Here is a 47,078-nt window from a genome sequence, read left to right on the forward strand (position 1 = left end):
ACTAAGTTGGGCAAGGCCGTTATCGTTACCGGTTTAATGATCAGGGAGATGTTCGTAATCCCTGAACTGGCAAGACTCAGAACCGCTTGCCAATAAATTCTTTTGCCATTTTTGCAAGAACTTTACAATTAAGGGACTAAGCAGATAGAGAAAATGAGACAAGTTGCAAAACATTTTGTTTTCTTCAGTTAAAGGGTTAGCAACGGCTTTTGATGTTATACGAAAATAATTTGTAAATTTTCTGTTTAATGTATCCATGGTTTCCTGACTTGATTCATAATTTACGATTATTCTCTTTAGTTTTGAAACTATTTATTCAAAACCAATATGTCAATATTGACAGCTTCGTAAAAAGTCAATTATTTTGTCCGGGCAGGCCTCCTCATTGGCAGTTGAAGCATATTTCAAGGGGTTTTACCCTAAACCATCCGGATATTTCCACCATTGGAATGCTGCTGACTTTTTTATAAGTCCCAGCATATTTACACGATAATAAATAACATCATTGTTAAATATATATTAAAATATATAACATTTAACAATGATTATATCTGTGACAAATGTCACATTTTAAGCATTTAATAGTTTAGTATTTGAAATTTTGTAATTATAGCGAATAATTAAATCATAAAATTCAAATACAAAACAGCGTACCTTTGTTATCTATTTATGTTGTTCTCTTTGTTTTTTCTTGAATATGGAATTAAATTTGCTGCCAAAATTTTGATTTTTGTCATTATTATCACTGCCATAATACGGGTAATACCTTGATGTCCCAAAATATCGTGAACGAAGTGCAGCTGATCTGAAATTCATATCATTTAAAACAACACCTACAATTTTTTCCTTTCCAAGAAATTTAATGGCCTGCTGAACCGATCCTCTGGGTGTAACGCCGGCCCTTACTACAAGAATGATACAATCAACTACTTTATAAAGCACTTGCGGCTCTGTTGTTGCAAGCACAGGAGAAGAATCAAGTATAATATGCCTGTCGCTATAGCGTGATTTTAACTCATCAATCAGGCCTTCCATCTTTTTTGACCCTATCAGTTCAGCAGGATTTTCCTGGCTGTCTCCTCCCGGAAGAATATTGAGCTTATCAATTCCTGTTTTAATTAAAAGATCAGGCAATTCCGAATTACCCACCAGGTAATCCGATAACCCCTTTGCTTTATTTACACCGAACCACCTTGAAAGTGACGGGTTCCGCAGATCGCAATCCATTAAAAGGGCGTGGCTGTGTAATTCTTTAGCGATTGTAATGGCTAGATTAATTGCTATTAAGCTTTTGCCTTCTCCGCTAACGGCGCTTGTCATAAGAATTGTTTTTGGTTTTGCGCCTAAAGCAGGCATAAAAAGATATGTTCTGAGTTTTCTGAACTGTTCTGAAACAATAGAATTGGACTGAAAATGGCAAACAAGATTATCGTCAAATACAGTATCATTATCTAAGGAGGGCTCAACAGTTTCTGCCTGAGGCGTACGAACATTTTCGTCTTCCGCTTTCTGCAGTGCTTCAAACATTTTTCCCATAAAAATCCACCCTATATATTCTTGCTTTTTATTAATAAATTAATAATTCTTTCCAAAAAGTGCGGATAAAATACATATACAGTAATTATCGAGAGAATAAGTACTAAAAATATTAAAAAGATAAGGGGCAAAATCCTTGTCTTTTTATTTTTATGCGATCCTTCCAGGTCTCTTATTACTTCCCGGATGACCGGTTTTCCTATCTGCTTCAGATCACGTGAAAACCCGATGATAAGAGCATGGTCGCATACGGTATTTATCAAACGGGGGATGCCTTTTGAGTATTTATATATTTCCTTCAGAGAACTTTTGTCGAATAATGAAAGATTACGGCCTCCGGCCTTTTTCAGCCTGTATACAATATATTCTTTTGTTTCAGTGAAATTCAGTTCAACCAGGTTGTAACGAACGGTAATTCTTTGCTTTAACGCTCTTAATTTATTATCTGCCAGAATGTCGTTTAATTCAGGCTGTCCCAAAAGAATAATATGAAGAAGCTTGTTTTTTGAAGTTTCAAAGTTTGTCAATAGCCTGATTTCTTCAAGGATTTCTGTGTTTATGCACTGGGCTTCGTCAATTATTAGAAATACCGGCTGCTTATTATTGAAACATTCAAGAAGAAAATTATAAAGCAGCATCAGGTTTTGTCCGCGTGATTTGTCGGTATCAGTTTTTATTCCCAGATCGATACATAAATAAGTGAGAAAATCAGCGGGAGACATCATAGGATTAAAGATGTTTGCGGTCCGCACGCTTGTGCCCAGATTACTTAAAAGCATATGAACAAGAGTTGTTTTCCCTGTGCCAACTTCTCCGGTAATGACACTGAATCCTTTTCCTTCCCTGATCGCATATCTCAGATGAGCAAGCGCTTCCTTATGCTTCTCACTAAAAAAGAAAAATCCGGGATCAGGTGTTATTTCAAACGGCTTTTTTATTAAACCATAATATTTTTCATACATTATCAGGCTGCTTCTTTCTCGATACTAGGGATAGTGGCTATCACTCTCAGGCCAAGAACCAGCTCGACATCTTCAGCATCGTAAAAAGATGTATCCATCTGTTCTCGTAATACAACCAGCCCGAGGCTGCATCCTATGCAAAGAGCTAATCCGATTAGAAGAACTTTTGCAATATCAGGTGAAAATGGTTTTTCCGGAACGCGGGCAGGGTCAATTATCTTAAATTGCTCTCCTTTTTGTTTAAATTCCAGATTTTCCGATTGCCTGGCTTCCTGGCTCTTTTTAAACAGGGTTTCGTAATTTTCTTTTGTTTTTGTATATTCCCGCATAAGTGAGGCCATTTCCTGTTCCCGGGAGGGTATATTTTCAACCCTGGCTCTGTAGTTATTTATCTGCTTTGATATGCCGGATATCTCAGCCTGATTTTGCTTTATATCAAGATCAATCATTAATAGCTGATTTTTTAACTCCCTGTACCGCGGGTCTTTTTTTATATCTGCGGATTCTTCCTGCTTTTTATATGTGTCTTTTCTGGATTCAAGATCGGCAAGTTTCTTCTTTGTTACAAGCACGTCGGGATGGTTGTCAGTATATTTCGACTTTAGTTCATCAAGAAGTTTTGTCAGGGCATCTTTCTGTGACTCATACGATTCCGTTTTTTCTGCTCCCGGGGAACTCGCCACATCAGATGATAATAACTGCCCGGATGATGCTTTGCCTTTTCTGCCGATTGCTAAAGGTTCGGTGGCAGTTGCCGGTGATTCAAGATTGGAGATCTGCTTCTGGATAAATAATTTTCTATCCTGAGCGGCATTTAAATTTTCTCCAATTCTTTGATATTGATTCTGGAGTTGTTCCAGAATTTTAAGGTTGGTGTCAAGCTGTTCCGGTAATTCTCCCATATATCGTTTCTTATAATGGCTGACTTGCATTTCCAGATCTTCCAGCCTTTTTTGCGAAGAGGCAAGTTCAGCTGTTAAAAACTCGGTAGTTCCGGTTGCCTGCTGTTCCCTGAGCCTAAGATTTTCTTCAATAAAAAGAGATGTCAATCTGTTGGTGACAGCTGCTACAATTTCGGGATTTTTTCCGGTATACGCAATAGTAAAGAAGGCTTTTTCATCTTTTTTGCTAGGAATATCGACTTTAATATTTTTTTGCATCAACTCAACAAGCTGTTCCTTGGAAAGATCCTTGCTTTCTTCACGATAAAGTTTAAATTCATTAATGACCTGTTCCAGGCGGGTTCTGCTCATTACTTCCTGGGCAATCGATTGTAAACGTTCTTCGATTCGTGATGTAATGGTAGACTGAATAAATGCTTCCGGAACCTTTTGAGGTGAAACCAGAACAAGAGTTTCTGCCTTATATATCCTGGGTGCGAACTTGGCATAAAGTATAGTGCCTGGTATTATGATGAAAAAAGGAATAATAAAATACCACATCCTTCTTTTAAAAATTTCTATATAATCAACAATGCCGTATGAACGTGCCGAATTAATCATAGTTTTTAATTTCCGGTTTTTAATTTCCCGTTTATAGTTTCCGGTTTACAGTTGATGATTAACAATTAACTGTAAACGATGAGCCATAAACCGTCTTTAATCGGATCTTCCGATCCCGGTTTTCCTGCATTAACCTTGACCCTTGATAATTTTCTTTAGTATGCAGCAGTGATTTTAAAAATTGCTCTGTTTTCAGTGTAATCGTTTGAAGATATATCTGAGTTTCTGATTTTGTGTGATATATCAACCGATAATATCAGCCATTTTAAGAGCCTTTGTGAAAGTGTGCAGCCTATGCCCCATATCCGGTCTTTCCTGTTTTCATTGTCATACTTGGCCTGCTCAATATTGCCGGATAGACCAAGTGAAGTTCTTATGCCAATGAAATGAGTAATTGAGCCTGTTAATCTGTGGTATCGGCTGAAACCAAGATTTTCTGAAGTGAAAAAATCTTCATTATATCCTCCCTCAACGCTTAAGACATATGAAGTTTTTATATCGCGGTTTGTTATACCTGCTTTATAACTAATACCGTTTGTGCTTGAACCGGTTTTCGGCTCTTTAATAAAATATCCAACCTGAGCTGATGCATTAAAAACCGGACTGAAGGCATAAGTTATTCCTACAGAAGGTTCGTGTATATCATAATCAATGCTTGGAGGATCAAAGTCGCGGGTTGAAAAAGTGTATTCTCCAAAAACCGATGATTTTAGGCCGAAGTGGTTTGTATAACGGGCATTTGCTCTATGGCCCGTAAAATCGGAAGAACTTTCAAAATTTCCTATAGTATAACCGTATTCTAAATAGATATCGTTGTTCTGATCTATCATCCATGAAAAATAGGGGTTTATATAATCTTCCTGACTGTTGTCCGGAGTGGAGCTGTTTATTCTATATATATTGTTTCGATAATTGACACCGATTCGGCTTAGCGGCCCGAACTGATATTCCACAGTCGGCGATACAACATTTCTCCAGTATACATCTCTTTGTGTTGTTGTGGATAGATAATATTTGTTGTCTGCTGCTGAAGTAAAGTATTCTCTTTCCTGAGGATCTTCCGAACGTATGAAGGAATCTTTTAGGTAAAAATTTACATGTTCTTTAGTAAGATATTTGGCGTTTAATGACGCATTGTGGCTTATATAATTAAGGTTATTGTTTTTTCCGTAGAAAACCAAACCCATATTATAATCAAGATCGATTCCGGATTTTTCATCAGAATTTGAATATTTCAGGCCGGGTCTGATAGTAGTAATATAATCTTCTTTTTCATTATCAGGAGTAAGATCAATATTGTCATTATATTCTTCTTCAACGGAAATATACGGATGAAAAAAGTGTTGTGAAAGTACATCGGAGCTATAAGCGAATACCGGTATAATAAATATTATAAAAAAAACCAGCAGTATCATAACTGCTGGAAAACAATAAATATTATGTGATGATTCAGGAAAATCCGATATCAGAAATGTTTTTTTCATGGCACAATCACTGTGTCCCCGTTTTTCATTGCCATATCCGGTTCTTTCCCTTCAGCTATTTTCTTATAGTTAACAGTAATCCTTTTTTCCGCCCCGTTTTCATTTCTTATTATCTCTATATGTTTCTGATCTGCCCAGTCAGTAAAACCTCCTGTCATAATAATTAACTGCAGAAAGGATGTTTCACTGCGAAGCCTGAAAATTCCGGGATTTTTTACCTGACCTGAGATATATACTTTGTAGCTGTTTGCCTGAGTGACCGTTACTGAGACAGTAGGGTTGTCTATGAAATTTTTAAGCTTATTTGTTATAATTTCTTTAAGTTGCAGAGGTGTGAGCCCTGAGGCCTGAATATCGTCGGCAAGAGGTAAAGATATTTTTCCATCCATCCTGACAGTAACCGATTTTGTTAAAGAATCTTCCCTCCAAACAAATATGTCAAGGACATCTTCGGCTCCTATGACATAAGTGTTATTATCAACCCCGGCTTTCTCGCTTGTGGTTGCTTTTGGATTTAAATCGCTTTTTTGCTGTGACAAAGCATGTATAGGCAGTACAATAATAAAAAAAGCAGATAAAATTATAAAGTTTAGTTTTCTTAGAATATTCATGGCTAAATTATCCGGATAAAGACTGGTTATGGTTGAATTGATTTTTATGGATTTCCTGCTGATAAAATCAAAAAATTGTTAATATGTCAATATATTTCGGCAAATCGCCCATCCTTTAGGCTAAATATCAAATAGTGAACAACTTATATCTGCATTCGTTGCGCTTTGTTTGATATTTGATTTTCTATCGATAAAACTCCTTTATTTTTTCTACTACATAAACCTGCATATCTTCCGTGAGTTCAGGGTAAATGGGTAAGGCTAAAGTGTTTGCGGAGGCATCTTCCGAAACGGGCATATTACCTTTCTTATAGCCAAGATACGAAAAACACTGTTGAAGATGGAGAGGAACAGGGTAGTAAACCTCGGATCCTATTCCGGCATTATTCAAGTGAGTTCTGAGTTCATCTCTTTTGCCGGATACTTTTATTATAAACTGGTTATATATATGGCGGTTTTCTTTTTCAGCAGGCAGAATTATATACTCAGACAGAGCGGCGTTGCTAAACAATGTTCTGTATTTTTTTGCATTATTCTGTCTGGCTGCAGTCCATTCGTCAAGATATTTCAATTTAACTGAAACAATTGCAGCCTGAAGAGCATCAAGCCTGAAATTACCTCCTATATATTTGTGATAATATTTAGGATGTGAGCCGTGAACCCTTAGTATATGCATCCTTTCATAAAAAGAGGATGCATTGGCAGTAATAATGCCTCCGTCTCCGAATGCCCCGAGATTTTTGGAAGGGAAAAATGAGAAACAGCCGAAATCGCCCAATGATCCGGCCCGCTTGTTTTTGTATTCGGCACCTATCGCCTGGGCTGCATCCTCTATTACCAGAAGATTATTTTTCTTTGCAATTTCAAGTATAGGGTCCATATCTGCACACTGACCGTAAAGATGAACCGGTATAATTGCTTTTAAAGTTTTCCGTTCGGCTTCTTTCAATGAGTTTAGTGCCTCTGAAATCTTTTGGGGAGAAATATTATAAGTATCAGGTTCAATATCAACAAAAACCGGTTTTGCTCCGACGCGGACAATTGAACCTGCTGTAGCAAAAAAAGTGTAGGGTGAGGTAATAACGCTGTCTCCTTCTTTGATCCCTGATGCCATAAGCGCAAGAAGAAGTGCATCGGTGCCTGATGATACCCCGAGAGCATATTTTGTTTTACAGTAGTTTGCTATTTCATTTTCCAGTTTTTCTACATGCGGGCCTAAAATAAAATACTGACTTTCATATATTTCGGCGGTTATTTTTAAAATTTCATCTTTAATGGTTTTATATTGTGTTTTTAAATCAAGAAGAGGTACTTTCATAATTGATTCCTGTAATGTGTTAAGTGTTAGGCGTATCTGGTTTTTTATACTTTTCCGGTTTTTTTTCTGTGATATTTTCCGTTTCCGTTATTGTAATTTTCTGTCTGGTGTTCAACCGGGGTGCAGATACTTTCAACAGCACGGTATCCCAGAAGTTCATTTACTTCCTTTTCAAGCAAAAAGCCGGGTTTTATTTTCATTGTATCCGGAAGCGCTATGGAAACGTCGGATTTGCCGGGATCTATTAAATGGACAAAACCTTTCGACAAACCCGAATGATTAGTAATGATGTTTTTAAGTTGTAAAATCGAATCTGTTGCCGATAAAGAAATGTCGATATTAAAATGTATTTCGGATGTCCATGCCTCTTCAACCTTTGCAAACGGGACAATGGTGTCGGCAAGCACTTTTAACGATTTCTCATCTTTCTGAATCTTGCCCTGGATGATGATGGGTTTATCTGCAGCAAGGACATCAACAGCCAAAGAGTACACTGAAGGGAAAACCGTGGTCTCAATGCTGCCAATCATATCTTCCGTAACAACATAAGCCATGTCATCCCCTTTTCGGGTTTTAATGATTTTTATATTTGTTATTATTCCGCCGAACCTTGCGATTTCGCCGTCATTCATATCTTTTATGGCAAGAGAATCAGTATTGGTATATTTTGCAATAAGTTCCTTGTACTTGTTCAGCGGATGTCCTGTAATATAAAACCCCAGATATTCTTTTTCAAAAGCAAGAAGTTCTTTTTCATTCCATTCGTCAATTTCCGGTATCCTGGGGATATCCTGAAATGATTCATTTTCCGTCATTTCTCCGAACAAACCTATCTGTGGACTGTTTTTTTCCCGCTGAACCCGCTGTCCGTATTCTACAGCATCGTCAAGTATGGCCATCATTCTTGACCTGAATGTCCCTGTTGAATCAAAGGCTCCGCATTTTATCAGGCTTTCTATAACTCGTTTATTGACTTTTTTAAGATCAACCCGTTCGCAAAAATTAAACAAAGAGGTGAATTTATCCTTATTTCTCGTTTCAATAACGGCTTCGATAGCGTTTTCACCAACATTTTTGACCGCAACAAGTCCGAACCTTATATTACGGTCACTAACCGAAAAATCCCTGTCGCTTTCATTTATATCAGGGGGAAGAACAGACACTCCATTGCTGGAACATTCGGAAATATACTTTACAACGCTGTCTGTTGAGCCCATTTCACTGGTTAATAACGAGGCCATGAACTCAACCTGATAGTGCGTCTTCAAATATGCGGTCTGATAGGCAATCAGGGCATACGCTGCACTGTGGGACTTGTTAAATCCGTAACCGCCGAATTTATCAATAAGACTGAAAAGTGTATCGGCTTTTTCTTTCGGAACACCGTTTGCTGTTGCGCCGCTGACAAAGCGTTCCCTTTGCGCAGCCATAATTTCCACGATTTTTTTACCCATAGCCTTTCTAAGATCATCTGCTTCAGCCATGGAATAGCCTGCTATGACCCCGGCAATTTTCATTACCTGTTCCTGGTAAACTATAACTCCGTAAGTTTCTTTAAGTATGGGTTCAAGTTCCGGCACAAGGTATTCAACGGATTTCCTGCCATGCTTTCTTTCCACATAATCATCGATCATTCCGCTTTCGATTGGTCCGGGTCTGTACAGAGCTACAAGCGCAGTTATATCTTCAAAGTTTTCAGGCCGGACCCTTTTAAGAAGCTCCTTCATGCCTTTGCTTTCAAGCTGGAATACTCCTGTTGTATTTCCTTCTGCAAGCAGCCGGTATGTGGCCTGATCAGTAAGGTCAAGACTGTCAATATCCGGCGGAGAGTTGCCCTGCTTTGAAATCAGGGAAAGTGTATTAGCAATTACGGTAAGATTGCGAAGCCCCAGAAAATCGAACTTGACAAGCCCTATCTTTTCAACCCGCTTCATGTCAAACTGCGTAACAAGTTCGCCGTTTTTGCCCCTGTAAAGAGGAAGATATTCGTCAAGCGGCTTGTCTGAAATAACAACTCCGGCAGCATGTGTTGACGCATGGCGGGTCAAACCTTCAAGTGTCCGGCAAATAGTAATCAATTCTGCGATATCGGATCGTTGTCTGGCAAGTTCGGAAAGCCTTGGCTCCTGTGTTAAGGCATCATCAAGACTTATATTTAAAACATCCGGAATCATCTTTGCTATTTCATCAATTTCGCGCAAGGGAATATCTAATGCGCGCCCCACATCACGTATTACGGCTCTGGTTTTCATCGATCCGAATGTAGTAATCTGAGAAACACGATTTTCACCGTATTTTTCAACAACATACTTTAATACTTTGTCCCGTCCGTTTATACAGAAATCAACATCAATATCCGGCATGCTTTTACGTGCCGGGTTTAAAAAACGTTCAAAAATAAGGCCATGTTCGATCGGGTCAAGGTTGGTAATGCCAAGTGAGTATGCTACAAGACTTCCGGCAGCAGACCCTCTGCCAGGACCGACAGGGATATTATTGTCTTTTGCGTACTTAATAAAATCTGCAACAATCAGAAAATATCCCGGAAAACCCATCGAGATAATGACTGACATTTCATGCTTCAGGCGTTGTCTGTACAGGTTTTCGTCTATAGCAGGATTTTTGGATTTGATTTTAGCAAAAACCCGCTCAAAGCCATGCAAAACTTTTTGTTCCAGAAGCTCTTGTTCGGTATTTCCTTCGATGGCAGTATATAAAGGGAAATGGTAGTTGTTAAAATCCATATCGATATTGCATCTTTTTGCAATATCTGCTGTATTTTTAATTGCATCGGGGGTTGAGGCGAAAAAATTGTTCATCTCCTCGCCTGATTTGAAATAAAGCTGATCGGTTTCAAATTTAAAATGGGATGGATCTTGAACTGTTTTTCCTGTTTGTATGCACAAAAGAATTTCATGCGCACGCGCATCTTCCTTATTAAGATAATGGCAGTCATTGGTTGCGACAAGAGGTATGGATAGCCTGTTTCCCATATCAACAAGAGCTTCATTTATCTTATTTTGAATTTCCATCCCATTATTCTGAAGTTCAAGATAAAAATTATTTTCCCCGAACAAACCCTGATAAAAACGTGCGGCATTATCTGCTTCCTTGATATTGCCTTCGCCTATAAGCATAGGAATTTCGCCATGAAGGCATGCTGAAAGAGCAATCAGACCCCTGCTGTATTTCTGCAGCACCTCTTTGTCTATGCGAGGCTTATAGTAAAATCCTTCCAGCTGGGCAATTGAAGCAAGTTTGCAAAGATTCCTGTAGCCTTCGTTATTTTCAGCAAGAAGTATAAGGTGGGAAAGCCTTTTGCCGTCTTGAGAAGTTTTATCTGTCAGTTTGCGTGGCGCCAGGTAACATTCGCATCCTATTATAGGTTTTATATTGTTATCTGTCGCGTTTAAATAAAATTCCAGGGCTCCGAACATGCTGCCGTGATCGGTTATTGCGACTGAATCCATACCAAAATCACGCACACGATTAAAAAGATGCTTGAACCTTATAGCTCCGTCAAGAAGGCTGTATTGGGTATGAACATGAAGATGAACGAATGGATAAGATATATTTGACATTATAAAATTGGTGTTAGGTGTTAAGTGTTAGGCGTTAAGTTTTAAATGCTGCCGGCTTTCAACTATTTCCTGTAAACGGTTATTCAATCCAGTCTGTAATTGGGTGCTTCTTTAGTAATAATTACATCATGAACATGACTCTCTCTTAATCCTGCGGCGCTTATCTTCACAAATTTTGCTTTTTCCCTTAATTCTTTCAGATCCCGGCATCCAACATATCCCATTCCGGCCTTAAGTCCTCCGATAAGTTGTAAAATGTTTGCCGAAAGAGAGCCTCTGTAAGGAACACGTCCCACAATTCCTTCAGGAACAAGTTTGTCGTCCTGTTCCTGATGTTCCTGGTGATATCTGTCTTTGCTTCCGGATTTCATAGCTTCAATGGATCCCATGCCTCTGTAAACCTTATACGTTCTTCCCTGGAAAAAGATTGATTCACCAGGGCTTTCCTCTGTTCCGGCAAATAATCCGCCGATCATGATTACGTGTGCGCCAGCTCCTATTGCCTTAGTAATATCTCCTGAAAATTTGATACCCCCGTCGGCAATAAGCGGAATTCCCGTTTTATCCGCAACCTTTCTGCAGTTTAATATTGCCGTTAACTGAGGTACTCCGGCTCCGGCAACTATACGGGTTGTACAAATGGAGCCCGGTCCGATCCCGATTTTTACCCCATCCGCTCCGGCATTAACAAGAGCGCTTGCTCCTTTTTCCGTTGCAATATTTCCGGCAATCAGTTCAATGTCTTTAAAAGTGCTTTTTAAACTCTTTACAGCTTCTATAACATTTTTTGTATGGCCATGGGCAGTATCAATCAGAATTACATCGGCACCGGCGCCCAGAAGTTTTTCAGATCGCTCTATCATATCAGGCCCAACACCAATAGCAGCTCCGACTCTGAGTCTTCCCATTTTATCTTTGCAGGCATTGGGATATTTTTTGATTTTCTCAATATCTTTAATGGTTATCATACCTACAAGACGGCCTTTTTTATCAACTACAAGAAGTTTTTCGATTCTGTGCTCATGTAACAGTTTCTTGGAATCTTCCAGTGAGATGCCCTCAGAAACTGTAACAAGATTATCCTTTGTCATTACATCACAGACTTTCTTGTCAAGATTTGTCTCAAAACGCAGGTCCCTGTTGGTTACTATTCCAACAAGTTTGTCACCTTTTGTGACGGGCACGCCTGAAATTCTGTATTCTTCCATTAATTTTACAACTTCACGAACCTTATGATCAGGATTTATCGTTATAGGGTCTACGATCATGCCGCTTTCCGACTTTTTGACTTTATCAACTTCGATAGCCTGGTTTTTTATACTCATGTTTCTATGGATAAACCCGATTCCACCTTCTCTGGCCATGCTTATAGCTGTCTGCGATTCGGTTACCGTATCCATGGCTGCACTAACAATCGGAATATTTAATGTAATATTTTTGGTCAATTGTGTGGTAGTATTGATATCTTTTGGCAGCACATCAGAATAGTTCGGGACGAGTAAAACATCGTCAAAAGAATAGGCTTCCTCAATTTCTGTTTTTAACATGAGTTCCTCCACAATAACTGAGATATTGCTAAGTTGTAATATATTATTTATTAAAACTGCAGGAATGGCGAGCCCATTGTGTGAAATTTATTTTAGCGCTATCCTCAAAATGGTCAATCTTTTCCTGCGGTGATGTTCCCATATTCCTTCCTTAAATGTGTTGAGGGCCGGAAGGGATTTTATAAATTTTTATTATTATCAGTATGGGGTATTTTTGGCAAGATTAAATTTCTTTGCTTTGCAGTGAAACTACGGTATAATGAACAATAAATAATCGTTATTAATTAATAAATAAAAGAGCAAATATGCTTATTGAAATCAATCCTGTAAATCCTCAGAAACGTCTTATCAGCAAGGTAATCGATATACTTAAAAAAGACGGAGTGATAGCTTATCCGACCGATACATATTACGGAATAGGCTGCGATATAATGAATAAAAAGGCTATTGAGAAAATATATTTATTAAAACAAAGAGAAAAGAACAGTCCTTTCAGTTTCATGTGTTCCGGACTAAAAAATATCAGCGATTATGCCAAGGTATCAAACTATGCATACAAGACGATGAAACGACTTTTACCGGGGCCTTACACTTTTGTGCTTGAAGGATCAAAACTGGTGCCAAAAATTATGCTTACAAACCGGAAAACGGCAGGAATAAGGGTTCCAAACAATATAATTTGCCTTGCACTTGTTGAAGAGCTTGGAAACCCTATTATTACAACCAGCGCGACCATGCCGGATGGTACTGTCTTTGATAACCCCTCTTTGATACATGAATATTATAAAACACGAATCAACCTGGTAATAGATGGCGGTCCGGTTCCGGGGCAACCATCAAGTGTAGTTTCGCTGATTAATGATATTCCTGAAGTGATTCGGCAGGGGATTGGAGATGTGTCCATTCTGTGATCCGGCTTTAACCAAGGCCGGGGCTTATTTGCCCCGGCCTTGTTGATGGGCTTTAGATGATTGTGCAGAACAGTTTTAGGGGGGAGATGGTTGTTTTATCTAATGCAACATCCATAATATATTACTGATATTTAAGATTTAATTCATATTGCCGATACAGGGTTTATTCATCATACGCCCACGTCCTCGACCGCCAAAACCTCTGATCAAACTTGGATTTATATTTTTCATTTTTATCATATGATCAAGCCGTTTCTGGTCAAACTGAGATTTGAGTTCGGAAATTTCCTTCTGAATCTTTATTGCTTTTCCGGTATCAGTATCTTTTTTGGCAAGCTCGCTTTTTAATTCAAGTTCTTTTGCATATATATCCTGCCTTAGCCCCTCGGTTGCCTTAAAAAATGCGTCGCGTTCCTCATTAACTTTTTTCATCTCATCATCACTTAGGTTTTTCATATAACAGGAACCGGGTCCATATCCTTTTGCGTTTCCTGGTTCATACCCTGTACCCTTTCCCGGGCCATATCCCATATCCTGGCCTGCAAAAGCGGTAATGCCAAAGGCAACGATTGCAAAAGTTAAAAAAATTGTCAGAAATTGTTTTTTCATAATACCTCCTTCTTTTAATATTTTTATTCCATTTATGAAAACGATATATAAAATTCATGATGTTCCGTTTTCCGTTGTTATTTTCTTGTTAAGCAACCTGCATGCCATTTCCTCTAAAGTCTTTTAAAAGTTTATAACATGCTTAATAAATTGTGTTTTATATTAGTTTTTGAAAATGGTTTCTTGAAATAAGTGGTTTATGGGTAAGGTGTATGCATAATTTATGGATACAAAATAATTTTTGGATACAAAATATCCAATGATATATGAACCGGGATTAAGAAAATGTTGATACGGCAGGAGACCGTAAAAAGAAAACGGGATCTTTTTCTGAAATAATTATAAGACAAAAATTTATATCAGTATATCAAAATACCATGAAATAATTTCTGTTCCAAAAAAGATATATAATATGGCGCCGATAGAAAGAAAAGGACCAAAGGGTACAGCCAGTTTCACACCTTTTTTTGTTTTAAGCATAACAGCAATTCCGGCAAGAGTTCCTGTTGCCGAAGCTATGAAAATTGTAAACAAAACTCCTTGCCACCCTGTAAAGGAACCAATCATTGCAAGAAGCTTTATGTCGCCGCCACCCATACCCTCTTTTTTTGTAATCAGATTGTATATCCATGCTACTGCAAACAGGCTTCCCCCACCAGCAAGAATCCCTATAATGGATTCTTTAAAATTTATTGATGGCAGAACAAGTGATGCAAGCAATATACCGATTGGTATACCTGGTAAAGATATTACATCAGGTATGATTTGGTGGTCCATATCGATAAAAGTAATTACAATGAGTGCTGAAGCAAAAGCGAAATATGCTAAAGCTTCAAAGCTAAGTCCGAATTTAATAAAACATGAAAGAGCGGCAATCCCGCTTATAAGTTCAACCATAGGGTAGCGCAACGAAATAGATATTTTACACTTTCTGCACTTACCTCCGAGAAGTATGTAGCTAAATAAAGGAATATTGTCATAAAATTTTATAAGAGTATTGCAGCCGGGGCACATTGAACGGGGTGTAACAATAGATTTTGAAAGAGGAAGCCTGTATATGCATACATTCATAAAACTTCCTATGCAAAGCCCGAATATAAACGTTAAAACATGGATAATATAATTAGACATAGCCAACTTTCATAAATATAACGATAATTGTTCGCCGGTTTTGCACACACCCTGGTTTAACTTATATGTCCGTTAAGTTTATCGGTATGTAACTTATGTATATTGAATAAAAAAATCAAGCCTGTTATTGCTAAAATAAAATATTGTTATATATTTAAAAATCTGATTCATATAGTATGGATTCATGAAAAGCCGCGAGACAGACGACAGCGTTAACAGCTTAATATGCAAGGCATTAGAATCGCAAGGGATGCAGGCTGCTTATTTGTGTGATGCAATAACAAAAGACAAAGCGCAATTTAAGCTTTAAATTGCAATTTTTCCTTTAGTTAAATGTTAATTTGTATTAATAATTTTAAATTGTTATAGTTAATAAGATATGCAGGAGAAAAAATGGGCGAAACCGACAAAGATGACCTGATAAAAATGATCGATGAGGATGAAAACGATACAAACTTTCCTGAAATTATGCCGCTTATGCCGGTACGTGATGTCGTTATTTTTACCGACATGCTTCTTCCGCTTTTTGTAGGCAGGGAAAAGTCGGTCAGAGCTGTGGAGGAAGCGGTTAGGGAAGACGGCTTTTTGCTGCTTGTGACCCAGAAAGACCCGAATATCGAAAATCCCGGTCAGGATGAAATGTTTCGCATTGGTACTGTAAGTAAGGTGCTACGAATGCTGAAGCTTCCCGATGGCCGTGTTAAAGCGCTTGTGCAAGGTATAGCAAAAGCTAAAATATTGGATTTTGTCAGGCGAAAATCGGTTTATCGTGTAAAGATTGAAAGGATCATAGAGCTGCCTCTAAAGGAAATTTCTATTGAAATTCAGGCATTGATGAGAATCGTACGCGAAAATTCGGAAAAGATAATGGCTTTTCGTGGAGAACTTACAGGTGATGTTGGTTCTATTCTGGAAGGAATTAATGATCCGGGAAAGCTTGCAGATCTGGTTGCGTCAAGCTTAAGGCTAAAAATCGAAGAATCCCAGCAGTTGCTTGAAATTATTGATCCGGTTAAACGCCTTAAGAAAGTAAATGAGCTTTTGTCGAAAGAAGTTCAGCTTTCCGCCATGCAGGCCAAGATACAGTCCGACGTGAAAGAGGAGATATCAAAAAGCCAGCGTGATTACTATCTCAGAGAGCAGATGAGAGCTATCAACAAGGAGCTTGGTGATAATGACGAAAGAAGCCAGGAGCTAAGTTCGTACAGAAAAAAAATAAAACGCTGTAAAATGTCCAAAGAGGCTGAACAAGAGGCTGAGAAGCAGCTCAAAAGGCTTGAAATGATGCATGCCGATTCTGCGGAAGCTTCTGTAATAAGAACTTATCTTGACTGGCTTGTCGAGTTGCCCTGGAGCAAATCAACAAAGGATGTTATCAATATCAAACACGCCAAAAAAGTTTTGGATACGGATCACTACGGGCTTGATAATATTAAGGACAGGATACTGGAATACTTAAGCGTTCGAAAGCTTAATCTGAAAATGAAGGGCCCGATTTTATGCTTTGTCGGTCCTCCCGGTGTGGGGAAAACTTCTCTTGGAAAAGCTATAGCGACCGCAATGAAACGAAAATTTGTCAGGATATCTCTTGGCGGAATAAGGGATGAGGCTGAAATAAGGGGGCACAGGCGTACATATATTGGTGCACTTCCCGGACGTATTTTAAATGGTTTGAAACAGTGCGGTACAAACAACCCTGTTTTTATGATGGATGAAATCGATAAAGTCGGCGCAGATTTTCGCGGTGATCCTTCAGCTGCACTTTTGGAAGCCCTTGATCCGGAGCAGAATTTTGCTTTCAGCGATCATTATCTTAATCTTGCTTTTGATCTTTCAAAGGTAATGTTTGTTCTTACCGCAAACTTAACGGATACTATCCCTTCCGCTCTTTTAGACAGGATGGAAGTAATTAATCTTTCAGGGTATACTTCGGAAGAAAAGAAAATAATTGCGGAAACCTTTCTTTTTCCCCGCCAGATAAAAGAAAATGGCATAAGCACTAAGAAGTTATCAATCAGTTCGGAGGCTATGCAGCAGATTATTACAGAATACACATCAGAAGCCGGACTGAGGAATCTTGAAAGAGAAATAGGTACTATCTGCCGTAAAGTAGCAAGAAAGATAGCAGAAGGCGAAAAGGGTACTTTTCATATTTCCAAAAAAAATCTTCAGAAATTTCTTGGTGTTCCAAAGTTTATACCTGAAATGGACCAGGAGGACAGCCAAATCGGTCTTTCCACAGGCCTTGCATGGACACAGGTTGGAGGAGAAGTCCTTTATGTTGAAGCTGCATTGTTTGTAGGAAAAGGAGAGCTGATAATTACCGGGCAGCTTGGTGAAGTAATGCAGGAATCTGCAAGGGCTGCTGTAAGTTATGCAAGGGCCAATCTTTCTCTGTTCGGTCTTGAAGAAAACATTTTTGACAATACCGATGTTCATATACATGTTCCGGCAGGAGCAATTCCCAAAGACGGACCGTCTGCAGGCATTGCAATGGCTACAGCTCTTATTTCGGTTCTTATCAATAAACCGGTTAATAAATTTGTGGCAATGACCGGTGAAATTACCCTTAGAGGAAGAGTTCTTCCGATAGGAGGTCTTAAGGAAAAAGCGCTTGGTGCACTAAGAGCCGGAATAAAAACGATAATTATTCCTGAAAAAAATATTAAAGATCTTACAGAGATACCTCAAAATGTAAAGCGCAAGATCAAATTTGTCACTGTAAAGCAGATGAATGATGTCCTTCCGTTAGCTATCGAAGGTTTTAATGCGGATGATTTGCAGCATAAAAAGAATAAAAAAGCATAATTATAAAATTATATACCCTGATAGCTGATAATGAAAATACTTGCTGTTGATACGGCTTCCAGATACTGTGGTGTTGCGATTGTTGATAATAATAATCTTCTCTCGGAGCTTTTTAATGGAAAACAGGAGACTCATTCAAAACATCTTATGACTATGATAAGGGAGGCCCTTGAAATCTCCGGTTTAACTCCGCATGATTTGGATGGGTTTTCCGTTACAAGAGGGCCGGGTAGTTTTACGGGACTTCGTATAGGTATAAGTTGTGTAAAAGGTCTTGCCGAAGCAATTAAAAAACCTGTGGCTGTTATATCAACCCTTGATGCTCTTGCTGAACAGCTGCCCGAAACTGATTATCTGATATGTATTATGACAGATGCACGAAAGGGCGAAGTATACTTTTCACGTTACAGGTTTGCAGATGGGATTATAAAAAAAGAAACCGGGGAAAAAAATTTTATTCCGGAAATGGCAATAGATAATATAAATGAACCTTGCATATTTGTCGGAGACGGAGTTTGCTTATATAAAAACATCATAGAAGGCAAGCTTGAAGATCTGGTTCATTTTATGCCCGATGAATTTAATATTATTAAAGCTTCTACGGTAGGATTTCTGGGTATTAAGAAATTTTGCAATAATGATATTGAAGATGCCGGATTGATTGTTCCGTATTATATCAGAAAATCGGATATAAGTAAAAAGGTTCAAGGTTAAAGGTTAAAGGTTCAAGGTTCAAGGTTAAAGGTGCAAGGTTAAAGGTTGGAGGAGAATGAAGGGAAGTTGATAAGTTGATAAGCTCATAAGCTGATAAGTTCATAAGTTGATAAGCGAGTAAGGTGCAAGGTTAAAGGTGCAAGGTTAAAGGTGCAAGGTTAAAGGTTAAAGGTTCAAGGTTAAAGGTGCAAGGTTAAAGCAGAAAGAAGGAAAGGGATCAGGGGTCGGGGGTCAGGGATCAATAGGGCAGGGCAGGGGAAATGACAATAGCTTTTTGATTTCAATTGCCTTGACAGATAAATGCTTTGCTAATACAAGGTATTAACTTTTTTAAAGCGATAGTTTGAAAAAACTAAATTTACTTCAATCTGCGGGAGAGGGAAAATATTTTTTGCGAAACCGTCGGGATTGATTTTATATATTATATGATTTTGGAGGAACGGATGGAGTATAAAAAGACACTAAATCTTCCTGTTACCGATTTTGCCATGAAAGCAGATCTGGCAAAACGGGAACCCATTATATTAAAGGAATGGGAAGATAATGATTTGTATAACAAGATAAGGGTTGCTTCAAAAGACAGGGAACTTTTTATTTTGCATGACGGCCCTCCTTATGCAAATGGAAATATCCATATTGGAACCGCATTAAATAAAATATTAAAGGATATTATAGTTCGCAGCAGGCAGATGGCGAATTTTAACGCCGTATATGTGCCGGGTTGGGACTGCCACGGACTTCCCATAGAACATAATGTCGACAAAGAACTGGGCTCCGAAGCGAAAAAATATTCCCAGTCCCGGATAAGAAAGCTTTGCAGGCAGTATGCAGAAAAATATGTTAATATTCAGCGTGAGGAATTCAAAAGACTTGGGGTTCTGGCCGAATGGGATAACCCATATTTAACAATGGCCTATGAATATGAGGCAATAATCGCCAGAGAATGTATCAAATTCGGTCTGGAAGGAAGCCTCTTTAGAAGCAAAAAACCTATACACTGGTGTTGCAGCTGCAAAACCGCGCTTGCAGAAGCCGAAATAGAATATGAGGATGAAAAATCCCCTTCCGTATTTGTTAAGTTTTTGCTTTCAGATGATGTTTCAAAAGAAATTCCCGAGCTTTCCGGCAAAAAAACATATGTTGTTATCTGGACAACTACTCCATGGACAATTCCGGCAAACCTTGCGGTGGCTCTTCATCCTGATTTCAAATATGTTGCAATAGAAACAGGAAACAATGAAGTGTTTATTATAGCTTCCGATCTTGCGGAAAAGTGCATGAAAATTTTTAGCATTCCGGATTATTCAATTCTTTGCGAAATAACAGCTAAACAACTTGAGAAAAAACATTGTTTGCATCCTTTATATAACAGGGAATCGCTTATAATACTTGGCACTCATGTTACTCTTGATGCCGGAACAGGTTGTGTTCACACGGCTCCCGGTCATGGACGGGAAGACTATGAAGTGGGGCTTTCATATGGTCTTGACACCTATTCTCCTGTTGATGATAACGGCTGTTTTACAGATGATGTGGAATTTTTTAAGGGCAAGTTTGTTTTTAAGGCAAACAGCGATATCGTATCAAAGCTTAAAGATTCCGGTTCTCTTGTCGCAGAGGAAAATATCTCACATTCTTATCCTCATTGCTGGCGTTGTAAAAAACCGGTTATTTTCCGAGCGACTCCTCAGTGGTTTATTTCCATGGATAAAACGGGTCTTCGGAAAAAATCTCTTGAAGAAATCGACCGGGTAAAGTGGGTACCTGACTGGGGAAGAGAAAGAATTTACGGGATGATTGAAAACAGACCGGACTGGTGCGTTTCAAGACAGCGTGCATGGGGTGTTCCCATTGCTGTTTTTTTCTGTGAAAAATGTGATACTCTTCATATCAATCAAAAACTTGCCGATCATTTGTTTGAGCTTTTCAAAGAACACGGCGCAGATATCTGGTTTGAAAAAGAAGCCGCAGAGCTTGTTCCCGAAGGAAGTATTTGCAGTAAATGCGGAAGCAATACTTTCAGAAAGGAGACAGATATTCTTGATGTTTGGTTTGACTCAGGGGTAAGTCATGCCGCCGTACTTGAACAGCGCCCTTATCTTAAGTGGCCTGCCGATCTTTACCTTGAAGGAAGCGATCAGCACAGAGGATGGTTTCACAGTTCTCTTTTAACTGCGGTCGGGACAAGGGGAAAGGCTCCGTACAAGTCGGTTTTAACCCATGGATTTGTAGTCGATGCAGATGGGAAAAAGATGTCAAAATCTCTTGGCAATGTGATTGCTCCCAAGAAAGTTATAGATAAATATGGCGCCGAAATTCTAAGACTCTGGGTTTCTGCTTCGGATTACAGGGATGATATCAGAATTTCGGATAATATACTCAAGCAATTAAGCGATGCCTACAGAAGAATAAGAAATACATGCAGGTTCATGCTTGGAAATTTATATGATTTTGATCCTGCAAAAGACAAAGTCTCATATGATTTGATGCCTGAAATTGACAGGTATGCTCTTTTCAGGCTTTCCGAACTTACGGAAAAAACTGCCAGGGCCTATGATTTATATGAATTTCATACAATTTATCACAGCCTTTATAATTACTGCACAACCGATCTGTCGGCTTTTTATCTCGATATTTTAAAAGACAGGCTATATACTTCATTTCCCGAATCATTGGAGAGAAGAAGTGCGCAAACCGTTATGTATTTAATACTTGATTCGATTACAAGGATTATGGCTCCGATTCTTCCGTTTACTTCCGAAGATATATGGAAAGCCATGTCTGAATACAAAGGAAAGGAAGAAAACGTTCATCTTGCCCTTTTGCCTGCTGTTTCAAAACAATGGAAAGATACGGTAATTGCAGAAAATTGGAAAAAAATTATTGAAGTGCGTGGTGAGGTTACCAGGGTGCTCGAAGAAGCAAGAGCAAAAAAAATAATAGGTCATTCACTCAATGCTTCCGTTAAAATATATGCACAGGGTGATCTTTTTGATCTTCTAAGCAGATATGCGGATGACTTAAAAACCATATTTATCACTTCAAATGTTTTTCTGATAAAAGATGAAAAACCTGATGGAGCTACAAAAAGCCGAGAGATAGAAGGGCTTTATATTTCAGCCGAACCTGCTCCTGGTGAAAAGTGTGAAAGATGCTGGATTTACGATATGACAGTAGGCACAGGCACTAATGAACCTGGTATCTGCAGCAGGTGTCAAAAAGTGCTGAACCGGATAGCAGATGCCGGGGAGCAAATAGCGAATAAGGAATAATGAACGGCGAATTTCGGAAAGCGGATCTATTCGATGTGCGCTTCGCGGAAATAGGTAAAAAATCAGAGGTGAGATTGTTTGAAAATAAATATTTAAAACTTATATTTATTGCTGGAATTGTGATCCTGCTTGATCAGGCGACAAAGATCATTGTATTAAAATATATGCCGCTTTATCATTCCATTTCAATTATTCCGGGTTTTTTCAACCTTACCCATATTCATAATCCCGGCGGAGCTTTCGGGTTTCTTGCCGGTCAGAGTCCCTTTGTAAGAAAACTGGCTTTTATTGTTGTTTCATTTCTTGCATTATGCTTCATTTTATACTTTTACCGGGTTACACCAAGAAAATATCCAATGCTTGCAACTGCTCTTGCCTTGATCTTTGGGGGAGCCGCAGGAAATCTGGTAGATAGAATCCGTTTCGGGAAAGTTGTTGATTTTCTCGATATCTATATAAGAAATCTGCACTGGCCTGCTTTTAATATTGCAGACAGCGCTATTTCCATCGGGATGTGTATATTGCTGTTTCATATACTGTTAAAAAAAATGCCGGACTGATTAACCGTTCAAGCTGTTAGAGGCGAATAGCGGGCATCTGATAGCGAAAATTATTATTTGTTGTCCGCTGCTGCTCTATCCTCAAAAGGAGATTATATGTATCCCATTCTCTTTAAAATAGGTCCTTTATCAATATATACTTATGGTTTTTTCATCGCATTAGGCTTTCTTGCCGGAATATTTTATGCCGTTAAGGAAGCCAAAAGAGTGGGTGAAGACCCGGATATGATAATGGATCTTTGCTTTTACATTCTTATTTCCGCAATTATTGGTTCGCGTCTGTTTTATGTCGCAACAAATCCCAGGCTGTTTCTTGACAGTCCGCTTGAAATCTTTAAGGTATGGAATGGCGGACTTGTTTTTTACGGTGGCTTTATCGCAGCTTTAATTACAGGAATTATCTATCTTAAAACAAAAAAAATTCCTGTCATGAAAACAATGGATATTCTTACTCCTTCAGTTGCTCTTGCGCATTTTTTCGGAAGAATAGGGTGCTTTTTTGCAGGTTGCTGTTATGGGAAATACTGTGAATTGCCTTGGGCCGTTACTTTCAATAATCCTGATTCTCTTGCTCCTGCAGGTATTCCCATACATCCCACGCAACTATATTCAGCTATTAACAATTTGATTATATTCCTGTTTTTGGTGTTCTTCCGCAAACGGAAAAAATACGACGGGCAGGTTTTCTGGATTTACGTTTTAATATATGGAATAACAAGATCTGTTATAGAAATATTCAGAGCCGATTTCAGAGGTGGTTTTCTTTTTGGTATCTTTTCCGTTTCCCAGACTGTGGGAATCATCGCAGCTGTAATTTCAGCAATAATGCTTTTTATCTTAGGTAAGCGCGCTAAAAAAAAACAATAAAGGGTTCATTGTTCAAAGGTTTAGAAGTTCACCGTTAAAATATAACCAATGAACTTTGGAACCTTGAACCTTGAACCTTGAACCTTGGGACCCTTTATTTATATGCCTGAAATAAATTATAAAGAACTCAATAATCATATCAAAGACGCAAACCAAAACGGCTTTTCCCAAGTTTATCTTATACATGGAGAAGAGTTGCTTTATAAAACCGCATTTGAAGAGCTTTTAAATTCGTTGCTTCCTGCATCTTTATCAGGTTCATCTTTATTATCTGAAAGTCTGAATTACGATGCAATTGAAGGGGTTAATGAAAATATATTCGATGCGGTCGAACGCGCTAACACTTTTTCTTTTATGCCCGGAAGAAAAGTAATAGCTTTTACCGATTCGAATATATTCTATTCCAAAGACAGCCATGCAAGTCTTCTTGAAAAAGCCAAAGAATCATATGAAAAAAAAGATATGAAAAAAGCTTCTAAGTTTTTTACGAGCATCATGTCTTTGCTTGGGCTTTCTTTTGATGACGTGGATAAAACAAACCGGAGTAAATCGTTAAAAATTGATGTTGCCGAATCGGACGATTCATGGATAGATGCTATAATAGCATATTGTCTGAACAATAATATCAGAGTATTGGAATCAATAGACAGTGCTTCTTTTTTTCTTAAAGCTATTGATAAGGGTTTTCCTGAAGGAAACCACCTGATAGTCACAGCACTGCTTGTTGATAAAAGATTGGTTCTTTATAAGGCTTTGAAAGAAAAAGGGGTTATAATCGATTGCCAGGTTCCTAAAGGTGATTCCAAAAACGAAAAGATAGTAAGGGAAAATATTATCCGGGAAAGGATGAATGAAATACTTACAAAAAGCGGCAAAACGATAGATAATGATGCATATTCTGCAATGTATGAAAAAACCGGATTTGATCTGCGCGCTTTATTAAACAATCTTGAAAAGCTTATAAATTTTACGGATAAAAATAAAATAACTGTAGAAGATGTTGAAAGCGTCTTAAAAAGAACAAAGCAGGATCCGATTTATGCATTGACAAACGCAGTATCCGGCAGAAACATCACTGATTCTTTGTTTTATCTCGATTCTCTTCTTTATGCCGGGATTCATCCTCTTCAGGCGCTTGCTGCAATAATAAACCAGATCAGAAAAATCATCTATATTAAAGGATTTACAAAAAGTTCTTACAGCAAAGCCTGGGAAGCTTCCTTTTCATATCCTCGTTTTGTTTCCGTTACCAAGCCGGCTTTGGACAAGTATGAGGAAGAATTATCAAACCATATCGAATCATGGGACGGTTTTTTATCGGATGAGCAACATGCACAAATCAATAGTGATAAGAAGAAAAAAACTGCAAAAAAGAAAAGTAAACCAGGTACTGATCTTTTAATTGCGAAAAATTCAAAAAGCCCTTATCCTTTATGGGAGTTATTTAAAAAATCGGAATATTTCAGCATGGACGAACTCCTTTTTGCATTTGAATGCCTGAGAAATGCCGACATGCACCTGAAATCTTCCGGTCAGAATCCTAAAACGGTGCTTGAAAATATTATTTTAAATATTTGCCGTCAATAATCATAGTTAGTGTCCGTCCAGAAATGGTAGATTGCGGCTCAGATCAAGGCCGCAGCTTTTTTGAAAACGCAGGCGTAATGGGCTTACGTCGAGTATTTCAAAAACGCGAGAACGCAGATATGTGTCGCAAGATGCCGTTTATGGATGGACAATAGTTAGCATTAAATAACTTATAACGCCTAACACGGGTAATAGATATCATGCCGAAAACCAAAATAGTATGCACAATCGGGCCATCCAGTGACTCTCCCGAAATATTGGAAGAACTTATTTTAAACGGAATGAATGTTGCCAGGTTGAATTTTTCGCATGGCACTCATGAAGAGCATCTTCAGAAGATGAATAATATTCGCGCTGTTTCCGACAAACTGGGCGCACATGTGGCTATATTGCAGGATCTTTGCGGTCCTAAAATAAGAATCGGAAAAGTAAAAGAACCGGGAGTGCGTCTTGATCCCGGTCAGGCATTTACGCTTACAAGCAGAATAGTCGAGGGTGATTCCGAGATAGTTTCAGTATCATATCAAAGTCTTTCTTCCGATGTTAAACCGGATGACAGAATACTGCTTGCAGACGGCATGCTGGAGCTTGTTGTTAAAAGGATAAGCCATACCGATATAATCTGTGAAGTAATTACAGGCGGAGTTCTTACTTCCAACAAGGGAATAAATCTTCCTACCGGCACGATAAAGGCTGATACCCTGACATATAAAGATCAAAGGGATCTTATTTTCGGACTTAATAATAATGTGGATTATGTTGCTCTTTCATTTGTAAGAGATGCAGATGATATAATTACCTTAAAAAATATAATTAAAAAAGAGATGAAAAATACTCCTGTTATAGCAAAAATTGAAAAACATGAGGCTCTTGATAATATTGAAGCTATTATGGAAGTATCGGATGGCATAATGGTTGCCCGTGGTGATCTTGGCGTTGAAATACCCCTTGAAACTGTTCCGAACATTCAAAAGATGCTTGTTAAAAAAGCTAATGATATGGGCAAACCTGTTATTATAGCAACACAGATGCTCCGCTCTATGGTTAACTCTCCCCGTCCTACAAGAGCTGAAGCCAATGATGTTGCAAATGCGGTACTGGACGGTGCTGATGCAATTATGCTTTCCGAAGAAACGGCAAGCGGTGAATATCCTGTGCAGGCAGTTCAGTATATGAGCAAAATCGCCGAAAGTGCCGAGGAAAATTATCCGCACGAAAAGTACTTAAACTTTTTGCCGAAAACCGACGTTTCGGAATCGGTTGCATATGCATCATGTATTCTTGCCGAGCATCTTGATGTCAAGGCAATTATAGCAACAACCCGCTCCGGTTCAACTGCTATACATATTTCTCGGTTTCGGCCCAGATCGATAATTGTAGCTCTTTCTCCTGAAAAAAGTACTGCAAGACTGCTTGCCCTTTACTGGGGATGTCTGCCAAGCCTTGTGACTTTCATAGATGATAAATGTTGCAGTAGTGACAATTCGGCATTATCTGCTCTTGCTTCAAAATATGTATCGAAAGGAGATCTTGTTGTTATTACATCGGGAACTACTGAATATGTTGCAGGAACTACAAACATGATGAGAGTTATAAAACTGTAGTGAATGAGATAAAAGCAGCAGGATCAAGGAAAAAGGTGAAAGAGTAAAGGGAAATACTAATTCCTTGAACCTCGAACCTCGAACCTTTCACCTCGAACCTTTCACCTCGAACCTTTCACCTTGAACCTTAAACCTTTCACCTTGAACCTTAAACCTTTCACCAACAAAAAGGTATGTAAATGTCTGAAGATGATATTTCCAGGCTTAGCATAAAAAAGGATGCAAGAATTGCCGGAACCGGGAGAAAGAAAAAATATTATATTTTTATTATAGCTGCGCTGATATTATCTGTAATTGCGATTCTTTATAAAAATGGGATGTTAACTCCGGCTCTTCCTGTCCGGGGTGTTAAGGCTATGAATATTTATCCGTCCCAGACTTATACTCTTTTGAATGCAAGCGGTTATGTTGTTGCTCAGCGTAAGGCGGCTGTTTCATCAAAAATTACGGGAAGGCTTGTTTTTTTAGGTGTTGAAGAAGGCAACAAGGTTAAAAAAGGGGAGATAGTTGCCCGTCTTGAAAACGATGATGCCATGGCTGCCAAAAACAGGGCCATTGCCAATGTAAATACCGCAAAAGCTTTACTTGAGCAGGCTGTGGCAGAACTTGATGATGCCACTTTGTATTTTAATCGAATATCGAAACTTGCTGAGACCAACAACGTATCCGAAACGGATTATGATGCCGCAAGAGCAAGGTTTAAAAGGGCAAAAGCCGTTGTATCAGGGCAAAAGGCTGCAATTAAGGCGAGTGAAGCGGCTTTAAAAGAAGCCGAAGTTATGCTTGAATATGCAAATCTGCGTGCGCCATTTGATGCAGTGGTACTCACAAAAAATGCAGACCTTGGTGATATCGTTACGCCTCTTGGATCTGCTGCAAACGCAAAGGCTGCTGTTGTTGATATTGCAGATATGAAATCTCTTCAGGTTGAAGTTGATGTTTCGGAAAGTAATATTAATTCAGTGGAAAAAGGCCAGCCTTGTGAGATAAGACTTGATGCCTTGCAGGATGTGCGTTTTGCGGGAAAGGTTCATATGGTGGTTCCGACAGCAGACAGGACGAAAGCATCTGTTATGGTAAAAGTGGCATTTATAGAAAAGGATTCGAGAGTACTTCCTGAGATGAGCGCAAAAGTGGCATTTTTATCACGCGAAGTCATGCCTGATGAGCAAACTGCCATTATGGCGATTCCGTTTGAGGCAGTTATCGAAAATAAGGAAAACCGGTTTGTTTATTCGGTTAGCAACGAAAGAGCGGTTAAGAAAGAAATCAAGACCGGAAAAAGACTGAACAACATGGTTGAAATATTACAAGGGCTTAAGATCGGAGAATTTATAATTACCGAACCTCTTAACAAATTAAGGCCGGATATGAAAGTTAAAGTTCTTGAGGAGTAAATTTATCACTTGGCGCCTATTATAGAGATTAAAAATCTTACAAAATCATATCGGCGCGGTAATCAGTCGATTATTGTTCTTGAAAATTTATCTCTGGATGTCAAGGAGAATGATTTTCTTGCACTGATGGGCCCATCCGGTTCGGGTAAAAGCACGCTTTTAAATCTTATAGCAGGTCTGGATAAGGCCGACAGCGGAAGTATAATAGCGCAGGGGATTGATATTTCTTTGCTTATAGAAACCGAACTGGCAAAGTGGAGGGCTGATAATGTCGGTTTTATTTTCCAGTTTTATAACCTGATTCCGGTGCTGACTGCTTTTGAGAATGTTGAATTGCCTCTTATCTTAACCAGGCTTTCCAAAAAAGAAAGAAAAGAGCATGTATCCACGGCATTAAGTCTGGTCGGACTTGAAGACAGGAAGGATCATTATCCCGGGCAGTTATCGGGCGGACAGCAGCAGCGGGTCGCAATAGCAAGAGCTGTAGTTACGGATCCTGCTATTCTGGTGGCGGATGAGCCGACAGGTGATCTTGACAGGGCGTCTGCACTGGAAGTTTTAAAGCTTATGGAAAATTTATGCAGTACCATAGGTAAGACTATCGTAATGGTAACCCATGATCCAAGGGCTGCAAAAAAAGCCGGCAGCATAATGTATCTTGATAAAGGTGTTCTTGCAGATGATCCTCAAACTTCTTTTCAGGAATGCGTTTAGACACAGACTCAGAACCGTTCTTACTATTTGCGGTATTTGTGTGGCAATTCTTGCTTTCGGTCTTTTAAGAACGGTTGTCAGTGCATGGTACGCCGGGGTTAACGCTTCTTCAGCAACACGTCTTGTAACCCGCAATTCAATTTCCTTAATTTTTCCGCTGCCTATTTCCTATAAAGAGAAAATACGCAATATAGATGGAGTAAAACTTGTAGCTGCCGGAAGCTGGTTTGGAGGTTTTTATATTAATGAGAAGAATTTTTTTGCAAATTTTGCTGTAGAATCCAAAAGCTATTTGGATCTTTATCCGGAATTTGTAATTCCTCCCGACCAGAAGACTTTATACTTAAAAGAAAGAAAAGGTTGTGTTGTCGGCGCAAAGCTTGCCAAACGGTTCGGATGGAAACCGGGAGATACGGTAGTATTAAAAGGTACTATTTATCCCGGAAACTGGGAATTCGTTATAAAGGCTATATATCACGGCAGGGATAAAAATGTAGATGAAAGCCAGTTTTTCTTTCACTGGGAATATCTGAATGAAACCGTAAAAAAACTCTGGGTACGCAGAGCCGACCAGGTGGGATTTTATATGATAGGAATAACATCTCCTGAAGCGGCAGCGGTTACTGCCCGGAATATAGACAAAATGTTTAATAATTCGTTTGCCGAAACCCTGACTGAAACCGAAAAAGCTTTCCAGATGGGTTTTGTGTCTCTTTCTCAGACTATTCTTACAGTTATCGAGCTTGTTACTATGATTGTTATTGTTATCATAATGGTTGTTGTTGCAAATACAATGGCAATGTCTGTGCGTGAACGCATGAACGAATATGCTGTTTTTAAAACTCTTGGTTTTGGTGGTTATTTTCTTGCGGTTCTTATACTCGGAGAATCGCTGCTTATTACGGCTCTTGGCTGTCTTATGGGGATTCTTTTGACTTTTCCAGCTGTGGATGCATTTATGGGTGCGGTCGGTGATTATTTTCCAATTTTTAATATATCAACACAGACAATATATCTTGATATTATTGCGAGCTTTATTGTGGGAGTTGTCGCTGCCGTTTTTCCGATCAGACAAGCTATAACTGTTCCTATTGCAAGCGGTTTAGGGAGAATAGGCTGATAAATGGGGCTGTTGTTTTTTTATAGTTTTAGAAATCTGCTGGCAAGAAAACTAACTACTTGCCTTACGGCTGCAGGTATGTCTCTTGTGGTTTTTGTATTTGCTTCGATAGTAATGCTTGCCGAAGGTTTACAAAAAACACTTGTTGATACAGGCACATTCGATAATATGGTAGTTATCCGCCGATCCGCTGTTTCGGAAGTACAAAGCGGAATTGAAAGGCAGCAGGCTTCGATTGTGGAAACCAGCCCGGAAATTGCAACAGGTGAAAATGGGCGTATCCTACTTGCAAAAGAATTGGTTGTACTTATTACTCTTGAAAAAAAGAAGACGAATGGCCCTGCTAATGTAACCATCAGGGGAATTTCCGAAAATTCCCTTATTCTGCGGCCCCAGGTAAAGCTTATCGCAGGCCGTATGCCAAGACCGGGAACATCGGAAATATCTACAGGGCTTGGCATTGCCAGGGGATTTAAAAATATAAGTATCGGGCAAACACTTGTTTTTGGCATGCGCTCCTGGACTGTGGTGGGTATATTTGATGCCGGAAATACTGGTTACAGTTCTGAAATATGGGGAGATGTCGATCAGTTTATGCCGGCTTTCAGAAGACCGGTATATTCTTCTATACTTTTTAAACTGAGAAAATCTACCGATTTTGAGACATTCAAAAAAAATATTGAATCTGATCCAAGACTCACACTTGAGGCAAAGCGCGAAACGCAGTATTACAAAGAACAGTCGGAAATGATGGCCAAGTTTTTAAGGATTTTGGGGGAGACGCTTACGATAGTATTTTCAATCGGTGCGATTGTTGGAGCAATGATAACAATGTATTCTGCTGTTGCTAACCGCACCGGAGAAATAGGCACGCTTCGCGCTCTTGGATTCAGCCGGAAAACAATACTTCTGGCCTTTCTCATGGAATCTTTACTTCTTGGTTTGTTAGGCGGAATCACAGGACTTTTCTTTGGCTCTTTTATGCAGTTTATTACTGTTTCAACAACAAATTTTCAGACATTTTCAGAGCTTTCCTTTAACTTCAGAATCACGTTTGAAATTATATATAAGTCGCTTTTGTTTTCTGTTGTGATGGGATTTGTCGGCGGAATACTTCCTGCTTTCAGGGCTGCCAGGATGAATGTTGTGGATGCTTTGAAAGAAAATTAAATGGGGGTTACCTTTTAAGCTGCTGGGCTGCCTCTTCAACAGGATGGAAAAAACCTGAGTCACTAACTTTGAATTTCTTTCGGATCCTTTCCAGAGAAACTATTTTTTCTGCCCGGTCCGAAGGGGTTAAAAAAGATTTGAGCTTATTTTCAAGTGCCCTTGGATGCAGATCGCTGCCGATAGCAATTACACCTTCCAATATGATTCTTTGCAAAAAAATTTCCCTGTCTGTCCGCTCCTGAATATGCGCTGCAAAAGGTCCAAATATAAAACTTGCAAACAGTACCCCATATAAAGTCGACGTAAGGGCAACCGGGATGGTTGCAAGAATAACCGACGTGTCTCCTATTCCGGCCAGCATACTCATAAGGCCTACCACACTGCCGATCAGGCCAAATGAAGGGCAGATTTCAGCTATGGTTCGAAGTACACGTTCGGTTTCCTCCCTCCGTATTCGGAAGAAATTTATCTCGGTAGTCAGAAAATCCCTGATCTGCTTGATATCGTAGCCATCTGCAAGATACCCAAGCGCCTGGCGTCAGACCATACAACTGACCAAATCCCCCGCTGGGGCATACGCGTTCCGGTATATTGGCGCATCTCTTCTTCAGAAGGCAACCCGCCATAATAGTCTTTAGATGTATCAGGATGTTGTTGATAATATTTCCAGGATGTTGAATCAGTTTCGCGCGTTTTTGAGGTATCCGGTTTTAAGGTTTTTTTATCCATATATGTTTTTTGTTAATCGAGTGCTGATAATCAATATTATTTTCATTGGCCCGTTAAAAAGCATGTTTTATGCCAACCGTATTTCAGAAAAACATAGAATCGATTTTCCAGGATTCAATTTTTGAAAAAGTCTTGACTATTTTGTAGAATATGCCGAAATAGTTGCAGTGGAAAGATATCTGACAATATATATTCCAGGAAGATTTTAATAGCTGATAGAAATTCGTAATCCAAAAAAATGCACCGGATGAGCCGGTGTTTTCATGTCAGGATAAAGAATTATGAAAATTATATTATCTGTAGTTGACCAATTAAACTGGGCGGTTATTATAATATTATGTGTAACGATAGGGCTTGCTCCATTTTCACCTCCGCATATTATTGAAAAACTATCTATGCTGATTAAAGGAAATTTAATTAAACCCTTGGATTGGTTTGACCTTTTCTTGCATGGGTTTCCATGGATTCTTTTACTTTTAAAAATAACAGTATTTTTGGTAAAGAAAATATGAACAAAATTTTGGCGGGGTAATATTTGAGCAAAATTGAAGCATAGGGTCTGTATTGGTTCGGTTCAAAATAATGAACATAAATAAATCGTTTAAAAACAATTAATTATGTCAATGCTTGTAAGCAGTGGTTTAATATGATGAACTTGTTGTATGTGTTACGAAATAAGATAAAAAAATATTAATGATAAACAAAAAAATAAAATAATCATAACTATCTTATATTTATTGAAATAAATAATATTCTTTTGTTAATATTAATAAAAGACCGAGTTGGCAAGTTATTTGCTTAATATAAAATTAACCCCAAAATAATTCTTCTTTCCTCCTGACGGCTAACCGGATTAATTCCGGTTGGCCGTCAACATTTTATTCTCTGATCTCAATTTCAGGAGTTTCAACCTGTTTTGGCATGTCTTTCCAGGCATCATCACAAAATACAGCCCGTATAATATAGCGGCCCGGGCTCAAATCTTTCGGCAATTCCCATCGTATGCCAGACATCTGATCGATATCTGAAAACTGAATACATGAGCCGTTTTCGGATATGGAAAAATATGGTTTAAAATAAGTAGCTTCTTTAGCCAAGGCCTTATTATCTATTCGAATCAGTGAGAACTCAGGGCTTACGCCGATTGGAAAGGCTGTCATTCGTATAAACCGGAGACTAATTGCGGTGCCCGGTTGATAGATATCGTAATCTGTTACAAGACAGATAAGTTCGTTGTCATCTGAAATTCCAGTGCCTACTCCGGATGTTGTTTCATCCCAGGATCGCGCCGGGCCGACATCAATGTGCACCGTCTTTCCATGATAATAGCCGGCTCCGCCAAAACCCAGCGCTTTGACATAATTCCATAAAAATTTTGAATTAACGCCTTCTATCATAAAATCCGCAGCCATTCCGTACTGGTGAAGGCTGGCTTTAGCGGCCAGGCCGCCCTTATTGCGAAGACCGGTATTGTATTCCGGGTTTCGATATCCGGAAGTGATGGTAATTTGGCGTCCTGGCCCAAGACGATCCTGTAAAAAATCTATAAATTCTATAAGCCGCAAAGAAAGATGTGTCATGGGAGCAGAATCAGGAGCGTCAAAAACCTGACAGATTTGTTTTAAAGCGGATTCATCATAGATTCCGAAACCCAAACGGTATCTGCCTGAAAAGGATTTTCCGTTTTTTTTACTGAACAGCTGAAGTTGCCCGTCGCCGCTGTAAAAATAACGGTTTATATCCGAAGATTCAGTTTGGGCTGATATACTATACGGCGCGAAGCAGCCCATAAGCACAATGAATAAAAAAAACACCGGTATTTTAATTCGAAGACAGCACATTTTTATGGATGCCCTTTCTTTTATATGAGAATACAGGAGTCAGAATACAGAAGAAAAACAACAGCATGGTTATTCTGTCTCCTGACTCCTGACTCCTGACTCCTGGCTCCTGTATTCTCATGCTTCGTTGTGCCTGCCCCGGGCATGGAGGTTAGTATAAGCAGCGGCAAAATAATGATTTTGTATTGTTGCCGGTTATATGATTTTAATGTAAAACAAGCATAAAGGACGTAATTTAAAATATCAATATACAATTAAAGGGCAGGGGGGTTGTAAAGTTTAAGTTGTGGAGCCAATTCCAAAACTCTCAAGCCTGTCGTTCCCGATATTTCAATAATAGCGCCATCAATAAAAGATTCTGGCTTTTTTATTTAAATTATATTATCACTATTTAAGGTGTGTGCTATTTCCATCTTTTTGGCGGGTTAATTACCTTGATGACAATCTGCCGATGGAAACTCCGCCTTCTCCCTGAATATAACTTTTGAATATTTCTTTTACACCAGCTCTCTATCATATTTCAGGGGGAAAAGAATTATGACATCCATGTTCTATCCGGTGCAGGATTGTCCTGCTGACCGTATTGTGCTGCTGACAGTAAACAAATAAAGGAGGCGGTAGGATGAAGAAAGCAAGATTGTTTGCAGGAGGGTTAACTCTGTTATTGTGTTTGATGAGTTATCAGTCTCCGGTATTTGGGGCATCTTATTTTGGTTATCAGGATTTTGGCGGAACATGGCATGACGCGAATAAAACCGGGAAAAACGATAACTTTATGTGCTGGGCTGCCACTGCTTCAAATGTTATAGCTGGGGCTGGATGGGGCTATCCTGACGGGTCGTTAGAAGATGAAAATGCCATTTTTCAATATTATAAGGGTCATTTTTCCAATTTTTTAGGTAGTACAAAAAAGGCTATAAAATGGTAGTTTGACGGACAAGAGACAAACATGCTCTCTATACTCGAAACGCCAGGTGGCGGTTTTTGGAACACATACAGCTTTGATAAATATATTATAGGTTTAACTGCAACTGGTCCGGCTCAAATTATGTCAAAAATTGATAATTTTCTTCACGATGGTGATAGCATAGCGTTAACCATTATTGGAGGAAATTTAATTCCTAACCACGCAATCTCATTATGGGGATTTGACTATGAATCAGATGATAAGGGCAATATCACTTATACAGATGTATATGTCACTGATTCGGATGATAATTATATAGGATTGAAGCGTTATGGGCTCAATTTTTATAATAACAAATATTATTTAGATAATTTTATTTATAATAATTCAAAAAATTGGTATCTTGGAAGTGCTGTAGCTCTTAAAAAAGCACCTTTTTCATCGGCAAAACAGGTCCCCGAACCATCTTTAATACTTCTTTTTTGCATAGGTTTATTTAGCATAGCAGGGATAAAAGCCGGAATTAAGAAAAAATAATCAAATATAAAATCAGATGCCCCAACGGGTTTTAATTACAACATAAAGTATCGCCCAGCCGGGCACTTGCTGTGACAAGATAAATTCGAACAACATTATCTCAGGTGGCACAGAAATTGAATAGTATCTTTGTTAAACCCTTTAACCGGATAAGGATACTTATGAGCATATCCGCCATTATCAAAGACTCTTTAATATCTGTAAACAGAATAAACGGTTTGCCTGATATAGCAGGTAAAGAAAGACCTGCCGTTGAACCTGATGCCGGCAGCTTTCAGGATTTATTCAATCAGGCCGTTTCATCCGCAAATCCCCGGACAATTCAGGAGCTGACATCTCCAACGTCCCGGAAACGGATTCAGGGGATGATGGATATTGAGCTTCTTGACATGATGGATGAGGATCACGAGGAGAAACCAGATTTTATTTTCAACCTGTCTTGCCTGTTGGAGCCCCCGGCTGTCTCAAATGATACTGATCTGCATGAAGCGTCAAAAAATCAACGCATCATTAATACAAATGACGTGTTACCGAATATAAATGACGTATTGCCGTCAAAACACAGCTTTGATGCTGTAATTGAAAATGCGGCGAAAATCCATGATATGGATCCTGATCTTATCAAAAGTGTGATTCAGATTGAAAGCAATTTCCATCCTGAAAGCACATCTTCGGCTGGAGCGATGGGACTTATGCAGCTTATGCCAGGCACAGCGAAGGATCTTGGTGTCAAAAACGCTTATGATCCTGTGGAAAATATCATGGGTGGGACAAAATACCTGAAGAGTCTTTTGAACCGATATGGCGGGGATACGTCTCTGGCACTTGCCGCATACAACTGGGGAGCTGGAAATCTTGAAAAGAATCCCGACAAAATGCCCAGGGAAACACGGAATTATATAAGCAAGGTTACGCAGCATTACCGGGATAGTAAGGCTTAAAATAATGCCTGGATGGGGAAACACCTTGCTTTTTTTATAATAATGTTTATGTTATAAAAGTTACGGAATGGATTAAACATAATCCGGAACAGGTCAAGCAACAAGGTAAAAACAAATAATGAAGGGATTCAGTTTAGCCCAAAAAGCTATAAATCAAGCCCGTTGGCCAATCACCTGGCCTTTTATCATCCATCAACAATCAGAATGTCCTGAAACACAGAAGGATTATTCTTCTGATTCTGTTCCAAATATTAGTTTGAACTTAAAAATTATGAGTTTTAATATCCGGCGTGGAACTGCGCGAGACGGTAAAAATCACTGGAAATATCGCCGCAGCCTTGTGCATGAGATTTTAGATCTATATTGTCCGGATGTTTTGGGCCTTCAGGAAGCCTTAGACTTTCAAATTCCTGAAATCAGCGCCATGCTTCCCGGATATAAGAATGTAGGCATTGGAGATTTAGGCGGCAGCAAAAGACTGCATAACACCATTTTTTATGATGCGAATCGGTTTGAACTATCTGAGGAAGGCACCTTTTGGTTGTCAGACACACCCGATATCCCGCGGTCTAAAGGATGGGGAAACATTATGCCGCGTATCTGCACCTGGGTGCGTTTGATTGAAAAAAATTCCGGGCAGGCTTTTTACTTCTATAATACCCATTTGGATCATCTCTCCCAAGGCTCAAGGAAAAAAAGTGTTATCTTTTTGATTAAGCGTATTCATGCGCGTTCTTATCCTGACCCATTTATTCTGACAGGTGATTTTAATGCCAGGGAAAGAAGTGCGCCTATACAATATCTGAAAGGCAAAAGCCCTTTAAGAATCAAAACAAAGCTTACAGTAATAAATCCTACACCTTTGGTAGACACCTTCAGGGTGCGACATCCTAAAAACCGAAATTCTGTTACTTTCCATGGGTTTCGAAAATATTTTTTCCGCTTCAGGCTTGATTATATATTTGTCCCTTCTTCTGTGCGGGTCCTGGATGCAAAAATAATTCAACTGCGATGGAAAAAGTGTTATCCCTCAGACCATTTTCCGCTATTTACACATATTGGCTTACCTGTAAACGATGCCTCTTTGGATTCTATCTCCTGTTTGGACGAAGCAATTAATCAATAGAAAGTACTATCCCTGTTTGATATGGAAAACAGACAAATTGTAGCATAAAAAAAGAAAAAAGTGGAATGATTCAGGGTAGTTCAGAGGTGTATAGATTGGATTGGTTAAAATGTGAGAATTATAGAAAACCGTCAGGAAGAAATCCTCTGACGGTTTTCTATGTTTTTACCCGGATTATTAATAATCAAACTACAGGTCTTGGAAGCATTTTTGCGCGTTCGGCAATTTCGGGGACCTTGTGTTCCCATTCAATAGCCATAAGATGAACACCTGCCACACCTTTCATCTCTTTGAACTCTTCAATCTGTTCGCATGCTATCTTTATGCCTTCATCCGCCTGCATCTTTTTGTCAACACCCTGAAGCCGTTTTATAAGTTCATCGGGAACATCCATGCCGGGTACGTTGTTCTTCATGTACTTTGCCATACCAACGCCTTTCATGGGGGTGACTCCGGCAAGAATATAGACTTTTTCGGTAAGACCCATGTCATTTGCCATTTTAATGAATTTTCTGAATTTATCCATGTTGTATATGCACTGAGTCTGGATAAAATCGACACCTGCTTTTATTTTTTTTGCAAGGCGATGTACTCTCCATTCAAATGGGTCGGCAAAGGGGTTTGATGCTGCGCCGATAAACATTTTAGGCGGATGTTCCATTTCCGTACCACCTAACATTTTTGCGTCATCACGCATTCTTTTTACCATGCCTATAAGCTGCATTGAATCGATATCGAAAACACCTTTAGACTGGGGGTGATCACCAAATTTCTGATGATCGCCGGATAGACACAGCATGTTTCTTATTCCAAGGGCATATGCTCCAAGAATATCGCTTTGCATGGCAAGACGGTTGCGGTCACGGCATACCATCTGGTAATTAGGCTCAAGTCCTTCCTGAATTGCGATTATGGAAGCAGCCCAGCTTGACATACGCACAACAGCTGTCTGGTTATCTGTGATATTGACCGAATCAACCATACCTTTTAAGTATGACGCTTTTTTCCTTACTTCATCGGCATCAGTTCCTCGGGGCGGTCCAAGCTCACCTGTAAATGCAAAATGCCCCGCCGCCAAGACTTTTTCCAAATTGCTGCCTGATTTCATTTTTATCTTGTCCTATATATTTAAATTACTTATTTCTTATTTCGTGCGGGCAAAATTAACTTGTTTTGCCCGCTTATAAAATCAACCAATAAAAACTTTCTGCTCCTTGTGCTTTTAAAATAAACGTTCAATCTTAAAAGGAGCGTTTGTTTCTATAATTTTTCCGGTTTTTTATACCCCGGTTGGATTACAGTTCTTGGCGTCTGGTTCTGCCAATCTGAAGGAGGAGTAATTTCCAGGATACAGTCCAGGCGGTTTTGGGCTTTAAGCCTTTCATATATCATATACCATGCGCATGGCTGATCCTTGTCTATCTCACAGCTCCCCTTATTTGTTCCGCCGCACGGACCATTGTAAAGCCCTTTTGCACACATGGTTACAGGGCATATCCCGCCTGTAAGACCAAGAACACAACTGCTGCATGAACGGCATCTTTCCTCATACCATCCCACATCCTGGTTTACACCGATAAATGTGGTGTCAACAGCAGGAAGCACCGGTTTATCCGGATATCTTTCAGCAAGAAACTGAATCCCGGCTCCGCATGCCATTGAAAGAAGAGCATCATAATCTTTTACTTTGGAATCAAGAGCTTCAAGATATTCCCTGTCGCACTGTCTTTCAACAGTAATACCGCTTATGTCTATCGGATTATCTTCAAGTTTTCGCGCCATATCAAGTTCTGCATTAAGCACCGCGACTTCTTTTTCGCCGCCGGCAAGACATACGGCCACGCATGTTCCACAACCTACATTAAGAACTTTTTTATAATTCTTAATAAGGTTTTTAATCTCATCAAAGGGTTTTCTTTTCGCAACAATCATATACCCTCCTCTTTATTCGGCCGTTTCAGGATGAAATACATTAACTTCTTTCAGATCATCTCCCAGGTATTCCCGTTCATTCGGCCCAAGTATTCCTAAAGAAAGACAAATAAGCGTCCATAAGTGCACAACATTATAGTGAGCGCCGTAATGTTCGCTCAGTTCATGAATCTGAGCGTGACAGTTATGGCATCCCGCTATACAATAGGTTGCTCCTGTGGCCTGTATCTGCTGATCTTTCAGCTTTCCATACTGTAGACGCTGATCCTTCATTCCCGACTGGAGGAATCCGCCGCCGCCGCCGCAGCAGTAGTTGTTTGATCTGTTAGGCTGCATATCTATGAAATTTTCCTCACCGACAACCGACCTGACCACATACCGCAGATCCTCGGCTATGGGATCGCCATAGCTCTTTCGAACAATCTGGCAGGGGTCCTGTACTGTAAATTTGATCTTCAAATCCTTGTTCCAGTCAGAATTTACTTTCAATTTTCCTTCACGTATCCACTTGGCGTAATATTCATAAATATTTTTAACTTCAAAATTGTGCTCAAGATTGAATTTTTTCAGTCCGGCCCGGACTGAGAATGTAACATGCCCTCACTCCGTATTGAGAAATATCTTACACCCCAGCTTATTGGCCTGATTAACTGTAGTTCTGGTAATTTTTTCCCAGGAATTATTATCAGCCAGGAACATGCAGTAGTTTTCTCCCGCCCAGCCGTGGCTGCCATATGTCCAGTCTGCTCCGGCAAGATGCAGGATTTTCCACAAAGGAACCATTTCATTGGGCTCGGTAACCGGTTCTCTGGAATTCTGATTCAAAAAGAATTCAGCACCATCTTTATCTATCGGCGCTTCCATGTCCGCAAATTCAGGTTGCGCCTCTTTGTATTCCTCAAGCACATCCTCTACAACAAACACAAAATCATCAGGAGATATGCCCATGGCGCTGGTGCTTTCATTTCTTAACGCCATATCGCATGATCCAAGGATGCCTTTTGGCCTTTGATCTCTTGGCCGCAGACCACGTGCATTGTAAACCAGTTGCGGAATATCTATTTTCATAGGGCAAACATAGATACACCTCTGACACATAGTACACATCCATGGCCAGTCGCTCTTTAATATCTCATCGTCCAAGCCAAGCGCCGCCATGCGCAAAAACTTCCTCGGATCCATGCCCTCAAGCCCTGTTGCAGGACATCCTGATGAACATGCTCCGCAGGTAAGACAAAGATTGAGATTGCCCCCTTCAGGGAGAATCGCCTTGACTTTGTCTATAAACATACTTTTCTTTTTTCCGCCAAGTTTGATTGCTTCTTCCGCCATAATTTACTCCTTATTTTTGGCTGTTGACCATTTTTTTAATGGGTTAGGCCCAAGCTTCTTTATATGTTCAGTCATCTCTTTTGCATATGCTGCAAAAGTTGGTCCCTCGCCGGAAGACAGGTTATACATCCTTACCCTGTCCCCTTCAAGTCCGACCTCTTCTAAAAGTTTCTGTACGTGCATTACCCGTTCCCTGGCGCGTAAATTTCCTTCTTTATAATGACATGTTCCTTCCAGGCAGCCGACAACATAAGCGCCGTCAGCTCCCATCTGAAAGGCTCTCATTAAATGCATGACATCTACTTTTCCGGTACAGGGAACCCGTATAATTTTAATATTTGCAGGATAATCAAGCCGCATCGAACCTGCCAGGTCCGCAGCCGAATATCCTCAGTAATCACAACAAAACGCAATAATAGTTGGTTCAAAGTCAGACATTATATTCCCCCTGCCAGCAAGGCATCTATTTTGCTGGTAATTTGATTATCTTCATAATAATTGAGCTGGATCGCCTGCCTGGGACATACGCTTGCACATACACCGCAACCCTGGCACTTGGCGTCATCTATTTCGATAATCTGTTTTTCAATATTAAATACCGGCACGTCAAATGGACAGGACCGGACACAGGTGAGACATTTTACACAATGTTCCGTATCCACCTGGGCTGTAATCGCCGAAAGTTTAATTTGAGATTTGGACAGAAACGTTGTTGCCCTGGATGCGGCAGCCTGAGCCTGTGCAATAGCCTCCGTTATCAGTTTGGGACCATGAGCCGTACCGCATACGAATATACCCTCTCCCGGCATATCAACCGGCCGCAGCTTAACATGCGCTTCTATAAAAAACCCTTCAGGATTGCGGTTAAGCTTCATTATCCTGCAAATATTTTCCGTATCTTCGGCTACCACTCCTGCGCTTAAAGCCACCAGATCAGCGCAAATTTCAAGGTTTTTTTGAAGAATATGGTCTTTTACCGTAACTATCATTCCTTCGGAAGAAGATTCCACCTGCGGCGGATTATCCTCTTCAAAACGGATGAAGATGACACCTAAATTTCTTGCCTCAGTATAATAGTCTTCCATTAGCCCATATGTTCGGATATCTCTGTAAAGCACATAGACATTGGTGTCAGGATTCAGCTTTTTTATCACAATGGAGTTTTTAACAGCATTCTGACAGCATATTCTGGAACAGTTTTCATTTTCTTTATTTCTGGAACCAACACACTGAATCATTACTACTGAGTTAAGACCGGCAGCTCCTTTATCTTCAAGAATATCTCCAAGCTGAACCTGGGTTACTACACGCGGATCTTCATTATAGGAATATTCTATAGGGATATATTCCTTGGCGCCGGTTGCGATAATGATAATGCCATGTTCAATCTTTTGCTTTTCCGCCCCGACGGTTACTTCAGTTGTAAAATTTCCCTTATATCCTGCAAAATCGGTTATGCGGGCATTGGTAATAACTTCAATATTTGCATTTGCCCTGACCTGTTCCACAAGATCTTTCACATAAATTTTGACGTCTTTTCCTTCAATGGTATGATGAAGCTTAAGGGAAAATCCGCCCAACTCAGATTCCTTTTCAAGCAAAAACACCTTGAATCCCTGTCTGCCAAGACCGAGAGCGGCATTCATTCCTGCGACTCCACCGCCGATAACAAGAGCCTGCTTGTTTACCGAAATAACTTTTTCATTCAACTGCTTCAATGTAGCAGAACGTGCTACCGCCATCCTGACAAGATCTTTTGCTTTTTGCGTGGCAAGTTCGGGACTCTTGGAATGTATCCATGAATTCTGGTTTCGTATATTTGCCATTTCGAACAGATAACGATTAAGACCGCAGGCCTCTAATGTTTCCATAAACATCTGCTCATGGGTTTTAGGGCTGCACGAAGCCACAACCACCCGGTTAAGCTTGTGCTCTATGATTTTTTCCTTGATCTTATCCTGGGTATCCTGAGAGCAGGTAAAAAGGTTGTGATCTGTGAAAACAACATAAGGAAGGGTTCCTGCATATTCGGTAACTTTAGGAACATTAACAATTCCGCCGATATTGATACCGCAGTTGCAGACAAATACTCCGATTCTAGGGGTTTGTCCAGCTACATCCTGTTGATCAGGAATCTCAATAGCTTTAGTTTCAGTGCCACGGGCCTCCACGAGATCACCACCTGCCATACATGCAGCTGCGCTTGCTTCAGTAACGGAACTTGGAATATCCTTTGGGCCCTGAAATACACCACAGGTATAAACACCGGGACGTGAAGTCATAACCGGTGTAAATGGATCTGTGGTAACAAAATTATATTTATTCAGCTCAATTCCCAGTTGTTTGGCCAGTACTTTTGATGTTTCAGGAATCTGGAGCCCAACGGACAGAACCACCATGTTAAATGTTTCTTCAAGAATTTCTCCCGCCTCGTTTGCAAAACGTACGGAAAGATCACCGGTTTCAGGAATTTCCGTTATTGTGTGAATCCTTGCTTTGACAAATCTTACGCCGTCTTTGTCTTTGGCTCTGAGATAGTATTTCTCATAATCCTTTCCGAAAGAACGGATATCCATGTTGAATACTACACAGTCAAGTTCGCCATGCACATGTTCTTTTGCTATCATGGCTTCCTTGATCGCATACATGCAGCATACGGAAGAACAGTAACCGTTTCCGCATTTATTGGTATCGCGGGAACCTACACACTGCAGCCATGCAATTTTTTTCGGTTCTTCCCTGTCCAGAGGCCGGCATAAATGTCCGAAATACGGCCCGGATGCGCTTAGAATACGCTCAAATTCTTCGCTGGTAACAACATTGGCGTATTTCCCGTAACCCAGAAAATCCAGTTTGGAAGGGTCATAGCCCTCGCTGCCGGACGCAAGAATTATGGAACCCACTGTCAACGTGGATTCGCGCTCAACATCATCGTAGCGGATGGCTTTTGCAACGCACATGCTTTCACAAAGACCGCAACCGATACATGTATTGGCATCAATGCCAAAGGCCAGAGGAACAGCCTGCGGATATTCAATGAATGTTGCCCTGCGCTCGTCCAAACCCTTATTGTAGCGGTTAATGGCAGTTACAGGACAGTGACGCGCGCATTCCCCGCAGCCCGTACAGATAACAGGATCAATATAGCGGGGACGGTTAACCAGGGCAACGGTAAAATTTCCCGGCTCGCCTTCAACCGATTTTATTTCACTGTTTGTAATTATATTAATATTAAGATGCCGGCCGACCTCGACCAGTTTGGGCGAGATTACTCACATTGCACAGTCATTGGTAGGAAATGTCTTATCCAGCCGGGCCATCATCCCGCCGACTGTCGGCAGCTTATCTACAAGATGCACATAATAATCCGAATTTGCCAGATCCAGCGATGCCTGCATACCGGCGATGCCGGCTCCAACCACCATTACAGACCCGCTGATTTTATCTTTATCCGATCCCACGGTATCTCCTTCTCAAATTATAGCGCTCCGAAAACCGGAACACTGTTTTCATGGCCTTTAAACTCAACCATGCTGGTTTTTTCCATATCCGCCAGAAGATAGGAAATCTGTTTCATCTCCAGCCCGGTTCTGCTGCTTATGCTTCTAACGGATGTAAACCCGGCAATAATAGCCTGACGAATAAGCCGAATCTTGTATTCTCGTTCCAGAACGGAATCCAGAACAGATTCAAATTTTTCTCTTTCCCATTTTCGGCCGTAAACATCGCCCTTGGTCAGAAGTTTAACTTCTTTTCCCACCATCCAGCGCACAGTTTCAGCTTTTAAAGTATCCTCCGCAGCGTTTAGTTCAAGTTCATACATAGCCGGTTCAAATTTGCCCTGCTCTTTAATGCTGTTTATAACTGCTGTGGATATATCAACAAATCTCTGAGCTTCAGCAGAGGACAGCCAGGCAAGATGCAGCCTGTTTTCACCAATGCCGGAAAGCTTCAGAAGTTTCTGGGTCATAATAATCTTTTTTTCAGCTTGAATATTACCTTCCAGGTAATGGCAGTCGCCGAAATGTCAGCCGGCCACCAGAACACCGTCAGATCCGTTTTTCAATGCCTGAACAACAAAAAGCGGATCTATACGCCCGGAACACATTACCCGGACCGTTCTTAGATTGGAAGGGTGCTGAATTCGCGACACCCCTGCCAGGTCAGCCCCGGCATAGGCACACCAGTTGCAAAGAAAAGCAACGATTTTGGGTTCAAAGTCTGTCATAATTTTCACCATAGAAATTGTATAACGTTATCACACAGCTGCGCTTACCGCAGCCATTATTTGCTTGTCTCTGAAATGCAGCATATCAATAGCTTTCTGCGGACAGCTTGCTGCACACAAACCACACCCTTTGCATGATGCAGGCACATTTTTCGCCCTCTGTCCTTTACCTTCAAAATCTTCCATTATAATCCCACCAAAGGGGCAAATTTCAGCGCAGAGACCGCATCCGATACATTTTTGAGCATCAACTTGAGATACCAGAGGAGAAATTGTAATTGTGTTTCTTGAAAGAATAGTAACAGCCCGACCGGCTGCAGCATAAGCCTGGGAAATGGATTCATCCAATGGTTTGGGATAATGAGCCAATCCGCAGATAAAAAGACCTTCTGCAGCAAAATCAACCGGTCTTAATTTTGCGTGAGCTTCCATAAAAAATTTTTCTGAATTAAGGGGTAATTTATATACTGAAGCCAGATCTTCGTTTTCCCTGGGCTCAATGGCTGTCGCAAGATTTACCAAGTCCGCCTGTATCTGAATATTTCTTTGTAAGATAGGATCAAATACAGTAACTTCCAAACCTTTATCAGCCGCTTTAACAACAGGTTTATTGTCTAATGTATAGCGAACAAAAATTACACCTTTTTCTCTGGCCTTTTTATACAGCTCTTCTTTTTCTCCGTAAGTTCTTATATCTCTGTACAGGACAAATACATCCGTATCAGGGTGTTCTTCCTTAATGGAAACAGCCTGGGAAATAGCTGAGGTACAACAGATCATGGAACAATAAGGCCTGTTTTCATCACGTGATCCGACACACTGAATAAATACCACGCTTTTGGCATCTTTAAGTTTTTCAGGCTGATGCTCAAGGTCATGCCAGGTAGTAACGGATGGATGCTTTCCGTAAAGGTATTCGTCCGTTACTGTGGCTTTTCCGCCTGTCGCAACTATGGTAACACCATGTTTGACCGTATGATCAGTGCTGTTTGCCACTACATTTGTTTCAAAATTGCCGACAAAACCGGAAGCATCTTTTATTTCTGCATTAAGCAACAGATTGATATTAGGATGATTTTCCACTTTTTTGATTATACCGGAAAGAAATTCCCGGACATCCTGGCCATCCCATGTTTTTATCAGATCTTGTGCAGAACCTCCTAAAACATCTGATTTTTCAATAAGAGTTGTTGGGAAACCCTGATCCGCCAGACATAAAGCTGCGGTCATTCCGGCAACACCACCGCCTATCACCAAACCTGATTTTTCCACATCTACCAATATATCAGGTATGGATTCCAGAAGAGCGGCTTTGGAAACCGCCATTTTTAATAAATCCTTGGCTTTTTGGGTAGCTTTTTCCTTTTCATTCGAATGAACCCAGGTACATTGGTTTCTGATATTAGCCATTTCAAACAGATAAGGATTAAGCCCTGCATTACGGATAGTCTCCTGAAACAACGGCTCATGCGTTTTTGGAGTGCATGCTGCAACCACAATCCGGTTTAAGTTATTACTTTTAATAACATCGACTATTTTAGTCTGGGTATCATTGCTGCATGAAAACAGGTTATCCTCAACATGAACCACACCTGGCAATGATTTTGCGTACTCTACGATTGCCGGAACATCTGCAACTCCGCCAATATTTACTCCGCAGTTGCATACAAAGACACCTACGCGCGCCTCCTGATCCGCTAATGATTTTTCTTCCGGAAAAATTTTATCTTTGACTAAAGTTCCCCGCGAAGAGGAAAGACTGATTCCGGCGCCGCATGCAGCAGCGCTTGCTTCCATAACCGAATGCGGAATATCTTTGGGACCCTGAAAAATTCCGCAGGCATAAACGCCGGGTCTTGATGTCATAACCGGCTCAAAAGGTTTTGTAACTGCAAAATTGTATTTATCAATTTCTACATCAAGTTTTTTTGCAAGCTCCACAGTAGATTCCGAGACCTGAAGGCCTACTGAAAGAACAACCATATCAAATATTTCTTCCCGGATCTGGCCTTTATCATCAGCATAACGAAGTTTTAAAGCTTTTTGTTCACCAACTTCATCTATCGTGTGAATACGTGCATTAATGAATCTTACACCTTTTTCATCTTTGGCACGGTTATAATATTTTTCATAATCCTTACCAAAGGTTCTGATATCGATATTAAATATTGCACAATCCAGATCACCATTGGCATGTTCTTTTGAAACCATTGCATCTTTTATGGCATACATGCAGCATACTGAAGAACAGTAACCGTTTCCGCATTTATTGTTATCTCTTGAACCGACGCATTGCAGCCAGGCAATTTTTTTAGGTTCTTTATTATCGGACGGCTTGAGTAAATGACCACTTGTAGGCCCTGATGCGCTTAAGATTCTTACAAATTCAAGGCTGGAAATAAAATTAGGATTGGTTATATAAAGATAGAATTCAACGAGCACCGAAGCATCATATGTATCGTATACCGGACATATTATTACGGAACAGATATCAATCTGT

General features: G+C 39.9%; 37 protein-coding genes and 1 pseudogene. 17 read left to right on the forward strand and 21 right to left on the reverse strand.

Going from position 1 to position 47,078, the window contains the following annotated elements; all coding sequences use genetic code 11:
- Positions 1-663 precede the first annotated feature (663 nt).
- The 8 genes from VXK47_RS18430 to guaB all read right to left on the reverse strand — a co-directional run bounded on the left by VXK47_RS18430 (position 664) and on the right by guaB (position 12,541).
- Entirely contained in the window at positions 664-1,536 is an 873-nt protein-coding gene (locus VXK47_RS18430) for a polysaccharide biosynthesis tyrosine autokinase (RefSeq protein WP_435550252.1), read from the reverse strand.
- Positions 1,537-1,547: 11 nt separating this feature from the next.
- Positions 1,548-2,498: an ExeA family protein gene (locus tag VXK47_RS18435; RefSeq protein ID WP_435550253.1), complete on the reverse strand. Its 951-nt coding sequence runs from the start codon at positions 2,496-2,498 to the stop codon at positions 1,548-1,550.
- A gap of 2 nt (positions 2,499-2,500) precedes the next feature.
- On the reverse strand, positions 2,501-4,000 hold the full coding sequence (locus VXK47_RS18440; RefSeq protein ID WP_435550254.1) for an XrtA system polysaccharide chain length determinant: 1,500 nt from the start codon (positions 3,998-4,000) through the stop codon (positions 2,501-2,503).
- A 155-nt stretch (positions 4,001-4,155) separates the two neighbouring features.
- Positions 4,156-5,484, reverse strand: a complete 1,329-nt coding sequence (locus VXK47_RS18445; RefSeq protein WP_435550255.1) for an outer membrane beta-barrel protein — start codon at positions 5,482-5,484, stop codon at positions 4,156-4,158.
- Complete coding sequence (locus tag VXK47_RS18450) at positions 5,481-6,095, reverse strand: polysaccharide biosynthesis/export family protein (protein ID WP_435550256.1); 615 nt, start codon at positions 6,093-6,095, stop codon at positions 5,481-5,483. Before VXK47_RS18450 ends, VXK47_RS18445 begins: the two co-directional genes overlap by 4 nt.
- Positions 6,096-6,279: 184 nt before the next feature.
- Positions 6,280-7,413 (reverse strand): DegT/DnrJ/EryC1/StrS family aminotransferase, encoded by a 1,134-nt coding sequence (locus VXK47_RS18455; RefSeq protein WP_435550257.1) that lies wholly within the window; start codon positions 7,411-7,413, stop codon positions 6,280-6,282.
- A gap of 44 nt (positions 7,414-7,457) precedes the next feature.
- Positions 7,458-10,994 (reverse strand): DNA polymerase III subunit alpha, encoded by a 3,537-nt coding sequence (gene dnaE / locus VXK47_RS18460; RefSeq protein ID WP_435550258.1) that lies wholly within the window; start codon positions 10,992-10,994, stop codon positions 7,458-7,460.
- 83 nt (positions 10,995-11,077) lie between these two features.
- Positions 11,078-12,541, reverse strand: a complete 1,464-nt coding sequence (gene guaB / locus VXK47_RS18465) for an IMP dehydrogenase (RefSeq protein WP_435550259.1) — start codon at positions 12,539-12,541, stop codon at positions 11,078-11,080.
- A 305-nt stretch (positions 12,542-12,846) separates the two neighbouring features.
- On the opposite strand from guaB, the gene VXK47_RS18470 reads away from it, so the two are divergent.
- Positions 12,847-13,452, forward strand: coding sequence for an L-threonylcarbamoyladenylate synthase (locus VXK47_RS18470; protein WP_435550260.1), 606 nt, complete (start codon positions 12,847-12,849; stop codon positions 13,450-13,452).
- Between the two features lie 138 nt (positions 13,453-13,590).
- Here the strand turns inward: VXK47_RS18470 and VXK47_RS18475 are convergent, their stop codons facing one another.
- A complete protein-coding gene (locus VXK47_RS18475; RefSeq protein ID WP_435550261.1) occupies positions 13,591-14,061 on the reverse strand; it encodes a Spy/CpxP family protein refolding chaperone in 471 nt (156 codons plus the stop codon).
- A 354-nt stretch (positions 14,062-14,415) separates the two neighbouring features.
- Positions 14,416-15,192: a prepilin peptidase gene (locus VXK47_RS18480; protein ID WP_435550262.1), complete on the reverse strand. Its 777-nt coding sequence runs from the start codon at positions 15,190-15,192 to the stop codon at positions 14,416-14,418.
- 393 nt (positions 15,193-15,585) lie between these two features.
- Here VXK47_RS18480 and lon point away from each other — a divergent pair, with 393 nt between their 5' ends.
- From lon to VXK47_RS18535, 11 genes are all read left to right on the forward strand, one after another.
- Complete coding sequence (lon, locus tag VXK47_RS18485) at positions 15,586-18,000, forward strand: endopeptidase La (RefSeq protein WP_435550263.1); 2,415 nt, start codon at positions 15,586-15,588, stop codon at positions 17,998-18,000.
- A gap of 30 nt (positions 18,001-18,030) precedes the next feature.
- Complete coding sequence (gene tsaB / locus VXK47_RS18490) at positions 18,031-18,714, forward strand: tRNA threonylcarbamoyladenosine biosynthesis protein TsaB (protein ID WP_435550264.1); 684 nt, start codon at positions 18,031-18,033, stop codon at positions 18,712-18,714.
- Positions 18,715-19,157: 443 nt separating this feature from the next.
- Positions 19,158-21,986: an isoleucine--tRNA ligase gene (ileS, locus tag VXK47_RS18495; protein ID WP_435550265.1), complete on the forward strand. Its 2,829-nt coding sequence runs from the start codon at positions 19,158-19,160 to the stop codon at positions 21,984-21,986.
- Positions 21,986-22,546, forward strand: coding sequence for a signal peptidase II (gene lspA, locus VXK47_RS18500; protein WP_435550266.1), 561 nt, complete (start codon positions 21,986-21,988; stop codon positions 22,544-22,546). The genes ileS and lspA overlap by 1 nt, the downstream gene beginning before the upstream one ends.
- Before the next feature lie 96 nt (positions 22,547-22,642).
- Positions 22,643-23,413, forward strand: a complete 771-nt coding sequence (gene lgt / locus VXK47_RS18505) for a prolipoprotein diacylglyceryl transferase (RefSeq protein WP_435550267.1) — start codon at positions 22,643-22,645, stop codon at positions 23,411-23,413.
- Positions 23,414-23,515: 102 nt separating this feature from the next.
- Positions 23,516-25,000 (forward strand): DNA polymerase III subunit delta, encoded by a 1,485-nt coding sequence (gene holA, locus VXK47_RS18510; RefSeq protein ID WP_435550268.1) that lies wholly within the window; start codon positions 23,516-23,518, stop codon positions 24,998-25,000.
- Positions 25,001-25,200: 200 nt separating this feature from the next.
- Entirely contained in the window at positions 25,201-26,604 is a 1,404-nt protein-coding gene (gene pyk / locus VXK47_RS18515; RefSeq protein ID WP_435550269.1) for a pyruvate kinase, read from the forward strand.
- A 179-nt stretch (positions 26,605-26,783) separates the two neighbouring features.
- Positions 26,784-28,001: an efflux RND transporter periplasmic adaptor subunit gene (locus tag VXK47_RS18520; RefSeq protein ID WP_435550270.1), complete on the forward strand. Its 1,218-nt coding sequence runs from the start codon at positions 26,784-26,786 to the stop codon at positions 27,999-28,001.
- 9 nt (positions 28,002-28,010) lie between these two features.
- Positions 28,011-28,715: an ABC transporter ATP-binding protein gene (locus VXK47_RS18525; protein ID WP_435550271.1), complete on the forward strand. Its 705-nt coding sequence runs from the start codon at positions 28,011-28,013 to the stop codon at positions 28,713-28,715.
- A complete protein-coding gene (locus VXK47_RS18530; RefSeq protein WP_435550272.1) occupies positions 28,681-29,835 on the forward strand; it encodes an ABC transporter permease in 1,155 nt (384 codons plus the stop codon). The genes VXK47_RS18525 and VXK47_RS18530 overlap by 35 nt, the downstream gene beginning before the upstream one ends.
- Positions 29,836-29,838: 3 nt before the next feature.
- The gene (locus tag VXK47_RS18535; protein ID WP_435550273.1) at positions 29,839-31,005 is read left to right on the forward strand and encodes an ABC transporter permease; all 1,167 of its coding nucleotides are present in this window, start codon (positions 29,839-29,841) and stop codon (positions 31,003-31,005) included.
- 7 nt (positions 31,006-31,012) lie between these two features.
- Here VXK47_RS18535 and VXK47_RS18540 read toward each other — a convergent pair whose 3' ends face one another.
- Both VXK47_RS18540 and VXK47_RS18545 read right to left on the reverse strand, forming a co-directional pair.
- Complete coding sequence (locus VXK47_RS18540; protein WP_435550287.1) at positions 31,013-31,507, reverse strand: motility protein A; 495 nt, start codon at positions 31,505-31,507, stop codon at positions 31,013-31,015.
- Positions 31,483-31,734, reverse strand: a complete 252-nt coding sequence (locus VXK47_RS18545) for a hypothetical protein (protein ID WP_435550274.1) — start codon at positions 31,732-31,734, stop codon at positions 31,483-31,485. Before VXK47_RS18545 ends, VXK47_RS18540 begins: the two co-directional genes overlap by 25 nt.
- A gap of 281 nt (positions 31,735-32,015) precedes the next feature.
- Here VXK47_RS18545 and VXK47_RS18550 point away from each other — a divergent pair, with 281 nt between their 5' ends.
- Entirely contained in the window at positions 32,016-32,246 is a 231-nt protein-coding gene (locus VXK47_RS18550; RefSeq protein ID WP_435550275.1) for a hypothetical protein, read from the forward strand.
- A 366-nt stretch (positions 32,247-32,612) separates the two neighbouring features.
- On the opposite strand, the gene VXK47_RS18555 is transcribed toward VXK47_RS18550, so the two are convergent.
- Positions 32,613-33,575, reverse strand: a complete 963-nt coding sequence (locus VXK47_RS18555; RefSeq protein WP_435550276.1) for a YcbK family protein — start codon at positions 33,573-33,575, stop codon at positions 32,613-32,615.
- A gap of 622 nt (positions 33,576-34,197) precedes the next feature.
- Here VXK47_RS18555 and VXK47_RS18560 point away from each other — a divergent pair.
- The 4 genes from VXK47_RS18560 to VXK47_RS18575 all read left to right on the forward strand — a co-directional run bounded on the left by VXK47_RS18560 (position 34,198) and on the right by VXK47_RS18575 (position 37,086).
- Positions 34,198-34,503, forward strand: coding sequence for a hypothetical protein (locus VXK47_RS18560; RefSeq protein ID WP_435550277.1), 306 nt, complete (start codon positions 34,198-34,200; stop codon positions 34,501-34,503).
- Positions 34,504-34,524: 21 nt separating this feature from the next.
- Positions 34,525-35,019, forward strand: coding sequence for an IdeS/Mac family cysteine endopeptidase (locus tag VXK47_RS18565; protein ID WP_435550278.1), 495 nt, complete (start codon positions 34,525-34,527; stop codon positions 35,017-35,019).
- A gap of 161 nt (positions 35,020-35,180) precedes the next feature.
- Positions 35,181-35,960, forward strand: coding sequence for a lytic transglycosylase domain-containing protein (locus VXK47_RS18570; protein ID WP_435550279.1), 780 nt, complete (start codon positions 35,181-35,183; stop codon positions 35,958-35,960).
- Between the two features lie 118 nt (positions 35,961-36,078).
- The gene (locus VXK47_RS18575; RefSeq protein ID WP_435550280.1) at positions 36,079-37,086 is read left to right on the forward strand and encodes an endonuclease/exonuclease/phosphatase family protein; all 1,008 of its coding nucleotides are present in this window, start codon (positions 36,079-36,081) and stop codon (positions 37,084-37,086) included.
- Between the two features lie 184 nt (positions 37,087-37,270).
- Here the strand turns inward: VXK47_RS18575 and VXK47_RS18580 are convergent, their stop codons facing one another.
- From VXK47_RS18580 to VXK47_RS18615, 8 genes and pseudogenes are all read right to left on the reverse strand, one after another.
- Positions 37,271-38,194, reverse strand: a complete 924-nt coding sequence (locus tag VXK47_RS18580; protein WP_435550281.1) for a methylenetetrahydrofolate reductase — start codon at positions 38,192-38,194, stop codon at positions 37,271-37,273.
- 152 nt (positions 38,195-38,346) lie between these two features.
- Complete coding sequence (locus VXK47_RS18585; protein WP_435550282.1) at positions 38,347-39,018, reverse strand: methylenetetrahydrofolate reductase C-terminal domain-containing protein; 672 nt, start codon at positions 39,016-39,018, stop codon at positions 38,347-38,349.
- A 12-nt stretch (positions 39,019-39,030) separates the two neighbouring features.
- Complete coding sequence (locus VXK47_RS18590) at positions 39,031-40,350, reverse strand: (Fe-S)-binding protein (protein ID WP_435550283.1); 1,320 nt, start codon at positions 40,348-40,350, stop codon at positions 39,031-39,033.
- Between the two features lie 3 nt (positions 40,351-40,353).
- Entirely contained in the window at positions 40,354-40,788 is a 435-nt protein-coding gene (locus tag VXK47_RS18595) for a hydrogenase iron-sulfur subunit (protein WP_435550284.1), read from the reverse strand.
- Positions 40,788-43,619: an FAD-dependent oxidoreductase gene (locus VXK47_RS18600; protein ID WP_435550288.1), complete on the reverse strand. Its 2,832-nt coding sequence runs from the start codon at positions 43,617-43,619 to the stop codon at positions 40,788-40,790. Before VXK47_RS18600 ends, VXK47_RS18595 begins: the two co-directional genes overlap by 1 nt.
- 3 nt (positions 43,620-43,622) lie before the next feature.
- Entirely contained in the window at positions 43,623-43,811 is a 189-nt protein-coding gene (locus VXK47_RS18605; RefSeq protein ID WP_435550285.1) for an NAD(P)-binding protein, read from the reverse strand.
- A 377-nt stretch (positions 43,812-44,188) separates the two neighbouring features.
- Positions 44,189-44,578: pseudogene (locus tag VXK47_RS18610) on the reverse strand (hydrogenase iron-sulfur subunit); the annotation flags it as partial.
- Between the two features lie 30 nt (positions 44,579-44,608).
- Positions 44,609-47,078 (reverse strand): FAD-dependent oxidoreductase (locus tag VXK47_RS18615; RefSeq protein ID WP_435550286.1); only part of this gene is annotated, 2,470 nt, incomplete at its 5' end.

Origin of the sequence: Desulfobacterium sp. N47, from assembly GCF_051233685.1 — a bacterium.
Classification (GTDB): Bacteria; Desulfobacterota; Desulfobacteria; order Desulfobacterales; family RPRI01; genus RPRI01.

Coding starts and splice junctions, on each gene's coding strand:
- VXK47_RS18435 (WP_435550253.1), bottom strand. CDS start 2,498: ATGTATGAAAAATATTATGGTTTAATAAAAAAGCCGTTTGAAATAACA.
- VXK47_RS18555 (WP_435550276.1), bottom strand. CDS start 33,575: ATGTGCTGTCTTCGAATTAAAATACCGGTGTTTTTTTTATTCATTGTG.
- VXK47_RS18440 (WP_435550254.1), bottom strand. CDS start 4,000: ATGATTAATTCGGCACGTTCATACGGCATTGTTGATTATATAGAAATT.
- tsaB (WP_435550264.1), top strand. CDS start 18,031: ATGAAAATACTTGCTGTTGATACGGCTTCCAGATACTGTGGTGTTGCG.
- lspA (WP_435550266.1), top strand. CDS start 21,986: ATGAACGGCGAATTTCGGAAAGCGGATCTATTCGATGTGCGCTTCGCG.
- guaB (WP_435550259.1), bottom strand. CDS start 12,541: ATGTTAAAAACAGAAATTGAGGAAGCCTATTCTTTTGACGATGTTTTA.
- VXK47_RS18480 (WP_435550262.1), bottom strand. CDS start 15,192: ATGTCTAATTATATTATCCATGTTTTAACGTTTATATTCGGGCTTTGC.
- VXK47_RS18575 (WP_435550280.1), top strand. CDS start 36,079: ATGAAGGGATTCAGTTTAGCCCAAAAAGCTATAAATCAAGCCCGTTGG.
- lgt (WP_435550267.1), top strand. CDS start 22,643: ATGTATCCCATTCTCTTTAAAATAGGTCCTTTATCAATATATACTTAT.
- VXK47_RS18560 (WP_435550277.1), top strand. CDS start 34,198: ATGAAGAAAGCAAGATTGTTTGCAGGAGGGTTAACTCTGTTATTGTGT.
- VXK47_RS18580 (WP_435550281.1), bottom strand. CDS start 38,194: ATGAAATCAGGCAGCAATTTGGAAAAAGTCTTGGCGGCGGGGCATTTT.
- VXK47_RS18455 (WP_435550257.1), bottom strand. CDS start 7,413: ATGAAAGTACCTCTTCTTGATTTAAAAACACAATATAAAACCATTAAA.
- VXK47_RS18430 (WP_435550252.1), bottom strand. CDS start 1,536: ATGGGAAAAATGTTTGAAGCACTGCAGAAAGCGGAAGACGAAAATGTT.
- VXK47_RS18470 (WP_435550260.1), top strand. CDS start 12,847: ATGCTTATTGAAATCAATCCTGTAAATCCTCAGAAACGTCTTATCAGC.
- VXK47_RS18570 (WP_435550279.1), top strand. CDS start 35,181: ATGAGCATATCCGCCATTATCAAAGACTCTTTAATATCTGTAAACAGA.
- holA (WP_435550268.1), top strand. CDS start 23,516: ATGCCTGAAATAAATTATAAAGAACTCAATAATCATATCAAAGACGCA.
- dnaE (WP_435550258.1), bottom strand. CDS start 10,994: ATGTCAAATATATCTTATCCATTCGTTCATCTTCATGTTCATACCCAA.
- lon (WP_435550263.1), top strand. CDS start 15,586: ATGGGCGAAACCGACAAAGATGACCTGATAAAAATGATCGATGAGGAT.
- VXK47_RS18445 (WP_435550255.1), bottom strand. CDS start 5,484: ATGAAAAAAACATTTCTGATATCGGATTTTCCTGAATCATCACATAAT.
- VXK47_RS18475 (WP_435550261.1), bottom strand. CDS start 14,061: ATGAAAAAACAATTTCTGACAATTTTTTTAACTTTTGCAATCGTTGCC.
- ileS (WP_435550265.1), top strand. CDS start 19,158: ATGGAGTATAAAAAGACACTAAATCTTCCTGTTACCGATTTTGCCATG.
- VXK47_RS18585 (WP_435550282.1), bottom strand. CDS start 39,018: ATGATTGTTGCGAAAAGAAAACCCTTTGATGAGATTAAAAACCTTATT.
- VXK47_RS18565 (WP_435550278.1), top strand. CDS start 34,525: ATGCTCTCTATACTCGAAACGCCAGGTGGCGGTTTTTGGAACACATAC.
- VXK47_RS18520 (WP_435550270.1), top strand. CDS start 26,784: ATGTCTGAAGATGATATTTCCAGGCTTAGCATAAAAAAGGATGCAAGA.
- VXK47_RS18535 (WP_435550273.1), top strand. CDS start 29,839: ATGGGGCTGTTGTTTTTTTATAGTTTTAGAAATCTGCTGGCAAGAAAA.
- VXK47_RS18450 (WP_435550256.1), bottom strand. CDS start 6,095: ATGAATATTCTAAGAAAACTAAACTTTATAATTTTATCTGCTTTTTTT.
- VXK47_RS18550 (WP_435550275.1), top strand. CDS start 32,016: ATGAAAATTATATTATCTGTAGTTGACCAATTAAACTGGGCGGTTATT.
- pyk (WP_435550269.1), top strand. CDS start 25,201: ATGCCGAAAACCAAAATAGTATGCACAATCGGGCCATCCAGTGACTCT.
- VXK47_RS18545 (WP_435550274.1), bottom strand. CDS start 31,734: ATGGATAAAAAAACCTTAAAACCGGATACCTCAAAAACGCGCGAAACT.
- VXK47_RS18530 (WP_435550272.1), top strand. CDS start 28,681: ATGATCCTCAAACTTCTTTTCAGGAATGCGTTTAGACACAGACTCAGA.